The sequence below is a fragment of the Pseudomonas lini genome, assembly GCF_030812475.1.
Taxonomy (GTDB): domain Bacteria; phylum Pseudomonadota; class Gammaproteobacteria; order Pseudomonadales; family Pseudomonadaceae; genus Aquipseudomonas; species Aquipseudomonas lini_A.
Window position 1 is genome coordinate 227,986 of the sequence record NZ_JAUSSR010000003.1, and the last position, 57,459, is coordinate 285,444.

Annotated in this window: 51 protein-coding genes (2 of these 51 cut by a window edge); 22 read left to right on the plus strand and 29 right to left on the minus strand. The window is 59.2% G+C overall.

What is annotated here, in order from left to right; translation table 11 throughout:
• A protein-coding gene (locus tag J2W17_RS07470) for a LysE family translocator (protein WP_307331607.1) crosses the window boundary here: on the plus strand, positions 1-592 show its 3' portion. 47 nt of this gene lie to the left of the window's left edge; only the last 592 of its 639 coding nucleotides appear in the window; its start codon lies off the left edge, out of view; its stop codon occupies positions 590-592.
• Between the two features lie 2 nt (positions 593-594).
• Positions 595-1,092 carry a GNAT family N-acetyltransferase gene (locus J2W17_RS07475; protein WP_307331610.1) on the plus strand — a complete coding sequence of 166 codons (498 nt, stop codon included), beginning with the start codon at positions 595-597 and terminating at the stop codon, positions 1,090-1,092.
• 122 nt (positions 1,093-1,214) lie between these two features.
• Here J2W17_RS07475 and metR read toward each other — a convergent pair whose 3' ends face one another.
• A complete protein-coding gene (gene metR / locus J2W17_RS07480) occupies positions 1,215-2,132 on the minus strand; it encodes a transcriptional regulator MetR (RefSeq protein ID WP_064679500.1) in 918 nt (305 codons plus the stop codon).
• A 119-nt stretch (positions 2,133-2,251) separates the two neighbouring features.
• Here metR and metE point away from each other — a divergent pair, with 119 nt between their 5' ends.
• Positions 2,252-4,564 (plus strand): 5-methyltetrahydropteroyltriglutamate--homocysteine S-methyltransferase, encoded by a 2,313-nt coding sequence (gene metE / locus J2W17_RS07485; RefSeq protein WP_307331614.1) that lies wholly within the window; start codon positions 2,252-2,254, stop codon positions 4,562-4,564.
• Positions 4,565-4,684: 120 nt separating this feature from the next.
• On the opposite strand, the gene J2W17_RS07490 is transcribed toward metE, so the two are convergent.
• On the minus strand, positions 4,685-10,399 hold the full coding sequence (locus J2W17_RS07490) for a dermonecrotic toxin domain-containing protein (RefSeq protein ID WP_307331617.1): 5,715 nt from the start codon (positions 10,397-10,399) through the stop codon (positions 4,685-4,687).
• 207 nt (positions 10,400-10,606) lie between these two features.
• Between J2W17_RS07490 and J2W17_RS07495 the strand changes: the two genes are divergently transcribed.
• Entirely contained in the window at positions 10,607-11,638 is a 1,032-nt protein-coding gene (locus tag J2W17_RS07495; protein ID WP_307331619.1) for an alpha/beta fold hydrolase, read from the plus strand.
• A gap of 162 nt (positions 11,639-11,800) precedes the next feature.
• Here J2W17_RS07495 and J2W17_RS07500 read toward each other — a convergent pair whose 3' ends face one another.
• The 10 genes from J2W17_RS07500 to J2W17_RS07545 all read right to left on the minus strand — a co-directional run bounded on the left by J2W17_RS07500 (position 11,801) and on the right by J2W17_RS07545 (position 24,307).
• A complete protein-coding gene (locus J2W17_RS07500; protein ID WP_307331622.1) occupies positions 11,801-13,129 on the minus strand; it encodes a sigma-54-dependent transcriptional regulator in 1,329 nt (442 codons plus the stop codon).
• Positions 13,126-15,027 carry a sensor histidine kinase gene (locus J2W17_RS07505; protein ID WP_307331625.1) on the minus strand — a complete coding sequence of 634 codons (1,902 nt, stop codon included), beginning with the start codon at positions 15,025-15,027 and terminating at the stop codon, positions 13,126-13,128. The genes J2W17_RS07500 and J2W17_RS07505 overlap by 4 nt, the downstream gene beginning before the upstream one ends.
• Positions 15,028-15,278: 251 nt before the next feature.
• Positions 15,279-16,013 carry an amino acid ABC transporter ATP-binding protein gene (locus J2W17_RS07510; RefSeq protein ID WP_154851737.1) on the minus strand — a complete coding sequence of 245 codons (735 nt, stop codon included), beginning with the start codon at positions 16,011-16,013 and terminating at the stop codon, positions 15,279-15,281.
• On the minus strand, positions 16,010-16,681 hold the full coding sequence (locus J2W17_RS07515) for an amino acid ABC transporter permease (RefSeq protein WP_307331632.1): 672 nt from the start codon (positions 16,679-16,681) through the stop codon (positions 16,010-16,012). Before J2W17_RS07515 ends, J2W17_RS07510 begins: the two co-directional genes overlap by 4 nt.
• Positions 16,681-17,427, minus strand: coding sequence for an amino acid ABC transporter permease (locus tag J2W17_RS07520; RefSeq protein ID WP_307331635.1), 747 nt, complete (start codon positions 17,425-17,427; stop codon positions 16,681-16,683). The genes J2W17_RS07515 and J2W17_RS07520 overlap by 1 nt, the downstream gene beginning before the upstream one ends.
• Positions 17,428-17,618: 191 nt before the next feature.
• Complete coding sequence (locus J2W17_RS07525) at positions 17,619-18,533, minus strand: glutamate/aspartate ABC transporter substrate-binding protein (protein ID WP_307331638.1); 915 nt, start codon at positions 18,531-18,533, stop codon at positions 17,619-17,621.
• A gap of 449 nt (positions 18,534-18,982) precedes the next feature.
• A complete protein-coding gene (glpD, locus tag J2W17_RS07530; RefSeq protein WP_307331641.1) occupies positions 18,983-20,521 on the minus strand; it encodes a glycerol-3-phosphate dehydrogenase in 1,539 nt (512 codons plus the stop codon).
• Between the two features lie 320 nt (positions 20,522-20,841).
• Entirely contained in the window at positions 20,842-21,597 is a 756-nt protein-coding gene (locus J2W17_RS07535) for a DeoR/GlpR family transcriptional regulator (RefSeq protein WP_045058012.1), read from the minus strand.
• Between the two features lie 276 nt (positions 21,598-21,873).
• A complete protein-coding gene (glpK, locus tag J2W17_RS07540) occupies positions 21,874-23,379 on the minus strand; it encodes a glycerol kinase GlpK (protein ID WP_307331646.1) in 1,506 nt (501 codons plus the stop codon).
• Between the two features lie 76 nt (positions 23,380-23,455).
• Positions 23,456-24,307, minus strand: a complete 852-nt coding sequence (locus tag J2W17_RS07545; RefSeq protein WP_307331649.1) for an MIP/aquaporin family protein — start codon at positions 24,305-24,307, stop codon at positions 23,456-23,458.
• Between the two features lie 370 nt (positions 24,308-24,677).
• Between J2W17_RS07545 and ybaK the strand changes: the two genes are divergently transcribed.
• Positions 24,678-25,148 (plus strand): Cys-tRNA(Pro) deacylase, encoded by a 471-nt coding sequence (ybaK, locus tag J2W17_RS07550; protein ID WP_307331652.1) that lies wholly within the window; start codon positions 24,678-24,680, stop codon positions 25,146-25,148.
• Positions 25,149-25,254: 106 nt separating this feature from the next.
• On the plus strand, positions 25,255-26,037 hold the full coding sequence (locus J2W17_RS07555) for a PhzF family phenazine biosynthesis protein (RefSeq protein ID WP_307331656.1): 783 nt from the start codon (positions 25,255-25,257) through the stop codon (positions 26,035-26,037).
• Positions 26,038-26,148: 111 nt separating this feature from the next.
• On the opposite strand, the gene J2W17_RS07560 is transcribed toward J2W17_RS07555, so the two are convergent.
• A complete protein-coding gene (locus J2W17_RS07560; RefSeq protein ID WP_307331661.1) occupies positions 26,149-27,258 on the minus strand; it encodes an ABC transporter ATP-binding protein in 1,110 nt (369 codons plus the stop codon).
• Positions 27,255-28,175 carry an ornithine carbamoyltransferase gene (gene argF / locus J2W17_RS07565; protein ID WP_064679485.1) on the minus strand — a complete coding sequence of 307 codons (921 nt, stop codon included), beginning with the start codon at positions 28,173-28,175 and terminating at the stop codon, positions 27,255-27,257. The genes J2W17_RS07560 and argF overlap by 4 nt, the downstream gene beginning before the upstream one ends.
• Before the next feature lie 394 nt (positions 28,176-28,569).
• Here argF and J2W17_RS07570 point away from each other — a divergent pair, with 394 nt between their 5' ends.
• The 3 genes from J2W17_RS07570 (at position 28,570) to grxD (ending at position 31,539) form a co-directional block, all read left to right on the plus strand.
• Positions 28,570-28,860 (plus strand): hypothetical protein, encoded by a 291-nt coding sequence (locus tag J2W17_RS07570; protein ID WP_307331665.1) that lies wholly within the window; start codon positions 28,570-28,572, stop codon positions 28,858-28,860.
• 134 nt (positions 28,861-28,994) lie between these two features.
• Complete coding sequence (locus J2W17_RS07575) at positions 28,995-31,100, plus strand: molybdopterin oxidoreductase family protein (protein ID WP_307331667.1); 2,106 nt, start codon at positions 28,995-28,997, stop codon at positions 31,098-31,100.
• 97 nt (positions 31,101-31,197) lie between these two features.
• Positions 31,198-31,539, plus strand: coding sequence for a Grx4 family monothiol glutaredoxin (gene grxD, locus J2W17_RS07580; RefSeq protein ID WP_253553541.1), 342 nt, complete (start codon positions 31,198-31,200; stop codon positions 31,537-31,539).
• 313 nt (positions 31,540-31,852) lie between these two features.
• On the opposite strand, the gene bfr is transcribed toward grxD, so the two are convergent.
• Both bfr and J2W17_RS07590 read right to left on the minus strand, forming a co-directional pair.
• The gene (gene bfr, locus J2W17_RS07585) at positions 31,853-32,326 is read right to left on the minus strand and encodes a bacterioferritin (protein ID WP_064679481.1); all 474 of its coding nucleotides are present in this window, start codon (positions 32,324-32,326) and stop codon (positions 31,853-31,855) included.
• A gap of 198 nt (positions 32,327-32,524) precedes the next feature.
• Entirely contained in the window at positions 32,525-32,743 is a 219-nt protein-coding gene (locus J2W17_RS07590) for a bacterioferritin-associated ferredoxin (protein WP_307331676.1), read from the minus strand.
• Between the two features lie 315 nt (positions 32,744-33,058).
• Between J2W17_RS07590 and J2W17_RS07595 the strand changes: the two genes are divergently transcribed.
• On the plus strand, positions 33,059-33,661 hold the full coding sequence (locus tag J2W17_RS07595; protein ID WP_064679479.1) for a peroxiredoxin: 603 nt from the start codon (positions 33,059-33,061) through the stop codon (positions 33,659-33,661).
• Between the two features lie 190 nt (positions 33,662-33,851).
• Here the strand turns inward: J2W17_RS07595 and rnt are convergent, their stop codons facing one another.
• Entirely contained in the window at positions 33,852-34,529 is a 678-nt protein-coding gene (gene rnt / locus J2W17_RS07600; protein WP_064679478.1) for a ribonuclease T, read from the minus strand.
• Positions 34,526-35,572 carry a dihydroorotase gene (gene pyrC, locus J2W17_RS07605; protein WP_307331684.1) on the minus strand — a complete coding sequence of 349 codons (1,047 nt, stop codon included), beginning with the start codon at positions 35,570-35,572 and terminating at the stop codon, positions 34,526-34,528. The genes rnt and pyrC overlap by 4 nt, the downstream gene beginning before the upstream one ends.
• A 160-nt stretch (positions 35,573-35,732) precedes the next feature.
• Between pyrC and J2W17_RS07610 the strand changes: the two genes are divergently transcribed.
• Together J2W17_RS07610 and J2W17_RS07615 are read left to right on the plus strand one after the other, a co-directional pair.
• Positions 35,733-36,641: a flagellar protein MotY gene (locus J2W17_RS07610; RefSeq protein WP_307331687.1), complete on the plus strand. Its 909-nt coding sequence runs from the start codon at positions 35,733-35,735 to the stop codon at positions 36,639-36,641.
• A 129-nt stretch (positions 36,642-36,770) separates the two neighbouring features.
• Entirely contained in the window at positions 36,771-37,988 is a 1,218-nt protein-coding gene (locus tag J2W17_RS07615) for an argininosuccinate synthase (RefSeq protein ID WP_307331690.1), read from the plus strand.
• 131 nt (positions 37,989-38,119) lie between these two features.
• Here J2W17_RS07615 and J2W17_RS07620 read toward each other — a convergent pair whose 3' ends face one another.
• On the minus strand, positions 38,120-38,815 hold the full coding sequence (locus J2W17_RS07620; RefSeq protein ID WP_307331693.1) for a hypothetical protein: 696 nt from the start codon (positions 38,813-38,815) through the stop codon (positions 38,120-38,122).
• 483 nt (positions 38,816-39,298) lie between these two features.
• Here J2W17_RS07620 and J2W17_RS07625 point away from each other — a divergent pair, with 483 nt between their 5' ends.
• The gene (locus J2W17_RS07625) at positions 39,299-39,925 is read left to right on the plus strand and encodes a response regulator transcription factor (protein ID WP_307331696.1); all 627 of its coding nucleotides are present in this window, start codon (positions 39,299-39,301) and stop codon (positions 39,923-39,925) included.
• 86 nt (positions 39,926-40,011) lie between these two features.
• Here J2W17_RS07625 and J2W17_RS07630 read toward each other — a convergent pair whose 3' ends face one another.
• The 8 genes from J2W17_RS07630 to metG form a co-directional block, all read right to left on the minus strand.
• Positions 40,012-40,191 carry a PA3496 family putative envelope integrity protein gene (locus J2W17_RS07630; RefSeq protein WP_007898493.1) on the minus strand — a complete coding sequence of 60 codons (180 nt, stop codon included), beginning with the start codon at positions 40,189-40,191 and terminating at the stop codon, positions 40,012-40,014.
• 107 nt (positions 40,192-40,298) lie between these two features.
• Positions 40,299-40,937 carry an endonuclease III gene (gene nth / locus J2W17_RS07635; protein ID WP_307331700.1) on the minus strand — a complete coding sequence of 213 codons (639 nt, stop codon included), beginning with the start codon at positions 40,935-40,937 and terminating at the stop codon, positions 40,299-40,301.
• A gap of 25 nt (positions 40,938-40,962) precedes the next feature.
• Positions 40,963-41,550 (minus strand): Rnf-Nqr domain containing protein, encoded by a 588-nt coding sequence (locus J2W17_RS07640; RefSeq protein ID WP_307331702.1) that lies wholly within the window; start codon positions 41,548-41,550, stop codon positions 40,963-40,965.
• Positions 41,543-42,154 (minus strand): RnfABCDGE type electron transport complex subunit G, encoded by a 612-nt coding sequence (locus tag J2W17_RS07645; RefSeq protein ID WP_307331707.1) that lies wholly within the window; start codon positions 42,152-42,154, stop codon positions 41,543-41,545. Before J2W17_RS07645 ends, J2W17_RS07640 begins: the two co-directional genes overlap by 8 nt.
• Positions 42,151-43,143, minus strand: coding sequence for an RnfABCDGE type electron transport complex subunit D (locus J2W17_RS07650; RefSeq protein ID WP_307331710.1), 993 nt, complete (start codon positions 43,141-43,143; stop codon positions 42,151-42,153). The genes J2W17_RS07645 and J2W17_RS07650 overlap by 4 nt, the downstream gene beginning before the upstream one ends.
• Positions 43,130-44,140 (minus strand): electron transport complex subunit RsxB, encoded by a 1,011-nt coding sequence (gene rsxB / locus J2W17_RS07655; protein ID WP_307331713.1) that lies wholly within the window; start codon positions 44,138-44,140, stop codon positions 43,130-43,132. Before rsxB ends, J2W17_RS07650 begins: the two co-directional genes overlap by 14 nt.
• A complete protein-coding gene (locus J2W17_RS07660) occupies positions 44,137-44,706 on the minus strand; it encodes an electron transport complex protein RnfA (protein ID WP_307331716.1) in 570 nt (189 codons plus the stop codon). The genes rsxB and J2W17_RS07660 overlap by 4 nt, the downstream gene beginning before the upstream one ends.
• Before the next feature lie 143 nt (positions 44,707-44,849).
• Positions 44,850-46,901, minus strand: a complete 2,052-nt coding sequence (metG, locus tag J2W17_RS07665) for a methionine--tRNA ligase (protein ID WP_307331719.1) — start codon at positions 46,899-46,901, stop codon at positions 44,850-44,852.
• Positions 46,902-47,263: 362 nt separating this feature from the next.
• On the opposite strand from metG, the gene apbC reads away from it, so the two are divergent.
• Positions 47,264-48,358, plus strand: coding sequence for an iron-sulfur cluster carrier protein ApbC (gene apbC / locus J2W17_RS07670; RefSeq protein WP_307331722.1), 1,095 nt, complete (start codon positions 47,264-47,266; stop codon positions 48,356-48,358).
• 132 nt (positions 48,359-48,490) lie between these two features.
• On the opposite strand, the gene J2W17_RS07675 is transcribed toward apbC, so the two are convergent.
• Entirely contained in the window at positions 48,491-49,249 is a 759-nt protein-coding gene (locus J2W17_RS07675; RefSeq protein ID WP_307331724.1) for an SDR family oxidoreductase, read from the minus strand.
• A 165-nt stretch (positions 49,250-49,414) separates the two neighbouring features.
• Here J2W17_RS07675 and J2W17_RS07680 point away from each other — a divergent pair, with 165 nt between their 5' ends.
• The 4 genes from J2W17_RS07680 to groL all read left to right on the plus strand — a co-directional run bounded on the left by J2W17_RS07680 (position 49,415) and on the right by groL (position 52,922).
• Entirely contained in the window at positions 49,415-50,146 is a 732-nt protein-coding gene (locus tag J2W17_RS07680; RefSeq protein ID WP_307331727.1) for a HugZ family pyridoxamine 5'-phosphate oxidase, read from the plus strand.
• 66 nt (positions 50,147-50,212) lie between these two features.
• Positions 50,213-50,689 carry an FxsA family protein gene (locus tag J2W17_RS07685; RefSeq protein ID WP_064679463.1) on the plus strand — a complete coding sequence of 159 codons (477 nt, stop codon included), beginning with the start codon at positions 50,213-50,215 and terminating at the stop codon, positions 50,687-50,689.
• A gap of 246 nt (positions 50,690-50,935) precedes the next feature.
• Positions 50,936-51,229 carry a co-chaperone GroES gene (locus tag J2W17_RS07690; RefSeq protein WP_017340553.1) on the plus strand — a complete coding sequence of 98 codons (294 nt, stop codon included), beginning with the start codon at positions 50,936-50,938 and terminating at the stop codon, positions 51,227-51,229.
• Positions 51,230-51,278: 49 nt separating this feature from the next.
• Positions 51,279-52,922: a chaperonin GroEL gene (gene groL, locus J2W17_RS07695; RefSeq protein WP_258616882.1), complete on the plus strand. Its 1,644-nt coding sequence runs from the start codon at positions 51,279-51,281 to the stop codon at positions 52,920-52,922.
• Between the two features lie 198 nt (positions 52,923-53,120).
• Here the strand turns inward: groL and J2W17_RS07700 are convergent, their stop codons facing one another.
• Positions 53,121-53,864, minus strand: a complete 744-nt coding sequence (locus J2W17_RS07700) for a phosphatase PAP2 family protein (protein ID WP_307331736.1) — start codon at positions 53,862-53,864, stop codon at positions 53,121-53,123.
• A 218-nt stretch (positions 53,865-54,082) separates the two neighbouring features.
• On the opposite strand from J2W17_RS07700, the gene colR reads away from it, so the two are divergent.
• The 4 genes from colR to J2W17_RS07720 form a co-directional block, all read left to right on the plus strand.
• The gene (colR, locus tag J2W17_RS07705) at positions 54,083-54,766 is read left to right on the plus strand and encodes a two-component system response regulator ColR (RefSeq protein WP_008032118.1); all 684 of its coding nucleotides are present in this window, start codon (positions 54,083-54,085) and stop codon (positions 54,764-54,766) included.
• Positions 54,756-56,036: a sensor histidine kinase gene (locus J2W17_RS07710; RefSeq protein ID WP_307331741.1), complete on the plus strand. Its 1,281-nt coding sequence runs from the start codon at positions 54,756-54,758 to the stop codon at positions 56,034-56,036. Before colR ends, J2W17_RS07710 begins: the two co-directional genes overlap by 11 nt.
• 155 nt (positions 56,037-56,191) lie before the next feature.
• Complete coding sequence (locus J2W17_RS07715) at positions 56,192-56,860, plus strand: class I SAM-dependent methyltransferase (protein WP_307332392.1); 669 nt, start codon at positions 56,192-56,194, stop codon at positions 56,858-56,860.
• A gap of 3 nt (positions 56,861-56,863) precedes the next feature.
• Positions 56,864-57,459, plus strand: partial view of a lipopolysaccharide kinase InaA family protein gene (locus J2W17_RS07720; protein WP_307331743.1) — the 5' portion only. Its footprint extends 118 nt past the window's final position; only the first 596 of its 714 coding nucleotides appear in the window; the start codon lies at positions 56,864-56,866; its stop codon lies off the right edge, out of view.

Genomic DNA, 57,459 nt, shown 5'->3' on the forward strand with positions numbered 1-57,459 from the left:
GATGGTGCTGACACCGGGGCCGAACATGATCTACCTGATCTCCCGTTCGATCTGCCAGGGGCGCAAGGCCGGAGTGACTTCACTGCTCGGCGTGGTCGCGGGATTCTTCGTGCACCTGTTCGCGGCGGCTGCCGGTTTGACCGCCGTGTTCCTCGCGGTGCCGATGGCTTATGAAGTGCTGAAGTGGGCCGGTGCGCTGTACCTGATGTGGCTGGCGTGGCAGGCGGTCAGGCCGGGGGCGCGTTCACCCTTCGAAGCGCAGCAATTGCCACCGGACTCGTCACGCAAACTGATCACGATGGGCTTTCTGACCAGCGCCCTGAACCCGAAGATCGCGGTATTTTACCTGTCGGTGTTCCCGCAGTTCATCACGCCTGAGCATGGCTCGGTGTTTACCCAGAGCATCCTCCTCGGCCTGACCCAGATCAGCGTCAGTTTCAGTGTCAACCTGCTCATCGCACTGTTCGCGGCGGGCATTGCGTCCTGGTTTGTCAACAACCCGACCTGGCTGGCGGTGCAGCGTTATTTCATGGGCTTCGTGTTGTCGGCCCTGGCCGTGCGGTTGATGCTTGAACAACGCCGGGCGGCTTGATCGTGTGGATTGAACGGCTGGATGCCAGGCATGCCCTGGATTATCGGGCACTGATGCTCGAAGCTTATGACCTGCATCCCCAGGCGTTTACCTCCACCGTGCGCGAACGCGCGGTGATGCCGCCGAGCTGGTGGGAATCGCGCCTGACCGGCAAGCTCGACGTGGTGTTCGGCGCGTTCGAAGAGGGCGGGCTGGTGGGTATCGTCGGCCTGGCCTTCGAGCCCCGGGAAAAGGCCCGGCACAAGGCGACATTGTTTGGCATGTATGTATCCGCCAAGGCCCGCCAGCGCGGGTTGGGCTACACGCTGGTCCAGGCAGCGCTGACTGAAGCACAGGACCGTCAGGGCTTGAGGCTGGTCCAGCTGACCGTGACTGCTGGCAACGATGCGGCGATCAACCTGTACAAGCGTTGCGGCTTCATCCAGTTCGGCCTCGAACCGATGGCGGTGCGGGTGGGCGAGGAGTATTTCGACAAGCTCCACATGTGGCGCGAGATCTGAATCCACCACAGATCCCTTGTAGGAGCGAGCTTGCTCGCGATGGACGTGAGGGCGCCGCGTTAATCCAGGCAGCCCGCGTCATCGTTAACGTCCATCGCGAGCGAGCTCGCTCCTACAGGGACTCAGCGAACAGCGCTGACGCCATCCAGGGTCGAGAACGACGTGTCCTTGGCCGTCAGCAAAAAGTCGCGCATATAGGGCGCATCCAGCATGTCGGCACGAATCCCCGCATACAAGGTCGCAAACAACCCCTTCTCACCGAGGCGCTTGGCCTTCACATAACCCCGTGAGCTGTATTCATGCAGCGCCCAATGGGGCATGCCACACACCCCGCGGCCGCTGGCCACCAGTTGCATCATCATCACTGTCAGTTCCGAGGTGCGGACCTGGGCCGGTTCGATGTCGGCCGGTTCCAGGAAGCGGGTGAAGATGTCCAGCCGGTCACGCTCCACCGGGTAGGTGATCAGCGTTTCCGTCACCAGATCTTCAGGGACGATGTAGGCCTTGCCCGCCAATCGGTGCTGGTTGGCGACCGCGAGCATCGCTTCATAGGTGAACAGCGGCACATAGGTAATCCCTGCCAGTTCCAGCGGATCGGAGGTCACGACCAGGTCCAGGTCGCCCCGGGCCAGGGCCGGCAAGGGGGCGAAGGAGAAGCCCGAGGCCAGGTCCAGTTCTACCTCCGGCCAGGCGTCGCGGAACTGGTCGATGGTCGGCATCAGCCACTGGAAGCAACTGTGGCATTCGATCGCCATGTGCAGACGCCCGGCAGTGCCACCGGCCAGCCGCGCAATGTCGCGCTCGGCACCCCGTAGCAGCGGCAGGGTGGCGTCGGCCAATTGCAGCAGGCGCAACCCGGCGCTGGTGAAACGCACCGGCTTGGTCTTGCGCACGAACAGCGGCATGCCCATGCGCTCCTCCAGCTCCTTGAACTGGTGTGACAGCGCCGACTGCGTCAGGTGCAACCGATCGGCGGCATCCACCAGGCTGTCAGCTTCGCGCAAGGCATGCAGGGTCTTCAGGTGACGGATTTCAAGCACCGGCGGCTCCATGAGGAAAACTTGTGATCAACACGAAAAGGTTGAGTTTGTCTCATGTTGGGTTTGCTGTCGACAATAGCACCATGTTTTACAGCTACTTTTATGAGAGAAATTTCACCATGGCCTTGGCACACACTCTGGGTTTCCCGCGCATCGGCGCTGATCGCGAACTGAAAAAAGCCCTTGAAGCCTACTGGAAGGGCGATCTCGACCAGGATGCGCTGGAAAGCGTAGGTCGCCAGCTGCGCGCCAACCACTGGCAAGTGCAGAAAGATGCCGGCATCGACCTGCTGCCGGTGGGCGACTTTGCCTGGTACGACCAGGTCTTGACCCATTCCCTGACCTTCGGCGTGATCCCCAAGCGTTTCGACAGCGCCAAGAACGAACGCGGCCTGCCGACGCTCGACACCCTGTTTGCCATGGCCCGTGGCGCTACCGCAAGCTGCTGCGGCGGCGAACATGTCACAGCGCAATACGCCCAGGAACTGACCAAGTGGTTCGACACCAACTACCACTATCTGGTCCCGGAATTCAGCGCTGATCAGCAATTCAATCTGAGCTGGGAACAGCTGTTCGACGAAGTCGACGAGGCCAGGGCCCTGGGCCACAACGTCAAGCCGGTGATCATCGGCCCGCTGACTTACCTGTGGCTGGGCAAGGCTAAAGGCGACGACTTCGATAAACTCGACCTGCTGGAACGGCTGCTGCCGGTCTACAACGAAATCCTCGGTCGCCTCGCCGGGCAGGGTGTGGAATGGGTGCAGATCGATGAACCGATCCTGACCCTCGACCTGCCCCAGGACTGGAAAAACGCCTTCGAGCGCGCCTATCACATACTGCAATACTCGCCGCTGAAAAAGCTGGTGGCGACCTATTTCAGCGGCCTGCAAGACAACCTCGGGCTGGCGGTCGGCCTGCCGGTACAAGGCTTGCACATCGACGCGGTGCGTGCCCCCGACCAACTGCTGCACGTGCTCGACCGCCTGCCGATCTACAAGATTCTCTCAGTGGGCCTGGTCAATGGGCGCAACGTCTGGCGTTGTGAGCTGGAGCCCGTGCTCGAACAACTGCAATTTGCCCAGGAACGTTTCGGCGACAACCTGTGGGTCAGCAGTTCCTGCTCGCTACTGCACAGCCCGGTAGACCTGGAGCGTGAAGACAAGCTCGACCCGGAACTGAAAAGCTGGCTGGCCTTTGCCGTGCAAAAATGCGGTGAAATCGCCGTGCTGCGTGATGCCTTGAATGACCCGCAATCGCCCAAGGTGCAAACCGCCCTGGCCGAGAGTCGTGCGATCCAGGCCAGCCGCGCCCAGTCGCCGCGGATCCATAAAGCTGAAGTTCAGGCCCGCCTCAACGCCATCGGCGCCGCGGACAGCCAACGCCATTCGCCGTTCGCCAAGCGTATCGAGCAGCAGCGCGCTCGCCTGCAACTGCCAGTGTTCCCGACCACCACCATCGGTTCGTTCCCGCAGACCGGTTCGATCCGCCTGGCACGCCAGGCCTTCAAGCAAGGCAAGCTGTCGGCCAACGATTACACCGACGCCATGCACAGCGAAATCCGCCATGCCGTAGAAGTCCAGGAACGTTTGGGGCTGGACGTGCTGGTGCACGGTGAAGCCGAACGCAATGACATGGTCGAATACTTCGCCGAGCAGCTTGATGGTTATCTCTTCACCCGTTTCGGCTGGGTCCAGAGCTACGGCTCGCGCTGCGTCAAACCGGCCATCATCTACGGTGACCTGAGCCGTCCGAGCGCCATGACCGTCGACTGGATCACCTATGCCCAGAGCCTGACCGACAAGGTCATGAAAGGCATGCTGACAGGTCCCGTGACCATGCTGATGTGGTCGTTCCCCCGCGAAGACGTCTCGCGCAAAGTCCAGGCGCAACAACTGGCCCTGGCCCTGCGTGACGAAGTGGTGGATTTGGAAAGTGCCGGGATCAAGATCGTACAGATTGACGAAGCGGCGTTCCGTGAAGGCCTTCCGCTGCGCCGCGCGCAATGGCAGGAATATCTGGATTGGGCCGTGCAAGCGTTCCGCTTGACTGCTTCGGGTGTACGTGACGAAACCCAGATCCACACCCACATGTGCTACAGCGAATTCAACGACGTGATCCAGTCCATCGCGGCCATGGACGCTGACGTGATCACCCTCGAAACCTCGCGGTCGGACATGGAGTTGCTGGAGGCATTCGAAGCGTTCGACTACCCGAACGACATCGGCCCGGGCGTCTACGACATCCACTCGCCACGGGTGCCGGACACGGCCGAGATGGTCAAGTTGATGAGCAAGGCAGTGGAGCGGATTCCGGCCGAGCGCTTGTGGGTCAATCCCGATTGCGGGCTGAAGACGCGGGCGTGGCCGGAGACTGAGGCAGCGCTGGTGAACATGGTGGCGGCGGCTCGGCAATTGCGAAGCCAGTTGGCATAAAGCACCAGCAAGGAGCGGGTCACTCGAAGCGTGGCGGTTGAAGTGCGAAACCTGTGGGAGCGAATTCGCTCCCACAGTGAGTGCGCTTACTGCGTTACGCAAGCCTGCTCCTGTTACGCATCAAAGCTTGGCGAAATGCGGCAGCACGATTGATTGTCTGCCGATGTCCGCGTAAGGCAGGGTGGCGTCGTCAGCATGGGTTAGAAAACGGTGTTCGCGCAGCTTCAAGTGGGCTTTCTCGAATTCGCCGAACACCGGTGCGGCCTTGGAATAATGGAAGTGGGCGTACCAGAGCAGTGCGGGTGGGGTCTGCGTCAGGTCCCAGACTTCGTATTCCTGCATATAGTCGGCGCGTTTTTTCGGTTTACTCAACCTTTTGATCGGCGCGGATTTATGGATCTCCACCGCTTCTTGACCGATCAGATCGTCCAACATGCCGTCGGTAGGCTTTTTACTGGCCAGTGATTGCGTGGTACGCATTTGCCTGCCCATCCTTTTGTGTTCGGCAGCCTTGGTGCGCAGTAGTTGAATGATCGGGTTGGTCGCATCCGCTTCTTCGATGCGCAGAGCGCTGCGGGTCAGCACGTCCGCCTCGAATGTCATCATGTCTTCCAGGTCGACGGGAGGGCTGTCCGGCCTGGCATAGCCCTGAACCCTGGCTTGATGTGCCGGCAGGTCATCCAGGCGTTGCCTGGCATCGCTGACCAGAGTTGCGAGATCCGTGTGAGTCGCGTCCGGTAGCTCGTCGGGTGGGTTCAACAGGCGGAACTTGCCATTGCTGGCTTGCTCCCAGACTTGCCTGGATCCACCCGGCCCAGTTATGACATATTGTCGCGTTTGAGTCGTACTTGACCATTGCTCCCCGATAAGCAATCGATCGTCCTCAGTGGTGAAGATCGCTTTTCTGATCTCCCCGGTCGGTTGTTCGGGCGTGATCTCCCCGGTCGGTTGTACGGGTGTGATCTCCCCGGTCGTTTTTTCAGGCTTGGCTTTGCGAATGCCTTTGCGGGCTCGTTCGGCCAACTTCTTGATACTGATCAGCAGCGGCTCAATGGCTTCCGGATGGAAATATTGAGGATAACTGGTGGACCAGCCTCGCAGGCCTTTATGGTATTGCGTGTAAACATCGAGGCAGGCCTGGATTATCTGGTCGCGCTGCTCTGGGGTAATGCTGACTTCCGCCAGATTTCGATGATTGGTCAGGGTTTCGTACATCATCTTGCGCAGGCTCTTCGTCTGCTTTTGCAGGTCGAACCAGGCCCTGTTATTGGTAGTGCCAACACGCTTGACGATTTCCAACAGATGTTCGGTTCTCAAGATATCCGCGTTGTCACCGCTTATTGACTTGAATAAGTCAATATCCTCTCGCAGCTTTGCATAACTTTTTTCTACTTTCGTCGGGGGAGTGTGTTTTGTGGGGCGGGTGATCAGAGGGAACCATCGGTCCGCCTTGTCTATAAATTCATCGAACTGATCCACTTCGTTGACAATTTTTACGCGTATTTTACGCAATTGCTCCATGACGTTCAGGTACCCATCGAGCCCTTCCGGCAAGTCCTCCAGTTTGCGTATCAGTTTATTAGCCTGCACCGTCAACGAATCAATTCGTTCATTGGTAAAATGTGCGCGCAGCTTGAACCGGTCAGTCACTATCCAGGCGCACTCGCTTCGTGCGAGGGCCGCTTTGGTTTTCGTGTTGCCCATGACCAATCCGTGCAATTCATCCACTGCTTTGTATCGCGGGATGGCCAGTTCGATATCTCGGATGCACTCCGCATCGGCAGCCTGCACAAGTTTGGAAAGTTCTGTTCGCTGAGCTTCGCTGAGTGGCTCGAGTGCAGCATCGCTATCGGCGTTTTGTCGACGGGCAACCTGATAGATTTCCCTTGTTTCCTGGAGCTTCTCCATCGCCACATTCGTTTGCCGGAGTTGGCGATTATATCGATGGCCCAGATCATCCACTGTTGCCCGCAACCGCCCCATGCGGCGTAACAATTCTTGGGTCCAAAAGTCTGGCAAAAATCGACGAATGGACAGTGGCCAGATGGGGTCGAGTACATCGGCCAGTTGCCCGAGCACTTGCCCGCCACCGAGCAATCGGTCATTCGAGGTTGTTCCGTAGACGCCATCCCAGATGTCCCATTGACCTGTTTCATCCAGGGCAATGGGTTGTTTGTAGGTCTTTCGGGAATTGCCGGCCAAACGCCAGCTGCGTGCGATTGCGCTGAGTTCAACCTCGAAGATGCGGCCCTGGCGGACGATAAAGTAGCCGTCGGCATGCCGATAAACATCGCGATACAGGCCATCGGTGCCCCGTTGCAGCTCGTCCAGGGAAATCGGTTGTTCATATTCGTAATCGGCGAACCGTGTGGCCTGATGCCGGGCGTTACGCTTTGACAACTCACGCAGCGCTGCGGGATTGGCGAGCAACCTGCGAAGCTGGCGCACTCGTGTAATGGAGCGGGCCGTGCGCGAAAGCACCGAGCTGGCTGCTTCACCTGGGAGCAGGTCCATGACCGCGTCGATCAGTGACAGCAGCATCGATTCGACTTCTGCCAGACCGTCACCCACTTCTCCGCGTAAAAAGGCCGCCACCGCCTGATTCGCGGCCGTCCAGGCATCGTAGAGCGAGAGGACCGTGCCGACAAAGGGCACCAGCCCCACCGCCATTTTTATGTAATTGAAGGCGCGCGGGCCTTTCAGCGCGTAACGCTCCATATACAGCGCATCGTTGGAGCGGGACGTGCCGCGATGGGCTTCGATCAGGCGTCCCATATGCGCATTGAGCAGGTGCTCGGCCAACGAGGTGGTCGCCGGCCAGCGCTCGCCGACACCGATCAAGGCGTCGAAGTGAGTCAGCATGGCCTGATTGATCCGGCTGACATGGGCCGGTACCTTGCCTTGCAGGGCCCGGCCCGCCAGGTAGGTGACCCATTTGTCATGCACACACAGATTGAACAGGCCCTTGCGAGCCGCTTCCAGGCTGTCGTAGCGGCGCAGGAATTGGTCATCGGGGCTGTCGGGCAGGTACAGCAAGGTGACCCCGCTGACCTGTTCTTCGATGAAGGTCACGCCGGACAAGGTGACGGGGCCTTCATTGGGCGTGTCCTTGCCACCGGGGCTCAAATAGGCCGGCAGCAGAACGATGCGCTTGTCATCGGCATTCCACGCTTGGGAGGTGTTGGCGTCGATGGCGATTTTCAGGACTTGCAGGTCGTTTTGGTCGATCTGTTTTTGCAGGCGCGCGAATTCACCCTGCAATTTGAGCATCAGGGCCCAGGGCTCAATCAAGCTTTCCCTACGATGCTCCTTGACGAATGCGGACTCGGTGGTCGCCCCCATGAAGGCGTCCCGGATCCGTTGTTCATAGGCCTTGGGCAGATCCAGTTCCGGCAGGACGCGTTTCAGATAAGCCAGGGTTATGCCGGTCTCCAGGGTCTGGCGTTCAGTTTCATCCGCCGCGGTAACTTCTACCTGCATGAAGCTCAACCGCAGTAAAAACGGCTCCAGGTTCATCGACGGGGTGTTGTCGATGTTGAGCTGGGCCAACTCCTCAAGTGACATTTTGCTGCGTTTGGTACTGGGAATCAGCACGAGTTTATAACCGGAATGTCCGGCGCCGGGACTGAATTGCTTTTCCATTTTCGCCGAATCGGGCAGATCGAGTTTCACCTCGAAACTGCCCGTGATCGCGAAGTCCTTGCGCAGACGGGCGTGCAAGAGTTTACGGGTGAAGTCGTCCCGCGGTTCCAGGGCGACCGTCATGAGTTCGTGGCTGCGGTGCATCGCCGGGATGTACGCCTCGATCAGGCTTTTGAGTGCGGTTCGTTCAGCTGCGGTCAGTTTGTGCAGCCAGTCCGGCTGGTTAGCGGCGACGTCAGCGCTGCGGTCTTGCTCCTGCAATTGGGCGAAGGCCAGACTTCTGGCGGCGCGTACCGGCACCCGTAGGTCGGCAAGGGTTTTTTGGCGCAGGATCTCCAGGTCGTCGTTCTGCTCGGCCTGCTGACGTATGACGCCCGCCTTTGTATCGAAGTCGGTACTCAGCTCGTTCAGGCTGTAAAGCAACGGGTCGGTTTCGATGGCGTTGAGTTGCACCGACAGGTCTTTATCCTGGTCCTGAATCTTGAATACCTGCCGCTCCAGTGCCCGGCGGTTAGCGAACCGTTGCAAGCCCCCGCCGCTGCCTGGCCAGTAGAGCAGAAGACTCTCGGTCGAGGCGCGATCCTGCAGGGCGGCCGAGCGAGTAATGACAAACGCACCGTTGAGCGCTTCGGTCTGCGCCGGGGTGTTGTCGGCCTTGTTTTCGCTGCTCGACAACGTCAGGCTCGCCGCGACGATGGCCGTATCGCGCTCAGCCGCGGCAGGCGTATCCAGCACGGCTTTGAGCATGCCGTGCTCGTCGCTGTCGAGCTGGCCCAGGGCAAACTGAACACTGGCCTCGGCGTACAGGCCGTCCTTGTGCGCTTGATAAAGCTTGTTGAACTCGCGATTGAAGGTTGTCAGGTCCAGGGTTCGCTTCCGGTACAGCAGGGCGGAGGCGGCTGTGTCAGCCGTTTCTTCGGCAGTCTCCAGAGCTTCGAGCGACGCTTTGATCTGTTGTTTGTTTTCGGCTTCGCCGTCTTTTTCCAACAAGGCTTCAAGCGCATCGCGCTCTGTGCGCAGTGCAGCCTGGCGCAGGCCCCAGGGAATATCGGCAAACAAGCTGCCGAATAATGCTTGCTGATCTGCATCTGCATCTTCCTCGACGAGCGGATCCTGAGGTTCCAGCTTGGGTGGCGAGGCGAAAAATATGCGGGTACTGCGCTGTCGATCAACTTGATCGGCCTGGGCGAGGGCTTGTGCACCGTGCTCCGCCAAGTCGGATTTGCCGCGGGTTCCGTGGCGTAAAACGCTGATCTGAGACTGCTGATGAGCCGCAAACAAATCGCTTGCGCCGACCTTCAACGGGTCGGTTTTGGCGGTGTACTCAAAGCGCATGTCGGCAGTGGGCAAGCCTTTGGGGATGAGTGACTGTAGGGATAGCCAGTCTTCCATGTCGCTGCGTTGCTTGAATAGCTGGATGGCGACGGGCTGGCTGGGCAGATACAGCAATTGGCTGACACTGGCCGCATCGCCCGTGGTAATGACCCACGCGCCTGTGAGTTTGACTCTGGCATTGTTGCTCAACACCAGCGCCAGTTGCTCGGTGTGGATGGGCTTGTCGTCCAGAGTGAGTGCCCCGGCGGGCGGGTCAATGAGCAGTTGCAGCGGCTTGAGCTGATCCGCGGTCAGGGTTCTCTGAGCGAATGCCAGGTGGGTAGCCGCTTCGAAGTGCTGACGATAAAGCTGGGTTACCCGTTGTTGTCGCGATACCGCGGTACCAGGTGCGCGCGTGTCCCAAAAGGTACGCCAGCGCTCGCCGTGCGCCTGTTCCGGGTTGAGGGTCTTGAGTCGTTCGAGCACCTGCACAGGTGTCAGGGTCGCCAGGGGATGGGCCTGGTTCAGGCCGGTCACTCGACAGCGCTGATCAAGCGTTGGCTCCAGCGTCGGGTGTTGCAGGACAAAGGCGCTTGCATCGGTGAAGCTGACAAAACGTTTCTGATGCTCATCCGTGGCGGCGAAGAGCAAGCCGGATTGTTGCCCGTCCAGATCGAGTTTCTGTTTGAGCAGTTGATCGAGCGTGTCGCGTAATACTGGACAGGCGGTCACCAGCTCACGCAGGCCCTGGCTGCTTTCGCGCCAGCGTGCCGAGGCCTTCAGAAACAGGCTTTCGTCCTGCAGGGCTGGCAACGGGGATAAGGGGGGTATTACTGCTGGCGCCGGGAAGGGGAGGTCGAAGAGAAGTCTATCGGTCATGGCAATTTGGCTCTGTGTGGCCGGAGCGGTGGTTCCACTCCTGGAGCGAGCCATTTAAGGAAAATCTTGCGGGGCATAGGCACTACATAGTTACCGCACCGACCATTGAGCGATATTCATCAAACTGTCACGCAACTGTGGCAGCGCGCTTGAACGAATATCATCAGACTCGCGCTCTACTGGGGTTCTGCGTTTTGGTGTTTTTTCATGCGTGCTTTGATTTTATCTGCAGCCATTGTTCTGGCCGCATTGTTCAGCCTGCCATCCCTGGCGGCCTCTCGTTGTGAGGTGAATGTTCCGACCGAACGGGCCGATCTGGCGCAGGTGAGCCTGGCGTACCAGAGCATCGGCCGTGCGTCGGATCCGGCGTTGCTCCTGGTCATGGGCCTGGGCGGGCAATTGATCCATTGGCCGGACGAAGTGGTGGTTGCCCTGTGTCAGCAAGGCTTTCGGGTAATCCGGTACGACAATCGCGATGTCGGGCTGTCGACCTGGCGGCAAACGCCTGTCGACGCCAACCTGACCTTCGAAGTGCTGCGCTACAAGCTCGGTCTGCCGGTGGCGGCACCGTACTCCCTGACCGACATGGCGGACGATGCCTTTGGGCTGATGGATGCCTTGCATGTCGAGCGGTTCCACGTGCTGGGGGCAAGCATGGGCGGGATGATCGCCCAGCATATGGCGGCCATGGCGCCGCAACGGGTCGAAAGCCTGACCCTGATCATGACCAGCTCCGGTGCCGAAGGCTTGCCGGCGCCCAGTGCGGCGTTGGTGCAGTTGCTTTCACGCCGGGGTGCGCCGAATCGCGAAGTGACGCTCGAGCAGCAGGCCGATCTGCTGGCGGCGCTGGGCAGTCCGACGGTGAGCGACGATCGACAGGCGCTGTTGCAGCAAGCGGCACTGTCCTACGACCGGGCGTTCAACCCCGAAGGCGTGAAGCGCCAGATCATGGCGATCCTGGCCGAGCCGAGCCGGGTGGCGCTGCTCAATCAATTGCGTTTGCCGACGCTGGTGGTGCATGGCACGGCCGATCCACTGTTGCCGGTCATGCATGGTGTGCACCTGGCGGCGCATATCCGCGGCAGTCAGTTGAAGCTGATTCCGGGATTGGCCCATCGCTTCCAGGAAGCGTTCAAGACGCCGTTGCTGGCGGCGGTATTGCCGTACTTGCAGGCCCATCGTGAAGATCCTTCCCATTGGGCGCAGATCGATCCGGTGCCGGCGCCAAATCTCCTGTAACCCCCCGGCCCCTCTGTAGGAGCTGGCTTGTCGGATCGCCGCATCGCAGCGAAGGCGGCGTGTCAGACAACAACGATATTGAATGTGCCGGCCTCTTCGCTGGCAAGCCAGCTCCTACATTTGACCTTCGCCAGGCACAGGATTTGTGTACATCCCGATCCCTCAGTGACTCAACCCATACTTCTTGACCTTGTCGAACAGCGTGGTCTTGGCCATTCCCAACTCGTGGCTGGCCTGGGTCAGGTTGCCGCCGCTGCGTTGCAAGGCGTCGCTGAGCAGGTTGCGTTCGAAGGCTTCCACGGCTTCGGCGAAGGCCAGGCCCTGATTGTTGGCGCTGGCGCCGGATTTCTTGAAGGCCGGCAGGCCGAGGGCAAAGCGTTCGGCGACGTTGCGCAGTTCACGCACGTTGCCTGGCCAGTCGTGGCTCATCAGGTTGGACAGGGTCTGGTTGTCCAGCTCCGGTACTGCGCGGTCGAAGCGCAGGGACGACTGCTGCAGGAAATGTTCGAACAGTTGCAGGATGTCTTCGCGACGCTCGCGCAGCGGTGGCAGTTCCAGGGTCACCACGTTCAGGCGGTAATACAGGTCGCTGCGGAATTCGCCGGCCTTGCTCGACTCGTCCAGGTCGGACTTGGTCGCCGCGATCACCCGACAGTCCACCGCCACGCTCTGGTTCGAACCGAGGCGTTCGAGGGTGCGTTCCTGCAACACCCGCAGCAGTTTGATCTGCAGGGGCAGGGGCATGCTTTCCACTTCGTCGAGGAACAGCGTGCCACCGTCGGCATGTTCGATCTTGCCGATCCGCCGTTTGCCGGCACCGGTAAAGGCGTTGGCTTCATGGCCGAAGATTTCGCTTTCGAACAGGTTTTCCGGCAGGCCACCGCAGTTCAACGCGACGAATTGTTTGGTGTGGCGACGACTGAAATCGTGCAGGCAGCGCGCGACCAGTTCCTTGCCGGTCCCGGTTTCGCCTTCAATTAGCACGTTGGCCGAGGTATCGGCGACGTTGGCGATCAGTTCCCGCAGGTTCTGCATGGCCGGCGATCGGCCGATGATGCGGCCTTCCAGGGAGTCCCGTTCCGCCAGTTGCCGGCGCAGCGACGAGACTTCCCGCGCCAGGCTGCGTTGTTCCAGCGCACGACGGGCGACATCCACCAGGCGTTCGGGAGAGAAGGGTTTCTCCATGAAGTCGTAGGCGCCTTTCTGCATGGCGCCGACGGCCATGGAGATGTCGCCGTGACCAGTGATCAGCACCACTGGCAGGCTGCGATCACGGGCCTTGAGCCGGGTCAGCAGCTCCATGCCGTCGATGCCCGGCAGGCGGATGTCGCTGATGACGATCCCGGCAAAGTTGTCGCCGACGCGTTCCAGTGCTTCTTCGGCGCTGCCGACACCTACGCAGGGAATGTCTTCCAGGGTCAGCGCCTGTTGGCAGCCGAGCAGCACATGGGGGTCGTCTTCGACGATCAGCACACTCAGGTCGTTGTTCATATCGGCTCGGCGTGAAGGGGGCTTACCAAAGGTAAACTGAGGACAAAGGTGGTACCACCGCTGGCCGGATGTTCGACACCCAGGTGGCCGCCGGTGGCCGCGGCCAGGCTCGCCGACAGTGTCAGGCCCAGACCCAGGCCCTGTTCGCCGGGTTTGGTGGTGAAGAAGGGTTCGAACAGATGCTTGCGCGTCTCGGCGTCGATCCCATGGCCATTATCGCGTACACGCAAGCGATATTTGCCTTCTGATATCTCGCCTTCGAGCCACAATTCGGGCAACGGTTGGGCTTGCATGGCATCGAGGGCGTTGCCGATCAGGTTGACCAGGATCTGTTCCAGTCGGGTCTGGTCGATCTGCACCTGCAGGTCGGCGAAGTCGCGATGCAGTTGCAGGTGCGCGTTTTCCACACGACTGCCGAGCACCTGCAGGGCGGCGTCCACGGCCTTGCCGAGGCTGGCCTGGCCCTTGTCGTCACCGCGACGGGCAAAGGAGCGCAGGCTGGCGGTGATCCGGCCCATGCGGTCGATCAGTTCGTTGATGGTCTTGAGGTTGGTGCTGGCGACGTCCAGCTGACCGCGTTCCAGAAAACGCACGGTGTTGCCGGACAAGGTCCGCAGGGCGGCGAGCGGCTGGTTCAGTTCGTGGGCGATGCTGGTGGACATCTGGCCGATGGCGGCGAGTTTGCCGGCCTGCACCAGTTCATCCTGGGCGCGGCGCAAGGTCTCTTCGGCCTGCCGACGTTCGCGGATCTGGCCCTTGAGCCGTTCGTTGCTGGCGCGCAGGTCGGTGGTGCGTTCGGTAATCCGACGCTCCAGTTGATTGTTGGCTTCCTGCAGGGCTTCCCGGGCGGCGAGGCGGGTGGCGATCACTTTGCGCCGCTCGTTCCAGGCGATCAGCAGGAACGCCACCAGGGCGAACGCCACCGCCACCAGAATCCCCTGATTGATCGCTTCACGCCGCAAATCCTGCAGGGGCGTGAGCAGGGTGAAATTCCACGGCGTGTCGCTCAGCGGGCGGGTTTGCGACAGGTAACTGATATTTTCTTCTTCGGACATCAGTTCGCTGTTGGCGGGGAAGGTCAGTTTTTCCTCGCCTTCGGCCAGTTTTTCCCGGGCCAGCGGTTGCAATTCGTTCAGCGGGAACCAGTAGTACTGCAGGCTGCGGGCCAGCTTTTCCTTGGTCTCTTCGCTCAGCGGTATGACCGATTTCAGGCGTCGCGCCGGATCGCTGGAAAGAATGATGATGCCGTTCTCGTCGCTGACGAAGGCCTCCAGGCGCGCCCGCTGCCAACGTTCTTCCATGGCTTCGAGGCGAACCTTGACCACCGCCACGCCGATGATCTTGCCGCGCTCTTCCAGGCCGTGGGCCAGGTAGTAACCGGGCTCGCCGTTGGTGCTGCCGATGCCATAGAAGCGTCCTGGCTGGCCACGGACGGCGTTCTGGAAGTAAGCGCGAAAGGACAGGTCTTCTCCCAGGTAACTGTCAACGTCGCGCCAGTTGCTGGTGGCCATGACGCGGCCGGTGGTGTCCATCACGTAGATGGCCCGACTGCGGCTGCGCCGGTTCAGGCCTTCGAGGTATTCATTGACCGTCTGCCGGTGTTCCGGCGACGGGTCGTCCAGCAGCCTGGAAACACTGGATTCGAGTTCCAGCAGGCTGGGCAGGTAGGTGTACTTGCTGATCTCGCTCTCGACGGCGCGGGCGTGCAGTTCCAGCTGGCGCTGGCCGTTCTCGCTGAGGCTGCGGATTCCGTAGTGCTCACTGACCCAGAAGCCGAGGTAACCCAACCCGATCATCAGGGCGATGACCAGCGGCGGCAGGAACAGATGGCGAATCAGACGTGGTTTCACGGCGAGTGATGTCGGCGCGGCGCGGTAAAGAGTGGGGTCGCATTTCATCACAGATGCCTTGGGTCAACCACAACACATTCCCCTGTAGGAGCCGGCTTGCTGGCGAACCAGACGACGCGGTATGTCTGACACACCGCTTTCGCTGGCAAGCCAGCTCCTACAGCAAACCAGACGACGCGGTCTGCCTGACACACCTGTAGGAGCCGGCTTGCTGGCGAAGGCGTCTGCATGGGCGCTGCAAGGCTTGAAGCCGCCTTCGCTGGCAAGCCAGCTCCTACAGGGGGGGAGCGGTGCTCTTCTTAGTGCTGCAGAATCTTCGCGAGGAAGTGCTGCGTCCGTTCGGCACGGGCGTTGATATCGCCGAAGAACTCCTCTTTCTTGCAGTCTTCGATGATCTTGCCCTGGTCCATGAAGATCACCCGGTCCGCCACTTTGCGGGCGAAGCCCATTTCGTGGGTCACGCACATCATGGTCATGCCTTCGTGAGCCAGTTGCACCATCACGTCCAGCACTTCGTTGACCATTTCAGGGTCGAGCGCCGAGGTCGGTTCGTCGAACAGCATGACGATCGGGTCCATCGCCAGCGCACGGGCAATCGCCACGCGCTGCTGCTGGCCACCGGAGAGTTGCCCGGGATGCTTTTTGGCGTGGGCCGAAAGACCGACGCGCTCGAGCAATTGCAGGGCTTTTTTGGAGGCCTCTTCCTTGCTCCGCCCCAACACCTTGATCTGAGCGATGGTCAGGTTATCCATGATGCTCAGGTGCGGGAACAGTTCGAAATGCTGGAACACCATACCCACGCGCGAGCGCAGTTTCGGCAGATCGGTCTTCGGGTCGGCGATGGAGGTGCCATCGACCACCACATCGCCTTTCTGGAACGGTTCCAGGGCGTTGACACATTTGATCAGGGTCGATTTGCCGGAGCCGGACGGCCCGCACACCACGATCACCTCGCCTTTTTTGACCTCGGTGCTGCAATCAGTCAGTACCTGGAAGTCCCCATACCACTTGTTGACGTTCTTGATAGAGATCATACGGCGAACCTTTTTTGCAGACGCTTGACCAGCTGCGAGGCGGCAAAGCTGATGATGAAGTAGGTGAAACCGGCGAAGATCAGAAACTCGTTGGAGCGGCCGATGATGTCGCCACTGGCGCGGGAGGCATTGAGGAAATCCACCAGGCCGACCGCGTAGACCAGCGAAGTGTCCTGAAACAGGATGATGCTCTGTTGCAGCAGCAGCGGGGTCATCTTGCGGAACGCTTGCGGCAGGATGATCAAGCGCATCATCTGGCTGTAGTTCATGCCCAGCGCCTGGGCAGCACCCATCTGGCCCTTGGGAATCGATTGCACGCCGGCCCGGACGATTTCGCAGAAGTACGCCGCTTCAAACATCATGAACGCCACGATGCAGGAGGCGAACGCGCCGATCGGCGTATCTTCGCCGGTGATCCAGCGCAATACGAACGGTACCGCCAGGTAGAACCAGGTGATGACCAGCAGCAGCGGGATCGAGCGGAAGTAGTTGACGTAGGCGCCGGCGATGTTCGACAGCAGCTTGTTGTGGGACAGGCGCATCAGGGCCAGGATCGTGCCGAGGATGATCCCGCCGGTCACGCCCAGGGCCATGAGCTTGAGGGTCATGACCATGCCGTTCCACAAACCCGGCATGGACGGGATGATGCCCGAGAAGTCGAATTCCATCATTTACCCCCTACGGAGATCAGGCCCGGTACGGCAACTTTCTTCTCGACGCCGCGCATCAGCAGCATCAGGCCCATGTTCAGGGTGAAGTAGATCAGCGTCGCCAGGGTGAAGGCTTCGAACAGGTTGGCGGAGAACTCGGCGGTCTGCTTGGTCTGCGCCAGCAGTTCCATCAAGCCGATCAGCGAAGCCACGGAAGAGTTCTTGAACACGTTCAAAAATTCCGAGGTCAGCGGCGGAATGATGATCCGGTACGCCTGGGGCAGCAGCACGTTCCAGTAGATCTGCGGCAGCTTGAAGCCCATGGCGCGGGCAGCGGATTCCTGGCCGCGAGGCAGCGCCTGGATACCGGTACGCACTTGTTCGCAGACACGCGCAGTGGTGAACAGGCCCAGGCACACGACAACGCTCAGGAAGGCCGAGGTGGTCGGGTTCAGGTCTTGCTTGTACCACTCCTGGATGTCCGCAGGCAGCAGGTCGGGTACCAGGAAGTACCAGATGAACAGCTGCACCAGCAGCGGCACGTTACGGAAGAGTTCGACATAACAGGTCGCGATGCCCGACACGATGCGGTTCGGCACGGTGCGCATGACACCCAGGATCGAGCCCAGCAGCAGCGCGATGATCCAGGCAGCGACAGCGATGGCAATGGTCCAGCCCAGACCGGAAATGTACCAGTCGAAATAAATCTCGCTGCCCACGCCGGTGGACTTGAAGAACACGCCCCAGTCCCAGTTGTAATTCATTAGGGTCTCCCCTCGGATTCGATCGATATACAAATACCCGCCTGGGGAAGTTCCGTTCCCGTGACCTTTACGGTCAGGCACACACGAGCGGCTCGACAGCCACCGGTTCGAGTGTTTCCAGAAAATGCCAGCAGGGAGTGACCATCCCTGAGAGGGCAGGGGCCCTCTCAGGAGATAAGGTTAGTCAGAAATCAGGATTTCTTTTCGTCAGCCGCTTTATCGGTCGGATTGGCGATCAGGGCCTTGAGCTCGTCGCTCATCGGGAAGTTCAGGTTCAGGCCTTTAGGCGGGATTGGCTGCATGAACCATTTTTCGTAGATCTTGTTGATCTCGCCCGACTTGTAGGTCGCGATGATTGCGTCGTCGACCGCCTTCTTGAACGGCTCGTCACCCTTGCGAACCATGCAGCCGTAGATTTCGTAGGACTGTGGAGTACCGGTAACGGCCCAGTCATCGGCCTTCTTGGCTTTGGCTGCTTCACCGGCCAGCAAGGCGTCGTCCATCATGAAGGCAACAGCGCGGCCTGATTCGAGCATCTGGAACGACTCGCCGTGGTCTTTGGCGGAGATGACATTCATGCCCATTTGCTTGTCGGCGTTCATCGACTTGATGATGCGCTCGGACGTGGTGCCCGCGGTGGTCACGACGTTCTTGCCTTTAAGGTCGTCGAAATCCTTGTACTTGGAGTCTTTCTTGGACAGCAGACGGGTACCGATTTCGAAAATGCCGACCGAGAAGGCAACTTGCTGCTGGCGCTCGACGTTGTTGGTGGTGGAGCCGCACTCGACGTCCACGGTGCCGTTCTGCACCAGTGGAATACGGGTTTGCGAAGTCACGAGGTTGTATTTGACCTGGAGGTTGGGCATGTCCAGGTCTTTCTTGATGGCTTCGACGATTTTCAACTGGATATCGTGGGAATAGCCAACTGGCTTGCCGGAAGCATCCGCGATATAGGAAAACGGAATGGAAGCGTCACGATGCCCGAGGGTGATGGTGCCGGACTCCTTGATCTTCTTCAGTGTGCCGGTGAGCTCGGCAGCAAAAACTGGAGTGCTAATCAGAGCGGCAGCAATGGCTGCGCCCAGGATATGGGGAACGATGCGCATCAAATTTTCCTCGACATTGTTTTTTTTATGGAGCCAGTTCATCGGCCCTTTTGTGCTTCGAATGGCTGCCGGCTATTGAAGAGTTCGCGCAACAGGCATTCGTCCAAGAGTGTAGAGCATGACTCGTGCCAGGCCAGGCGATACATGGCAACATATTGATTTATAAAGGTATTTAATATTTAAAGCATGGTTTTCCATGGCCAAAGATCCGGTAAACCGAATTGACCGGCAGGTCGCGTTCGGAAAACCGAATGAAATCCACGGAACAATGAAATCCCCTGTGGGAGCGGGCTTGCTCGCGAAGAGGCCATAACATTCAACATTGATGTTGGCTGGCACACCGCTTTCGCGAGCAAGCCCGCTCCCACAGGAGATAGGTGGTGTGATCAAGAACGCAAAAAGCCCCTGAATCGTGAGATTCAGGGGCTTTCGTTTAACCGGTTCCCCGATCAGGCCGCTTCGATCTTGCTGCGGTGCTGTCCGACCTTGCGCAGATAGTCCGCCAATTTCTGCTGCTCTTCTGGTGTGGTGAACAACCCCAGCTTGCTGCGACGCCACAGAATGTCATGCGCCGTGGTCGCCCATTCCTCGCCGCACAGGTAATCGACTTCGCGCGTATAGAGACCGCCGCCGATGTGTTCGCCAAGATCCGTCAAGTTCTGCACACCTTCAAGCATGCGCCAGGTACGACTGCCGTAGGTGGTGGCCCAGCGGCGGGCGATTTCGGTCGGCACCCAATCGAACGCGTCGCGGATTTTCGCGCACAAGGCTTGCGGGGTGGTCATGTCTTCGCCGCCGGGCAGGGTGGCCTTTGCGGTCCAGCCTGGCTTGATCTGCGGGAAGTACGGGGCCAGTTGCGCCAGTGCCGACTCGGCCAGTTTGCGGTACGTGGTCAGCTTGCCGCCGAACACCGACAGCAGCGGCGCTTCTTCGCCCGTGCCGGACAATGCGAGGGTGTAGTCGCGGGTGACGGCCGACGGATTGTCGGATTCGTCGTTGCACAGCGGACGAACGCCGGAATAACTGTGCAGGATGTCGTCGCGGCTTATGCGTTTCTTGAAGTGGGCGTTGACCACTTTGAGCAGGTAATCGGTTTCGCCCTCGGTGATCGCCACCTTGGCCGGGTCGCCGGTGTACTCGCGGTCGGTGGTGCCGATCAGGGTGAAGTGATTCAGGTACGGAATGGTGAACACGATGCGCTGATCTTCGTTTTGCAGAATGTGCGCATGTTCGCCTTCATACAGTTTCGGCACGATCAGGTGGCTGCCCTGGATCAGGCGGATGCCATACGGCGATTCCATTTTCAGGTCGTCACGGATGAACTTGGCAACCCACGGACCTGCCGCATTGACCAGGGCCTTGGCGCGGATCGAAAACAGGCTGCCGTCGGCACGTTCCAGGTGCAGGTGCCACAGACCCTTGGTGCGTCGAGCGCTGACACAACGGGTCCGGGTGTGAACGTGGGCGCCTTTCTCGCGGGCGGCCATAGCGTTCAACACCACCAGGCGCGCGTCATCGACCCAGCAATCGGAGTATTCGAAGCCTTTGGTGATTTCGCTTTTCAGCGGGCTGTCCGGGCCGAACTTGAGACTCTTCGAGCCTTCGAGTTTTTCCCTTTTGCCCAGGTGGTCATAAAGGAACAGGCCGGCACGGATCATCCAGGCTGGACGCAGGTGCGGACGGTGGGGCAGTACGAAGCGCATCTGCTTGACGATGTGCGGGGCCTTGGCCAGCAGCACTTCGCGCTCGGCCAGGGCTTCGCGCACCAGGCGGAATTCGTAATGTTCAAGGTAGCGCAGGCCACCGTGGATCAGCTTGCTGCTGGCCGAGGAGGTATGGCTGGCCAAGTCATCCTTTTCGCAAAGGAACACCGAAAGACCGCGACCGGCGGCATCCGCTGCGATCCCCACGCCATTGATCCCGCCGCCAATGACGGCGATATCGTAGACCTCGGCGAGAGGGGGCGTAGGCAAGGTAGAAGTGGGCATCGGCTGGCCTCGGGCTTTTTGATTTTCGGTATTGGAATTCGAACATTAATGTTCATTTGCGAAAATGGTAGCCCATAAAGCCGCCCACAGCCAGTTAACTTCGATTGAAAATACTCATCGAAGGGCTGCGAAAGGAAAATTTTCGAACATTTAGAGGCGCGGTAAGCCGCGGAAGGTGTGTCGCCTGGGCGACCGTATTCGCGAGCAAGCCCGCTCCCACAGTGAGTATCGCCGTCCACAAATCCTGTGGCCGACTCAATTTCCTGTGGGAGCGGGCTTGCTCGCGAAGGCGCCGGTACAGGCACCAAAGATGTCAGTGGTTAAACGACCTCCAACCGAATCTTGTGCTGACTCAACAACTGCGCCAACGCCGGCACCGGCGGCTGATCCGTCACCAGGCAATCGATCAGGCTGATCGGCCCCAGGCGAATCATGGCATTGCGCCCGAACTTGCTGGAGTCTGCCGCCAAAATCACCTGGCGCGCATTGGCGATGATCGCCTGGGACACCCGGACTTCCTGATAGTCGAAGTCCAGCAGGCTGCCGTCTTCATCGATGCCACTGATGCCGACGAGCGCGAAGTCAACCTTGAACTGGTTGATGAAATCGACACTCGCCTGACCGACCACGCCGCCGTCACGCCGCACGTTGCCGCCCGTCAGCAGCACGTCGAAGTCGTCCTTGGCGCTGAGCATCGAGGCTACGTGCAAGTTATTGGTGATGATTTTCAGATGACTGTGATTGAGCAGCGCCCGGGCAATCGATTCGGTCGTGGTGCCGATATTGATGAACAACGAGGCGTGATCGGGGATCTGCGCGGCAATGGCTTCGCCGATACGCTGTTTTTCATCGCGCATCTGGTCGGCGCGCATGGCGTAGGCGGTGTTTTCGACGCTGGAATCGTAAGCTGCGCCGCCGTGGTAGCGACGCAACAGATTGGCTTCCGCGAGCTGATTGATATCGCGGCGGATGGTTTGCGGTGTAACGACAAACAGCGTGGCCATTTCCTCGATGCTGACATAGCCGCGTTCGCGGACCAGTTCGAGGATTTGCTGCTGACGGGGAGGCAGATTCATGGGGCGTCCTTTGGGCTGCCGTGCAAAATTTGCCCATGATGACGCAGGAATCTGCTCCCTGCCAGTTTCCAACCAACGTGAAAGCTACTTCGTGCTGGACGCCTTCGGCGTTACGCAAGCAATCCTGCGTTAAAAACAGGCTCGGACTGCTCATTTACAACCTCGTAAAGTCGGGTGCGACCCCAGCCGGTCCTCGCCTGTTTTTGCCTTGTCTTGCCTTCGCTCGCTACGCTTTCACGCTGGTTGGACAATACCGATACGAATACCGGGCCTGGCTTATTCAGCGCCTTCGTGTGGTTCCCAATCGCGCGTGCGGCTGACCGCTTTTTTCCAGCCGGCGTAGAGTTGTTCCTTGGCGCTTTCTTCCAGGGTCGGTTCGAACTTGCGCTCGATCACCGCCTTGCCGCGCAACTCGTCCAGGCTGCCCCAGAAACCGCAGGCCAGGCCGGCCAGGTAAGCGGCGCCCAATGCCGTGGTTTCGCGCATTTGCGGACGTTCGACCTGAGTGCCGAGGATGTCAGCCTGGAACTGCATCAGGAAATTGTTCGCCACTGCGCCGCCGTCCACCCGCAGGGACTTGAGGCGTTCGCCGGAGTCCTGTTGCATGGCGTCGAGTACGTCGCGGGTCTGGTAGGCGATCGACTCCAGTGCGGCACGAATGATGTGATCCACACGCACGCCGCGGGTCAGGCCGAACAATGCGCCGCGGGCATACGGATCCCAGTACGGCGCGCCCAGGCCAGTGAAAGCCGGTACCAGGTACACGCCGTTGCTGTCCTTGACCTTGTTGGCGAAATATTCGGTGTCGTGGGCGTCGTTGATGATCTTCAGTTCGTCACGCAGCCACTGAACGGTGGAGCCGCCGTTGAACACGGCACCTTCCAGCGCGTAAGCCACTTCACCGCGCGGGCCGCAAGCGATGGTGGTCAACATGCCGTGTTTGGACTTCACGGCTTTGTCGCCGGTGTTCATCAGCAGGAAGCAGCCGGTGCCATAGGTGTTTTTCGCCTGGCCTGGCTCGACGCACATCTGGCCGAACAGCGCCGCTTGCTGGTCGCCGGCGATACCGCCGATGGCGATGCCGCTTTTGGTGTGGCCGTAGATTTCGGACGAGGATTTAACTTCCGGCAGCATCTCGCGCGGAATATCCAGCACCTCCAGCATCTTCGCGTCCCACTCCAGGGTGTGGATGTTGAAGAGCAGGGTGCGCGAGGCGTTGGTGTAGTCGGTGACATGCACCTTGCCGCCGGTAAATTTCCAGATCAGCCAGCTGTCGACCGTACCGAACAGCAATTCGCCCTTGCGCGCACGTTCGCGGCTGCCTTCGACGTTATCGAGGATCCACTTGAGCTTGGTGCCGGAGAAGTACGGGTCAGTGACCAGGCCGGTGGTGTCGCTGATGTATTGCTCATGGCCATCGCGCTTGAGCTGCTGGCAGATTTCGGTGCTGCGCCGGCACTGCCAGACGATCGCGTTGTAGATCGGGCGGCCGGTGATCTTGTCCCAGACCACGGTGGTTTCGCGCTGGTTGGTGATGCCGATGGCCGCCACCTGGTCGTGATGCAGGCCGGCTTGAGCCAGGGCCTCGACCATCACCGCGCTCTGGGTGGCGAAGATCTCCATCGGGTCGTGTTCGACCCAGCCGGGCTGGGGGTAATGCTGGACGAATTCGCGTTGTGCGGTGCAGACCACATTCGCGTCACGGTCGAAAATGATCGCGCGGGAGCTGGTCGTACCCTGATCGAGGGCAATGATGTAGTTCTTATTCTGAATGTCGGTCATGTCGATTGCCTTGGACGAAATAAGGGAGTGGGATCAGGCGCGGGATCGAAGTGGGCAGGATCGCACGCCAACGCTATCAAGAAGTTCTTGGTTTGCCGTCAATGGCGGGTGCCGCGTCCGTCGTAGCAGGTGCGGGGCTGGGCAGATGACGGGCAATCAGCCCGCGATAGGCACCAGCGCCGAGGCAGGCACCGACTATCGGTGCAAAAATCGGAATCAGGAAATACGGGATATCGCGCCCGCCGGTGAGGGAAATTTCACCCCAGCCCGCGAAGAAAGTCATCAGCTTGGGGCCGAAGTCACGTGCCGGGTTCATCGCGAAACCGGTCAGCGGGCCCATCGAGCTGCCAATCACGGCAATCAGCAGGCCGATCAGCAGCGGCGCCAGCGGGCCTTTTGGCAGACCATTGTTGTCGTCGGTCAGGGACATGATCACGCCCATCAGGATGGCGGTGATAATCACTTCCACCAGGAAGGCTTGAGCCGTGGTCAAGCCCGGATTGGGGAAGGTGGAGAACACCGATGCCAGTTCGAGACTGGCTTGAGTGCCACGAACCATATCGTGGGTTTGTTCGTAATCGAAGAATAAACCGCTGTACAGCGTGTACACCAGCAACGCGCCACAGAAAGCGCCAGCGATCTGGGCGAGCATGTAGAAAGGCAGTTTGCGCTTTTCGAAATCAGCGAAAAGGGTCAGGGCAATACTGACGGCAGGATTGAGGTGGGCTCCGGAAACACCGGCGGTCAAGTAAATCGCCATGCTCACGCCGATACCCCAGATGATGCTGATTTCCCACAGGCCAAAGCTGGCACCCGCGACCTTGAGCGCGGCAACGCAACCTGTGCCGAAAAATATCAGCAGCGCAGTACCCAGGAACTCGGCGATGCATTGGCTCGAGAGCGACGGTTGTTGTAAAGCGGTTGTCATTGAAAACCTCGTTTTTTGTTGTTGTATGGCGCTTTCAATTTTGATCAAAGCGCGATTTTCACCGGGGCAGGATCCCCATCCTGGTCCTCGGCTTACTGCCGGATACTGCAGTGAGACATTTGTACCTTATTCGTATTCGAAAAAATATAGACAAGAAACGCTGATGTCAAAGGTCGAAAGTGAACAGTCAGTCACAATCGAACGGTTAGTCGCATCAATGACCACATCGTTCACTCAGAGGCCTGAACATGGTCGAACGGTACGGAGCACCGTCAAGCCATTGAAACAGCACCGCAATAGAGCCATTTGTCGATCAATGTCCTAGAATCCGGCGCAGGATTTTTCTTCTGTCGCCCAGCCTGGAGCTGCCATGACCCCTGCATTGGATTTGTTGAAAAAAGTTCATGCCGAACATCGAGTGCACAGTTACGAACATGATCCAAAGGCCGCCTCCTATGGGCTGGAGGCCGCGGAGAAACTGGGATTGGACCCTGCTCAGGTGTTCAAGACCTTGCTGGCGACCAGTGAGAAGGGCGAGTTGCTGGTGGCGGTGGTGCCGGTCGTCGGAAGTCTCGACCTGAAGGGCCTGGCTCACGCGGCAGGCGTGAAAAAAGTCGAAATGGCCGACCCGGCGGCTGCGCAACGCTCCACCGGTTACCTGTTGGGCGGCATCAGCCCGCTGGGGCAGAAAAAACGCTTGCGCACCTTTATTGATAAATCCGCTCAGCCATTTGCCAGCATCTTTGTCAGTGCGGGTCGTCGCGGTCTGGAAGTCGAACTGGCGCCTGCCGTGTTGGCCGAACACACCCAGGCAAAATTCGCTGATATCGGCCGCTCGTGAACAGGGTAATCAGACGGGCACTGTATGGTGGAAATTGGTCGGCTCTGTGACTGGCGTGCGGGTGCCTACGGCCGCATGCTGGGTAAACGAACATAGGGAGGTGGTTATGCAGCTCGAGTTTCATCAGGTCGATGCGTTCAGTGATCGACTGTTCAGTGGCAACCCGGCGATGGTTTATCGGCTCGATGCCTGGCTCGCCGACGAGCTGATGCAGAAGATCGCCGCCGAGCACAACCTCGCCGAAACCGCCTTTGTGGTGCGCGAAGGGCAGCACTGGCACATCCGCTGGTTTACCCCCAGTACCGAGGTCCCGTTGTGCGGCCACGCGACGCTGGCCAGCGCTTACGTGCTGTTTGAGATCTACAGGGAGCCGGTCGAGCGTCTGGACTTCGTTTGCAAGTCCGGCCCGTTGAGTGTGACCCGCAAGGGTCAACGCTTGTGGCTGGATTTCCCCTCCATCGTCCCCTCGGAAGTGGGCGTGACCCTGGACGTCGAGCGTGCGCTCGGCGTGGAAGCGGTCGATGTGCTGGGTTCGAATGAATTGTTTGTGGTGTTGGACTCGGAACAAGCCGTGCTCGATTGCCAGCCAGACATGGTCGCCCTGGCGAAACTGCCGTGGCTGGGCGCCATCGTGACTGCGCGGGGCAGCAAGCACGATTTCGTTTCCCGATACTTCGCCCCGGCGATTGGCATCAACGAAGACCCGGTGACCGGATCGACCCATTGCAGCCTGATTCCGTACTGGTCGAAACGTCTGGGCAAGTCGGACCTGACGGCTTACCAGTGTTCGGCGCGGGGCGGGGAGTTGTTCTGCCGGCTGGAAGGGGACCGGGTGAAGATTGGCGGAAATGCGACGCTTGTTGCGAGCGGAACGCTGCTGCTGGGTTGACTTCAATCCCTGTAGGAGCCGGCTTGCCGGCGAAGATGGTCTATCAGTTAACACCTCTACTGAATGTGCCGCCGTCTTCGCCGGCAAGCCGGCTCCTACAGGTTTCAGGTTTCAGCTGGCAGTGCTGTACCGCCGAACGCCGGATTCGATGGCCGGAATCTGCGCCGCGATGCTGCCGGAGGCCTGAAACAGCACCAGATGTTCAGCCGCAACCCGAATGCCGACCTCTGCACCCACCTGATGATCGGCATGGCTGGGGAAAATCGACTCCAGCTGCGCGCCGGTGGGCATCTGCAAGCGATACAGGGTCGATGCGCCCTGGAACGACTTGCCGACGATCTTCGCCTTCAAGCCGTTGTCCGGCGCATAAACGATATCATCCGGCCGCAGCAGCACGTCCACGGCTCCGCCAATCGGCCAGGTGTAAGCCCGGTTGCCGCGCAACTCCCCCAGCTCGGTCTGCACCGACTCCGGGCTATTGAGCTGGCCGCGAATGAAATAGCCCTGGCCGATGAAGCTGGCCACGAACGGCGTCAGCGGCTCGTGATACAGGTTGTAGGGCGTGTCCCACTGTTCCAGGCGACCCTCCTTGAAAACCCCCACATGGTCGCTCACCGCAAAGGCCTCTTCCTGATCATGGGTCACCAGGATCGCGCTGGTGCCACGGCTCTTGAGGATGTCGCGCACCTCGTGGCTGAGCTTGCGTCGCAATTCGCCATCGAGGTTGGAGAAGGGTTCGTCGAGCAGCAGCAGTTGCGGCTCCGGCGCCAGGGCCCGGGCCAGGGCGACACGCTGTTGCTGACCACCTGAGAGCTCGTGGGGGAAGCGCTTGCCGAGACCTTTCAGGTTGACCAGTTCCAGCAGCTCTTCGATGACGCGATTTTTCTGCGGATGTTTGCGGATCCCGAAGGCAATGTTCTCGGCCACGCTCAGATGCGGAAACAGCGCGTAGTCCTGGAACACCATGCCGATCCGGCGCTTCTCCGGCGCAAGGGTGAAGCCGGCTCGGGAGATGGTTTCCCCGGCCAGCTGGATTTCACCTTCGTGCACCGGTTCGAAACCGGCAATTGCCCGCAGGGTGGTGGTCTTGCCGCAGCCCGAAGAGCCCAGCAGGCAACCGATATCGCCGGCATTGAGGTGCAGGTTGAGGTTCTGTACCACCCGTTGGTCTTGATAGCCGCAAGCGAGGTTGCGCAGATTAAGCAGCAAGGGATGGCTCATGCGTGGTGATACGCCGGCTCGACCAGGAACTCGAGCAGGGCCTTTTGTGCGTGCAGACGGTTCTCCGCTTGATCCCAGGCGACGGCTCGCTTGTCATCGAGCACGTCGAGGCTGATTTCCTCGCCACGGTGAGCGGGCAGGCAGTGCATGAACAGCACATCCTCGGCCGCCAGGTCGAGCAGGGCGCGGGTCACCTGGAACGGCGCGAACAGTTTCAGGCGTTTGGCGGTTTCTTCTTCCTGACCCATGGAGGTCCAGACGTCGGTGCTCACCAGGTGGGCGCCGCGCACGGCATCCTTCGGATCGCGGACGATGGTCACCCGATCGCCGGCCTTGGCCACGAACTCCGGGTTGGGCTCAAAGCCTTCCGGGCACGCGACACGCAATTGGAAGTCGAACTGGATCGCCGCTTCTATATAGCTGTTGCACATGTTATTGCCGTCGCCGATCCAGGCTACGGTCTTGCCCTGGATCGAGCCGCGATGTTCCAGGAACGTCTGCATGTCAGCCAGCAGCTGGCAGGGGTGCAGGTCGTCGGACAGGCCGTTGATGACCGGCACGCGGGAGTTGGCGGCGAATTCGGTCAGGGTGCTGTGGGCAAAGGTGCGGATCATCACCGCATCGAGCATGCTCGACATGACGATGGCGCAGTCGCCGATCGGCTCGCCACGGCCCAGTTGCGTGTCGCGCGGCGAGAGGAAAATGGCCTGGCCGCCAAGCTGGATCATGCCGGCTTCAAACGAAATACGGGTGCGGGTCGAGGACTTTTCGAAAATCATCCCGAGCACGCGGTTTTTCAGGGGCTCGAACAGTACGCCGCGGTTACGCAGGTCTTTGAGCTCAACGCCTCGACGGATGACGCTGACCAGCTCTTCGGGCGTGCAATCCATTAGGGAGAGAAAGTGCCTTGCGCTCATCATTGACTACCTTTTTGCAACAGACCGCAGATACTCAAAGCCTTGTTTAATTAAAAAAACGGGCGAGACCTGCGGCGTAAGCCGCACGTGGCGACGAAATAGGGGGAGGCGCGATATTGACATTAAATGTCGCGTTTTTCCAATAGGCTACGGTGTACGGGGATTTCAGAGGGGCTACGGGGGTGACCGCAATAGCGCTTTTGAAGCCGGTTTCCTGACAGCAGCCCGTCATTTGTACACTGGGCTTGCAGGGCTTTGCAATAAAGCAGGATGACAAGGGCAGGGCGACGGTCGGATTCGGGCCTGTCATTCGAGATTTCTTCGGCCTGAAACATTTGATAAAGCATGGGGCTGGGTTATAACTAAGGTTCAAGCGACGCAGGGAAGGCTCGGAATGGAATCGAAAGAACACCAATTGATGGAATTACTCAGCCTCACAGCCCGCTCCCTGACCCATCTCACCGCGTCCATGACTTCGATGTCTTTCGAGTTGATGCGCAGTAATGATGAAGTCACCAAGGCTGCGGGCAGGCGGATGATCGACCGCATGGCGACCATCAGCACCGGTCTCGACGAGCACTGGCAGTTGATCGGCGAGCTCACTGGCACTCATGTCGCCCAGGAACAGATCGAAACCGTTCAGGAAATTCAGTTGCAGGCCCCGCCTGGCCTGCCGCCGAACTGATTGTGGGCAGTCATCTGCTGGCCTGATGGCTGCCGATTCACAAGACGAACATCGCTGGCGCGAGGCGGGGTCACGCGCCATAGTTTTGTTCCCGCGGCCGACAATGCCCGCCCAGAACAAGACAGAGACTGGCCATGACCAAGACTCTCCATCACCGTGCCTGCCACTTGTGTGAAGCCATCTGCGGCCTGACCATCGAAACCGCCGAGGCCGAGGGCCGCGTGCAGATCACTTCGATCAAGGGAGATGCCCAGGATACGTTCAGTCGCGGGCATATCTGTCCCAAGGCGGTTGCGCTGCAGGATATACAAAATGATCCGGATCGCTTGCGGCAGCCGATGCAGCGGGTCGGCAGCGAATGGCGGCCTATCGAATGGGAAGACGCCTTCAACCTGGTCGCCGAACGCCTGGCGGCGATTCAGGCGCGTCACGGCCAGAACGCGGTGGCGGTCTATCAAGGCAATCCCAGCGTGCACAACTACGGGTTGATGACCCACAGCAATTATTTTCTCGGCATGTTGAAAACCCGCAACCGGTTTTCCGCAACATCGGTCGATCAGTTGCCCCACCACCTGACCAGTCATTTGATGTACGGCCACGGCTTGCTGTTGCCGATCCCGGATATCGATCACACCGATTTCATGCTGATCCTGGGCGGCAATCCGTTGGCGTCCAATGGCAGCATCATGACCGTGCCCGATGTGGAAAAACGTTTGAAGGCCATTCAGGCCCGGGGCGGCAAAGTGGTGGTGGTCGATCCGCGCCGCAGCGAAACGGCGGCGATGGCCGATCAGCATCTGTTCGTGCGTCCGGGGGGCGATGCGGCGTTGTTGTTCGGGCTACTCAATACCCTGTTCGCTGAAGGCCTGACCCGCGACAGTCATTTGCCTGTGGACGGTCTGGACGAGGTGCGTGCAGCGGTGGCCGGTTTCACCGCCGAGGCCATGAGCCCGCTGTGCGCCGTGCCGGCCGAACAGATCCGCCGATTGGCGCGGGATTTCGCGTGCGCCCCGACAGCGGTTTGCTATGGGCGCATGGGCGTTTCGACCCAGGCGTTCGGTACCTTGTGCCACTGGGTGGTGCAACTGATCAATCTGGTCACCGGCAACCTTGATCGCGTGGGCGGGGCATTGTGCACCGAGCCTGCAGTGGATCTGGTGGCGTCGACGTCGGGCGGGCACTTCAATCGGTGGCAGAGCCGGGTGTCCGGGCGTCCCGAATACGCTGGCGAACTGCCGGTGTCGGCGCTGGCCGAAGAGATGCTCACCGAAGGGCAAGGGCAGGTTCGGGCGCTGATTACCGTGGCGGGCAATCCGGTGCTCTCCACGCCCAATGGCCGGCAACTGGAACAGGCGCTGGATAATCTGGAGTTCATGGTCAGCGTCGACTTGTACATCAACGAAACCACGCGATATGCCGACCTGATCCTGCCGTCGACTTCGGCACTGGAGAACGATCATTACGACACCACCTTCAATATGTTTGCGGTACGTAACGTGACGCGTTTCAACCGCGCGATTCTGGCCAAGCCGGAAGGCGCGTTGCATGACTGGGAGATTTTCGTCGGGCTGGCCAAGGCCTTTGCCGCGAAGACCGGCAAGGAACTGAAACCGACGATCCCGCCGGCACAGATGATCGATCACGGCTTGCGGGCGGGGCTGTATGGCGATGCTTCGCAACACAAGCTGTCGCTGGCGACCTTGTTCGATCATCCGCACGGTGTCGATCTCGGGGCGTTGAAATCCAATCTGGCGCCACGTCTGAAAACCGCCAGCCAGCGAGTTCAGGCCGCACCGGCGGCGATCCTTGCCGACCTGGCGCGTTTCGCCGCCCTGCAACCCCCGGCCCTTGATGAGTTGCTGATGATCGGCCGCCGTCATGTACGCAGCAACAACTCGTGGATGCATAACTATCACCGTCTGGTGAAGGGCAAGCCGCGCCATCAATTGCTGATGCACCCGGACGACCTGGCCGCTCGTGGCCTCAATGACGGGCAGCGGGTGCGGGTCAGTTCGCGAGTCGGTGTCATCGAAGTTGAAGTGTTGAGCAGTCTGGACATGATGAAAGGCGTGGTCAGCCTGCCTCACGGCTGGGGCCATGCGCGGCCCGGCGTGCAAATGACGATTGCCAGAAGCCAGCCAGGCGCCAGTGCGAACGACCTGACGGACGAATGCCAGCTTGATGAGTTGTCGGGCAATGCGGCATTGAACGGTGTGCCGGTGACCGTGGCGGCGACTTGAGCAAGTCTGTCGGGGAGGCCGAGCATGGCGCTCGGGTTTCCGTTACAATGCGCCACCGTGCCGACCATTGAGTCGGAAAGTTCAGCCGAGGTGCTTCATGGATATCATCGAAACGATTAAAGAGCAGATTGCCAACAATACCATTCTGCTTTACATGAAAGGTTCGCCGAATGCCCCGCAGTGTGGCTTTTCCGCTAAAGCTGCGCAGGCCGTGATGGCGTGTGGCGAAAAGTTTGCGTACGTGGATATCCTGCAGAATCCGGAAATCCGCGCCAACCTGCCAAAGTACGCCAACTGGCCAACTTTCCCACAACTGTGGGTCGGTGGTGAGCTGGTCGGCGGTAGCGACATCATGACCGAGATGGCTGCAGACGGTTCGTTGCAGGCCACGATCAAGGCAGCTGTTGAAAAAGCCGCAGCTGGCAAGACCGAAGCCTGAACCCCGGTCTTGAAAAAAAAGCCCCGCCTCTTTAAAAGAGAGCGGGGCTTTTTTTGGCTGTAGGAGCAAGCTTGCTCGCGATGGTCGTTAACGATGACGCAGTTTTTGCAGAATAAACACAGCGTCTGTAGGAGCAAGCTTGCTCGCGATGGTCGTTAACGATGACGCGTTTTTGCAGAATAAACGCAGCGTCTGTAGGAGCAAGCTTGCTCGCGATGGTCGTTAACGATGACGCAGTTTTTGCAGAATAAACACAGCGTCTATGAGCGAATCGCAACCGAGCTCGCTCCTACAAGACCTAGCGGGCGCCGACTTATTCTTCGCCCATCTGCGATTGCAGATAGTTCTCAAGACCGACTTTATCGATCAGGCCCAATTGGGTCTCCAACCAGTCGATGTGTTCCTCTTCGGACTCAAGAATGTCTTCGAGCAGTTCACGGCTACCGAAGTCGCCAACGGTTTCGCAATGTGCGATCGCCACCTTGAGATCGGCATGACCGGTTTTTTCGATACGCAGATCGCACTCCAGCATTTCCTGGGTGTGTTCGCCGATCTGCAGCTTGCCCAGGTCCTGGACGTTCGGCAGGCCTTCAAGGAACAGGATGCGCTTGATCAGCTTGTCTGCGTGTTTCATCTCGTCGATGGATTCGTGGTATTCGTGCTTGCCGAGCTTGTTCAGACCCCAATCTTCGTACATGCGCGCATGCAGAAAATATTGATTGATCGCGACCAGCTCATTGGCAAGGATCTTGTTGAGATGCTGGATGACTGTAATGTCGCCTTTCATGATGGGGTCCTGCCCTGTATTAGCTGTCTATAAGGCAGAGTTTGAGCCGCACAAGTAAGAGTGTCAAACCTAAGTTATTGAAAGTTAAATGAAAATTAATCGGAATAAGAATGTTTGTGTTCCGCGTCTAGAGCGTAACCGATTGATTTTCGGGCATAAAAAAACCGGACATCAGTCCGGTTCCTTGAAATATGTTATTTATGCAGCGCTAAATTCTGCCGGAAAGGGTATCGCAGCCTGGGCCGATTGGATTTTGGTCAGGGTTTCGCGGACCACTTCCTTGGCAAGGCAGGCGCATTTTCCGCATTGACTGGCAACGCCGGTAGCCTGGCGGACTTCCTTGTAGCTGCAGCATCCTTCATAGATTGCATCGCGGATTTGGCCGTCGGTGACGCCAGTGCAGAGGCAGACATACATAAGTGAAAACCGTCGCTGGTTGTGACTCAATTGCGATGGATCTTAATGTTAACGAGAATGATTGTCAAAGTGGTTTCTGAAAGCTTTGCGTTATAAGCGGGCATGACTGACGAACGGTTTATCTCCAAAGCCATGTGCCACCAAGTGCTGCGACGACATTTTAACCTGTCTGTGAAAAACCGTTGAGGACAGCCCAAAAACGCAGTGTATGATGGCCGGTCCTTATGGAGCGGGTGGGTGTCACAGGGCTGTCGCCTGAGGGTGGCAGGCTGGCGCAAACCCGGAACTTCACGTTTTTACACCAGGAGATATCCAATGAGCGTACTCGTAGGCAAGCAAGCCCCTGACTTCACCGTACCGGCCGTACTCGGCAATGGCGAAATCGTAGACAGCTTCACCCTGTCGTCGGCCATCAAAGGCAAATACGGCCTGGTGTTCTTCTACCCACTGGATTTCACCTTCGTGTGCCCGTCCGAGCTGATCGCTCTGGACAACCGCATGTCTGATTTCAAGGCTCGCAACGTTGAAGTGATCGCCGTTTCGATCGACTCGCACTTCACCCACAACGCCTGGCGCAACACTCCGGTCAACAACGGTGGCATCGGCGAAGTCCGCTACACCATGGCAGCCGACCTGAAACACGAAATCGCCAAGGCCTACGACGTTGAGTCCGAAGGCGGTGTGGCTTTCCGTGGCGCGTTCCTGATCGACGACAAGGGCGTTGTCCGCTCGCAGATCATCAACGACCTGCCGCTGGGCCGTAACATCGAAGAGCTGATCCGTCTGGTCGACGCTCTGCAATTCCACGAAGAGCACGGCGAAGTTTGCCCTGCAAACTGGAAAAAAGGCGACAAGGGCATGACCGCTTCGACCGAAGGCGTCGCGGCTTACCTGACCGAGAACGCTGCTGCGCTGTAAGGCAGGTTCGAGGCATAAAAAAACCGGCCCTGGAGGCCGGTTTTTTTATGGGTGGAATATTTACCATACAACTGACATGACCCCTGTAGGAGCTGGCTTGCCAGCGAAGGCGTCTGTCGCCACACCACAGAGTTACTGTGTATGGAAGGGCCCCTTCGCTGGCAAGCCAGCTCCTACAGGGGGCGTTGCGTCAGTCGTTGAAGTCTTCCCAGCCGCCCATTTGTTTCCAGCGGTTGACGATGCCGCAGAACAGCTCGGCCGTCTTCTCGGTGTCATAACGAGCCGAGTGGGCCTCGCGGCCGTCGAAATCGATGTCGGCCGCCTGACAGGCCTTGGCCAGTACGGTTTGACCATAAGCCAGACCGGCCAGGGTTGCAGTATCGAAACTCGAGAACGGGTGAAACGGGTTGCGCTTCATGTCCAGGCGCGCAACCGCCGCGTTAAGGAAACCCAGATCGAAGCTGCTGTTGTGCCCGACCAGAATCGCCCGTTTGCAACCGTTGGCCTTCAGGGCCTTGCGGATGCCGCGGAAGATATCGGTCAGCGCCGCTTCTTCACTCACGGCCATGCGCAGCGGGTGATCGAGTTTGATCCCGGTGAATTCCAGGGCTGCTGCTTCGATGTTTGCGCCTTCAAACGGCTCGACGCGAAAGAAGTAGGTGTGATCGGGGTAAACAAACCCCTTTTCATCCATGGCGATGGTGGTGGCGGCAATTTCCAGCAAGGCGTCAGTGGCAGAGTTGAAACCCCCGGTTTCAACGTCGACAACAACGGGCAGGTATCCACGGAAGCGCTCAGCCATCGGGTGGCGCGAACCACCTCCGCCGCCTTGACCGTCCTGTTCGTCGTCGAAATGGTCTTCACTCACGCGTGTTCCTCCAGCAGGCGCCAGCGCAGTTTTTCACCGGCGCGCAGCGGGATTACAGTCAGCTCGCCAAATGGCAGGCTGGTTGGGGCGGTCCACTCTTCGCGAACCAGGGTGATGCGGTCGGTGTTCACCGGCAGGCTGTAGAAGCGCGGGCCGTTGAGGCTGGCGAACGCTTCGAGCTTGTCCAGCGCGTTACGCTGTTCGAAGGCTTCGGCGTACATTTCGATCGCGGCATAGGCGGTGTAGCAACCGGCACAGCCGCAGGCGGCTTCCTTGGCGTGCTGGGCATGGGGCGCCGAGTCGGTGCCGAGGAAGAACTTGTCGCTACCGCTGGTGGCGGCGTCGAGCAGTGCTTCCTGATGCGTGTTGCGCTTGAGGATCGGCAGGCAGTAGAAGTGCGGCCGAATCCCGCCCACCAGCATATGGTTGCGGTTATACAGCAGGTGATGGGCGGTGATGGTCGCGCCGACGTTGGCCGAGGCCTCGTTAACGAACTGCACGGCGTCAGCGGTGGTGATGTGTTCGAACACCACCTTGAGCGTCGGGAAACGCTCGACTACACGACGCATGTGCTCATCGATGAAGATTTTCTCTCGATCGAACACGTCGACATCGCCACGGGTGACTTCACCGTGGACCAGCAGGGGCATCCCGACTTCGGCCATGGCCTCGAGTGCAGGGAAAATCTTGTCGATGCTGGTGACGCCAGAGTCCGAATTGGTGGTCGCGCCGGCCGGGTACAGCTTGGCGGCGTGAATGAAACCGCTGGCCTTGGCCTCGCGGATTTCTTCGGGCTGGGTACGGTCGGTGAGGTAGAGCACCATCAAGGGCTCGAAACGACTGCCGGCCGGGCGTGCAGCGAGAATCCGCTGGCGATAGCCGTCGGCTTCAGCGGCGTTGCGCACCGGAGGTACCAGGTTGGGCATGATGATGGCGCGACCAAAGGTGCGCGCGACATCCGCAACGGTATTGGTCAACACGGCACCATCGCGAAGATGAATGTGCCAGTCGTCGGGACGCAGCAGGGTCAGGCGGTCGGACATGAGGGGATTCCAGGCGGGTCAAACTCTGGGGGAATGCTACCGGAAAAGACTCTTCCAGGCACTCGCTATCAAGTTTTGCGGGAAGCTTCCGATATCCAACAGGTCTGCCGTGAACATTTGTGTGTCGGTCTTTTTGTTGTAGAAGCCAGTGGAGCCTCCCGTGCGCCAGCGTTATTTAGCCTTGCTCAGTGTGTTCGCCAGCCTTCCTGCAATGGCGCTCACGTTCCAGACTCGCCTGGAGAGCATCGAGTGGACGGTCGAAGGTGACAAGTTCGAATGCCGCCTGACCCAACCGATCACTGATTTTGGTGCGGGTGAATTCGTGCGCCGCGCCGGTGAGCAGGCGACATTTCGGCTGAAGGCCTATAACGCGATCATCGGCGGCGGTTCGGCGACCTTGCTGGCGGCTGCGGCGCCCTGGCAGCCGGGACGTGGCGACATCAACCTGGGTGCCGTGCAAATCGGCAGCGGCAATGTGCTGTTCAACAGTTCGCAAGTACAGGCCGGACGCTTGATCAATGGCTTGATGGATGGCCGCAGTCCGGTGGTGCGGAAATATTCGGGCGATGGCGGGCTATCGGAAGTGCGTCTGTTGCCGGTCAGGTTCAGCAAGGCCTTCAACGAATATCAGGGCTGTGTCGCGAAGCTGTTGCCGAGGAATTTCGAACAGGTCAAACAATCCCGGATCGGCTTCCCCGGCCAGGGCATCGATCTCGACGCGCAAGCCAAGGCACAATTGCACGTGATGCTGGAGTACATGAAGGCCGATCCGACCGTCAATCACATCGAGCTCGACGGTCATTCCGACAACAGCGGTAACCGCCTGACCAACCGGGACCTGTCGCGACGCCGGGCCCTGGCGGTCATGGAGTTCTTCAAGGCCAACGGTATCCAGGAGTCGCAGGTCACCCTGCGCTTCCACGGCGAACGCTATCCATTGGTGCCCAACACCACTGCGGCGAATCGGGCGAAGAACCGTCGGGTCAGTGTCCATCTCGCACGGGTGGCGCCGACCGAAAAACCGACCTCTCGCGACACGGCGACGGCGAGTGCGGCGCCAACGTCCTGAGTGCGCTGCCATAGTCGCTCGCTTGACATAATCTGTCGCTTCGTCGTCATAAGCTGTCGCGCCCCTGTAAATTATTCTGCATGACCGGTAGACTTGACGGCTTTCCGTAGAACCCCGTGGAGTGATGGCATGGCGGACGTAAACAAGGTCGTTCTGGCGTATTCCGGCGGCCTGGACACTTCGGTGATCCTCAAGTGGCTGCAGGATACTTATAACTGTGAAGTCGTGACCTTCACCGCTGACCTGGGTCAGGGCGAAGAGGTCGAACCGGCCCGCGCCAAGGCTCAGGCCATGGGCGTAAAAGAAATCTACATCGACGATCTGCGCGAAGAATTCGTGCGCGATTTCGTGTTCCCGATGTTCCGCGCCAACACCGTTTACGAAGGCGAGTACCTGCTGGGTACTTCCATCGCTCGTCCGTTGATCGCCAAGCGCCTGATCGAAATCGCCAACGAAACCGGTGCCGACGCCATTTCCCACGGTGCGACCGGCAAGGGCAACGACCAGGTGCGTTTCGAACTGGGCGCCTACGCCTTGAAGCCAGGGGTGAAAGTGATCGCTCCGTGGCGCGAATGGGACCTGCTGTCCCGTGAAAAGCTGATGGATTACGCTGCAAAGCACGACATCCCGATCGAGCGTCACGGCAAGAAAAAATCCCCGTACTCGATGGATGCCAACCTGCTGCACATCTCCTATGAAGGCGGCGTGCTGGAAGACACCTGGACCGAGCACGAAGAAGACATGTGGAAATGGACCGTCTCCCCGGAGAAGGCTCCTGACAAGGCGCAGTACCTGGAACTGACCTACCGCAACGGCGACATCGTCGCACTGGACGGCGTCGAAATGACCCCGGCCACCGTGCTGGCGACCCTGAACCGTATCGGTGGCGAACACGGTATCGGCCGTCTGGACATCGTCGAGAACCGTTATGTCGGCATGAAGTCCCGTGGCTGCTACGAAACCCCGGGCGGCACCATCATGCTGCGGGCCCACCGTGCGATCGAATCGATCACCCTGGACCGCGAAGTGGCGCACCTCAAGGACGAGCTGATGCCTAAATATGCCAGCCTGATCTACACCGGCTACTGGTGGAGCCCTGAGCGTCTGATGCTGCAACAGATGATCGATGCTTCCCAGGCTCATGTGAACGGCGTTGTGCGCCTGAAGCTGTACAAGGGCAACGTGATCGTCACTGGCCGCAAGTCCGACGAATCCCTGTTCGACGCCAATATCGCGACCTTCGAGGAGGATGGCGGCGCCTACAACCAGGCTGATGCGGCGGGCTTCATCAAGCTTAACGCCTTGCGCATGCGTATTGCCGCGAATAAAGGCCGCAAGCTGTTCTGATGTGTCACAGAGCGTAGAGCAGCGTTGTGATTAATCTGTGGCCTTGTCATCGACGAGGCCACGGATTTGAATGAGGATGTCCTGCCTTACATTGCCATGCACCTGATTATCCTTTACATGTTGATCAATCACTATTGACCGTTCTGCGTCATTGGGCGCGATTGATCGATGACCGTCACACCATTTGAATTCAAATTGTAAGCAACATAGAGCGACGCACCCGTGTGTCTCTTTGTTTTTACCTTTTTGAATGTGCTCGCCTTCAGTAGTCGCTCTGACTCGCTACAGGTGATGAATACGATTGCATGGGCAGGTTTTCCCTGTTCTTGTTGAATCTTCTCCACTGAGGCGCCCATCTCGATTTTTTTGCTCATCCCGCGTACATCGACGATGTAAAGGTCCTTGAGTCGCTCCGGCAAGCGGACGTAGTGCTCTGCCGCAGTCTGCAGATCCGTCTCGGGAAGGTCCTGTGCGTCACTGGGGCAAAGTGCGGGGCCGGGATCGATCGTCGGTTGCCTTCGGTTCGATTTTTTGGATCTCAATCTGGAGTGACTCTTTCTCGGGTGCTCGGTGTCGTGCATGGCTTTTATGAAGTGTTCGCCGTTCTCAAAGTCAGAAGGTGCGTAGAGCGACCGATAATTGAAGTTGAGTGTGGCAAAGAAAAGAAAGAGCAAATAAAAAGGAAAGCTGATCAAGAACCAAATGTAGGTATCCCTGTCGTCATCATCCAGAAAGGGTAGGGAGATCGCTGCTGAAGTTTCAGATAGTGTTGCGAATATCGCAATGAGTGTCAGGGGGTTGGTGATCCTTTGTTTTATATTTTCCATGTTTTATTCTCATTTAAGTTTGTCTTCGCTCATGGGTGTAGGGGATATTTTGGTCTGCTGCTCAAGATAGTAACTGCTTTATTAGTGTTTCGGTATATCTGTTTCATTGTGTTAGGGGCTTGATTGTTGTCCGGCTGCATGAAGAGTGGGTGCAGGGTGGATAAAGTTATAGATGTGTGTTCCTGTTCGGAAAATATCGGTTACTTTTCAAGAGCGTTCAAGCGTCCTTGCAGGCTGGATTTTTAGTCTCTTGCGTGCTGGAGGTTGCAAATCGACACAAAAAACTGTCGAAGCGTGACAGGTCGAGAAGGCTGACAAGTTTTCTGCTGCAGTGTTTTCGAAGAATTATTGTAGGAATAATCTGTGTTGTTTGTAGGGAATGTCTCTTGGTGTGGGTGGCCGGGGGGGGCGGCATGCCATGGGTGAAACGACTAGGCTATTGTGCGGGCTCTAAAAATTCGAACAGCGAAATTGGACTTGCCCATGAATAAAGTGCTGATCGTGGATGATCACCCCGTCATTCGTCTCGCGGTACGTATGCTGATGGAGCGTCATGGCTACGAAGTCATTGCAGAAACAGATAATGGCGTGGATGCATTACAGCTTGCTCGCGAACTCATGCCCGATATTGTCATTCTGGATATCGGCATTCCGAAACTCGATGGGCTGGAAGTCATTGCGCGTCTGTCATCGGCAGCAATGCCAATGAAGGTACTGATACTGACGTCCCAGGCACCGGGTCATTTTTCCATGCGCTGCATGCAGTCGGGGGCTGCCGGATATGTCTGCAAGCAACAGGACCTCACTGAATTGCTCAGCGCGATAAAGGCTGTGTTGTCAGGCTACAGTTACTTTCCGAATCAAGCCCTGCACACGGTGCGCTCCAGTCTTGGCAATGCCTGTGAATCCGATATGGTGGATCGTCTTTCAGGGCGGGAAATGATGGTATTGCAGCAATTGGCCCGTGGAAAAACCAACAAGGAGATTGCCGATGGAATGTTTCTTAGCAATAAAACCGTCAGCACTTACAAGACTCGCTTGTTACTGAAGCTCAATGCGCGTTCCCTTGTCGATCTGATCGAGCTGGCGCAACGCAATGGTCTGGTGTAACGGGGGCAGCGTTGACGGTAGGCGTTAGGCGTTTATCAGGGGCGGCAATAAGTAAAAAGCCTCCGTTTCGGGAGGCTTTTCAGGTGTCATAGGTCAAAATCGTAATCGGCCAATTGCTTTTGCAGTCGGCGCTCCTCCAGCAGATTGTCAATGGTGCGGCGTTTGCTAAGGTTGGTCTTTGCCACTTCAACCACAGGTTCGGCGTCATCAGCCTCAACGGGTGTGAAGTCGTCTTCTACGTCCAATTGCTCTTTGCCAGTACTCATAAGGTCAACTCCAGGCTAAGACTGCCTTTGGCGCTCCTTATATCGACATTCTTGCTGCGGGTAAAAAAGATTTTTTCAATCGATAATTCACAAAACCTAATAGCACCTCAATCGTCCGAGGTCTTGTGCTTGTATTCGCACAGGTCTTCAATCCGGCAACTGCCACACCGTGGCTTGCGAGCCAGGCAGACGTAGCGACCGTGGAGAATCAGCCAGTGATGGGAATCGAGCAAGTATTCCTTTGGCACAAATTTCATCAGTTTTGTCTCGACTTCGATCACATTCTTGCCCGGCGCAATCCCGGTGCGATTGCTGACCCGGAAGATATGGGTGTCCACCGCCATGGTCAGTTGACGGAATGCGGTATTGAGCACCACGTTGGCCGTCTTGCGGCCGACGCCGGGTAGCGCTTCCAGTTCTTCACGGGTTTGCGGCACTTCGCCGCCATGGCGCTCCACCAGCAAGCGACAGGTCTCGATCACGTTTTTCGCTTTACTGTTGAACAGGCCGATGGTCTTGATGTATTCCGATAGGCCTTCGACGCCCAAGGCATGAATCGCAGCCGGCGTGTTGGCCACCGGATAGAGTCTGGCGGTGGCTTTGTTGACGCCGACATCGGTCGACTGTGCCGAAAGAATCACGGCGATCAGTAATTCGAACGGCGAAGAGTAGGCCAGTTCGGTTTTCGGTTCCGGATTGTCTTCGTGAAACCTGCGGAAAATTTCCCGGCGTTTTACAGCATTCATGGGCAGTGTGTTTCCTCGAAGACAGTCAGTGTGAAGGCGTCGGGTGCGCCCAGGCCTGCCAGGTGGCGAGCAGCAGCCCAAGCAGAATGAATCCACCGGGCGCCAGGATAGCCAGGCGTATCCCGCCGTCGGCGGTCAGTACCCAGCCTTGCCAATCCGGTTGTGCGGCGCCAGCCAGCCAAGGCAGGTGGCTGGCGAGTGTGCCGCTGCCGATCAGTTCTCGCAGCAGGCCCATACCCAGCAGCAACGCGCCGAACAGGACGCACAGGCGCAGGCGATCGCGCCCTGCACGCTGGAAAAAACCGCTGTGATCCAGGACGACGCATTGCAAGGCAATCAGTGCTGGATAGATCCCCAACAGTTGATGCCATTGAAGCGACCAGGCTTGCGCCCCGAGTTCAGCGCAACTGGTCAGCGTGGCCGCCAGCACGACGCCAGCCACTACCTGTGTCGCTGGAACCAGTCGAGCGCGCAAGGCACCCATACACAGGCCAAAGACACTGCTCACCACGATGAACATCAGCCCCAAGCCCAGCGCCTTCATCAGTGAGTCCGTCGCGCCGATCAGTGGCGCCAGCATCAGCGAATTCTGCAGCGTCGATGAGTTATTCATGGGCACTGCTCCCGATCAGCTGTTGCGGGTGTTCATCGAAGTAGCTCAACGCGTCATGAATGGCGTGGATCACCGCTCTTGAGGTGATGGTCGCGCCAGCGATCTGATCGAATGTCCCCTGATCTTTTTTCAGGGCCCAGCCCGGATCGCCGGGTTCGGCTCGCGATTTGCCGGCAAAGTCCTGAAGCCAGGCGTTTGGCCAGTCGGCAATCCTGCCGCCCAGCCCCGGGGTTTCCGCTTGACTGAGGGTTTTGACGCCCAGCAACCGGCCATTGGCACCGATGGCGATCAGCAGTTCGATAGAGCCGGTATAGCCCAAGGATCGGCTGCGCAGTAATACGGCACTGGATTTGCCTGCTTTGGTTACCCGGTAGCCACCCAGCAGTGTGCTATTGGGCAAGACAATATCGGCCAGGCCCAGTGGCTGTTCCAGCGGCTGATTGTCATAGCTGTCGGAGGGGAGCAGGTCGAGCAATTTTCGGCTGTCGATCAGGCGCTGTTCGGCGGCAATTCGCAGCGCACTGGTGTGCTGCACGAAGTATGTCGCGCCAATCCCAAGACCCGTCAGCACCACCAGGATCACCACGCTCGACGCACGACTCATGGCGCAGCCCGCTCCTGCCTGGAGGCGATCAACCGCTCCAGGGTCGGTACACAGAGATTCATCAGCAGTACGGCAAAGGCTACGCCGTCCGGATAGCCGCCCCATGTGCGAATCACATACGTCAGCAGACCCACGCCCGCGCCGAACAGCAACCGGGCGCCGGGACTTTTTGCGCCGGACACCGGTTCAGTGACGATGAAGAATGCACCCAGCATGGTCGCACCGGTCAGCAGATGAAACAGGGGCGAGCCATGGGAATCGGAACCGGAGCCGTTCCAGCACAGCAGGCTGATGACGAACAGGCTGGCCAGCATGCCGACCGGCGCATGCCAACTGAATACCTGCCGGTGCAGCAGAAACGCGCCACCCGCCAGAAAGGCCAGGTTGACCCATTCCATGCCGCGCCCACCGAACTGGCCGAACGCCGGGTGGCCAGCGAAGAGTTCGTCCATGGTCAGGCTGTTGTTGATCCGCAGGCTGTCCAGCGCCGTCGCCTGAGCCCAGGCATCCGGCGTCTGGTCGAGAGCGAATCCGAACACCTGCTGCAAACCACCGAGCAGGTCCATGCCATGGGATGACGGCCAGTGGGTCATTTGTTGGGGAAAAGTCACCATCACCAGGGCAAAACCGAGCATGGCCGGGTTGAACGGGTTCTTGCCGACGCCGCCAAACAGGTGCTTGCCGAACAGCAGCGCGAAGGCGGCAGCACTGACCGTCAGCCACCATGGGCAATAAGGTGGCAACGCCAGTGCCAGCAGCGTGGCGCTGACCAGCGCGCTGCCATCGCTCAAGGTCGGTTTGATGGGGCGTTTGCGCAGCTGCAATACCAGCGCTTCAACCGCCAGCGCGGTCACACCCGTCAGAATCAGGTTGATCAACACGCCCCAGCCATAGCACCAGAAAAACACCAGCAGCCCCGGCACCGTGGCCAGCAACACCCGCTTCATGGCCTGCTGAAGGCGTTCGTCGACCGGTTCAAGCGGTGGCATGGGCGTCCACCTGGTGCTCGGCTTCAGCGACCGCGCGCTCCAGCGCTGCAATGTGTTCGGCCGGGGCTTCGCTGGCTTGTGCTTTCTTGAGTGCGGCGCGGCGCATGGCCAACTGGATCTTAGCCCGATTCAGATCGGCATTTTTCACCGGGGCAGCAGGTGCCGGAACTGCTGGCACCATGCTTTCCAGTTTCGTCAAAGCCTGCTCGGCTGCTTCGAACTGCTGTTGCAACAGGATCAATTGCGACTGCTGCTCGAATGTCGGCGGATGCCCGAACGCCTTGAGCGATTTGTTCAGTTGCGCGCGGCTCATGGCCAGATCGATCTTCGCTTTTTTCAATGCCGCATCGGCATTGGCGGCCTTTTGCGCGCGGACGCGTTCAAGGGCTGCCTGCACCGGATCGAGCGTCACCTCACTGTGCTGCGGCACAGTGCGTTGCGCCCGGGCTTGGCGCTCGGCGAGTTTCTGTTGTTCTTCACGACGCAGGCGGGCGTTGCGTTGTTCGAACCGGTGCCGTGCGTGATTGCGTTTGGCGGCACGCGCTTGTTGCGCTTCAAGGCTGAACGCCAGGCCGCCGACCACGGGCACTACCGTAGAAAACGGCAACGGTCGCATCTCGATGCAATCCACCGGGCAGGGCGCTACACAGAGGTCGCAACCGGTGCACTCGTCGACGATAACGGTGTGCATCAGCTTCGCTGCGCCGACGATGGCGTCCACCGGGCACGCCTGGATGCATTTGGTGCAGCCGATGCACTCGGCTTCGCGGATATAGGCGATTTGCGCGGGCGCCGCACCACGACTGACGTCAAGCTCCAGCACCGGCACTTTCAGCAGTTCTGCCAGGGCCGAGATGGTTTCGCTGCCGCCAGGCGGGCACTTGTTGATCGGCTCGCCGCTGGCGATGCCTTCGGCGTAGGGCTTGCATCCGGGATGTCCGCATTTTCCGCACTGGGTCTGCGGCAAGAGGGCGTCGATGCGTTGAATCAGACTCATGTTTTGATCAGCCCGCTGAATCCGAGAAAAGCCACTGCGATCAGCCCGGCGCCGATCAGATCGATCGGCAGGCCGCGAAAGGGCAGGGGAATATCGTTATCGAGTGTGCGCTGGCGCAAGTCACTGAACAGGCTCAGTACCAGCCAGAAACCCAGCCCGGCGCCCAGGCTCATGGCCGTGGCGTGAAAGAATCCCTTGTCGTTCTGAACATTGATCAACGCCAGGCCAAGTACACCGGCGTTGCCCAGCAGCAGCGGCCAGAGGCCTTCGAACGAAAGCTTCTCGAACATCCGTGCAAGCAACTTCAACAAGGGCGCGATCAACAGCACGCAAAGTGGCACAAACACGAACAGGCGCAGCGGCGTAAGCCCCAAAGGCACCAGCAACCCGTGGTAAAGCGCGTGGCTCGACATGCCGACAATCAACATCAGGCACGTGGTCGCAATGCCCAGCGCATGCACCTGGCGGCGCTCGGCGCCCAGCAGTGGATCGGCGCCCAACGGCCAGTGCAACACGAGGTTGTTGATCAGGGCAGCGCTGATAAGCGTAAGCAGTATCTCAGTCATGATCATGCCGGCAAGAACGGGAGACTTTCCAATGGGGCTGTCTAATAGGTTAGGCATTATCCGGCAAGGACGGAGGGTGGGCCAGACATGAAAATCCCACAGGCGCGCCAGGCGCGACTGTGGGATCGATTTACCTCAGGGCGTTACTTGATACGCTGACCCGGCTTGGCACCGCTGTCGGGGCTGAGCAGGTAGATTTCTTCTCCACCGGGGCCGGCGGCCATCACCATGCCTTCGGAGATGCCGAACTTCATTTTCCGTGGCTTGAGGTTGGCGATCATCATGGTCAGGCGACCATCCAGTTTGGACGGATCCGGGTAGGCGCTCTTGATCCCGGAGAACACGTTGCGTTGTTCGCCACCGATGTCCAGGGTCAGGCGCAGCAGCTTGTCGGCCCCTTCCACGTGTTCGGCCTTGACGATCAGGGCGACGCGCAGGTCGACCGCGGCAAAGGCGTCGAATTCGATTTCCGGCGACAGCGGATCCTTGGCCAGTTCGCCGTTGCCGGCAGGCGCAGCGTCGCCGGTATCGGTCTGGCTGGCGGTCAGGTCTTCCTTCGAAGCGTCGGTCATGGCTTGCACCTTGATCGGGTCGATACGGGTCATCAACGGCTTGAACTCGTTCAGCTGATGGTTGCTGAGCAAGGTCGCGTGGTCGTTCCAGGTCAACGGCGCGACGTTCAGGAACGCCTCGGCATCGGCGGCCAGCAGCGGCAATACCGGCTTGAGGAAGATCACCAGCTGGCGGAACAGGTTGATGCCCAGGGCGCAGATGGCCTGGACTTCGTCCTGCTTGCCTTCCTGTTTGTTCAGCGACCACGGTGCCTTGTCGGCGATCCAGGCGTTGGCGCGGTCGGCCAGGCCCATGATCTCGCGCATGGCACGGGCGAAGTCGCGAGCTTCATAGGCTTCGGCGATGCTCGGCGCAGCGGCGAGGAACGCTTCGGTCAGCTCCGGTGCGGCATTGCCTTCCACCAGCACGCCGGCATTGCCTTTGTGAATGAAACCGGCGCAACGGCTGGCGATGTTGACGACCTTGCCGACCAGGTCGGAGTTGACCTTCTGCACGAAGTCTTCGAGGTTCAGGTCCAGATCGTCGACGCCACGGCCGAGCTTGGCCGCGTAGTAGTAACGCAGGTATTCCGGCGACAGGTGATCCAGGTAGGTCCGGGCCTTGATGAAAGTGCCACGGGACTTGGACATTTTCTGACCGTTGACCGTCAGGTAGCCGTGCACGTTGATCCCGGTCGGTTTGCGCAACCCGGCGCCTTCGAGCATGGCTGGCCAGAACAGCGCGTGGAAATTGACGATGTCCTTGCCGATGAAGTGGTACAGCTCGGCAGTGGAATCCTTGTTCCAGAAAGCATCGAAATCCAGCTCCGGCGAGCGGTCGCAGAGATTCTTGAAGCTGGCCATGTAGCCGATCGGTGCGTCCAGCCAGACGTAGAAGTATTTGCCCGGCTCGCCAGGAATCTCAAAACCGAAGTACGGCGCATCGCGGGAGATGTCCCACTGTTGCAGCCCCGCATCCAGCCATTCGGCGATCTTGTTGGCCACGGCTTCCTGCAGGGTGCCGCTGCGGGTCCAGGCCTGCAGCATTTCCTGGAAGTCCGGCAGCTTGAAGAAGAAGTGCTGGGAATCCTTTAGCATCGGGGTAGCGCCGGAGATGGCTGACTTCGGATCCTTCAGGTCGGTCGGTGCGTAGGTCGCGCCGCATTTTTCGCAGTTGTCGCCGTACTGGTCTTCGGTGCCGCATTTCGGGCAGGTGCCCTTGATGAAGCGGTCGGCCAGGAACATTTTCTTTTCCGGGTCGAAGTATTGCGTGATCGAACGCGTGGCGATGTGCCCGGCGTCGCGCAGCTTCAGGTAGATCTGGCTCGACAGCTCACGGTTTTCTTCGGCGTGAGTGGAGTGGAAGTTGTCGAAATCCACCAGGAACTCGGCAAAGTCGGCGCTGTGTTCAGCCTGGACGTTGGCGATCAGCTGTTCCGGGGTGATGCCTTCCTTCTCCGCGCGCAGCATGATGGCCGAACCGTGGGCGTCGTCGGCGCAGACATAAATGCATTGATTGCCGCGGTGCTTCTGGAAGCGCACCCACATATCGGTCTGGATGTATTCCAGCATGTGGCCAAGATGGATCGAACCATTGGCATAGGGCAGGGCGCTGGTGACGAGGATCTTGCGTGGCTCGGACATGGGGCTCGGCTACTTGATGAAACGGAGGTCGGCCACTATAAAGCGCTGGCGCATATTTTTCACCCCGTGAGCCTGTTTCATTGGATGAGTAACTTGCAGAGGTACGTCTTGCCGGCGAATGCGGCCCTTTGTAGGAGCAAGCTTGCTCCGGGCGGCGTTCCGACGATGGTCGTTAACGATAACGCGTGTTTACTGGTTAAACGCGGCGCTCTTTAGTCCATCGCGAGCGAGCTTGCTCCTACAAGGCCGTCTTCGCCGGTTTGCCGGTCCCCCGCAAGCTCGCGACGGTTCGGGAATCCCGCCAGCCGATCAGAACAGGTACGATACCTGCCTGATTTTCCAGTCTTGCTATGGAGTTGCCCATGAGCGCCGTCAATCGCGCAGCGGTGGAAGCCGTCCTTCGCCAATACACTGACCCTTACCTGAACCAGGACCCGGTCAGCGCCGGGTGCGTACGCAGCATCGACCTCCAGGGCGATCGCGTCAGCGTCCAGCTGGAGCTGGGTTACGCCGCCGGCCTGTTCAAGAGTGGCTGGGCGCAAATGCTGCAAATGGCCATTGAACAGCTCGACGGCGTGACCAGCGCCCGTGTCGAGATCACGAGTGTGATCGCCGCGCACAAGGCCCAGGCCCAGATTCCCGGCCTGGCCAACGTCAAGAACGTGGTGGCCGTTGCGTCCGGCAAGGGCGGTGTGGGCAAATCCACCACCGCCGCCAACCTGGCCCTGGCGCTGGCTCGCGAAGGCGCCAGGGTCGGGATTCTCGACGCGGACATCTACGGTCCGAGCCAAGGCATCATGTTCGGTATCCCCGAAGGCACCCGGCCCCAGATCAAGGATCAGAAATGGTTCGTGCCGATCCAGTCCCATGGCGTTGAAGTGATGTCCATGGCGTTCCTGACCGACGACAACACGCCGATGGTCTGGCGTGGGCCGATGGTCTCCGGTGCGCTGTTGCAACTGGTCACGCAAACGGCCTGGGGTGACCTGGATTACCTGGTCATCGACATGCCGCCAGGCACCGGTGACATCCAGCTGACCCTGGCGCAGAAAGTCCCGGTGGCCGGTGCGGTCATCGTGACCACGCCGCAGGACCTGGCACTGCTGGACGCACGCAAGGGTGTGGAGATGTTCCGCAAGGTCAACATCCCGGTGCTGGGTGTGGTGGAAAACATGGCGGTGCACATCTGCTCCAACTGCGGACATGCCGAGCATCTGTTCGGTGAGGGCGGCGGTGTAAAGCTGGCCAACCAGTACGGCGTCGAACTGTTGGCCTCGTTACCACTGTCGATGGTCATCCGCGAACAGGCCGATGGCGGCAAGCCGACGGTGATCGCCGAGCCGGACAGCCAGATTGCGCTGGTGTACCAGGAACTGGCCCGCCACGTCGGCGCGCGGATCGTGTTGCAGGAAGCGTTATCGCCGACAATGCCGAACATCACCATCAGCGACGATTGAAACCCTTCGGATAACACGCAAAACCTGTGGGAGCGAGCTTGCTCGCGATGAGGGTGTCACATGCACCAGTGATGGTGACTGACACACCGCTATCGCGAGCAAGCTCGCTCCCACAGTGGTTCTGGGGTGGTCTTAAATGCGCATCCCGCCATCCAACTCCAGTATCCGCCCGGTGTAATAGTCGTTCTGGAATATGTACGCCGCCGAATGAGCGATCTCGTCAGGCTTGCCCATGCGCTTGAGCGGTATCCCGGACGTCATCTTCTCCAGCGCTTCCGGTTTCATCCCCAGGGTCATTTCGGTTTCGATAAAGCCCGGTGCAATGCCCGCCACACGAATGCCGTAGCGTGCCAGTTCCCTGGCCCAGGTCACGGTTGCCGCAGCCACCCCGGCCTTGGCGGCGGAGTAGTTGGTCTGGCCGATATTGCCGGCGCGGGAAATCGACGAGATATTGATGATCGTGCCGCTCGTTCTCAGTTCGATCATCTTCGCCGCGACTTCCCGGGTGCACAGAAACACGCCGGTCAGGTTGACGTCGATGACCGCCTGCCATTGGGCCAGGCTCATTTTGGTCATCTCGCCGTCCTTGACCTTGACCAGCAGCCCGTCGCGCAGGATCCCGGCGTTGTTGACCAGGCCATCGATCGCCCCAAAATCGTCGGCCACTTGGGCGACCATGTGCGTCACCTGCTCTTCGTTGGCGACATTGCACAAGTAGGCGCGGGCTTCGATGCCCTTGGCCTGGCACGCGGCGACGGCGTCGTCGAGTTTTTCCCTGTTCAGGTCCACCAGCGCCAGCTTTGCGCCAAGGCTGGCGAAATACTCGGCCATGGACCGGCCTAAACCCTGGCAACCGCCGGTGATAATGATTACTTTGTCAGTGAGTTGCATTCGTATGCCCCAATAGCAGATCAGCGTGGTTTTCCTCCCGGAAGGTCTCTCGATCTGCACCTGATGTGGCCTGGTTGCACATGAGGACTGCCCGATGGCGTGCTGGAACTTGCCCCCAGGTGCCCGTCCGTTTTTTTTGACGGATTCTATATAAGGAGTCATAAATTGAGCGTTGCAGCGGCCAAGAATGCCCGAGAATTGCTTCTAAAAGAATACCGTGGAGTGCTCTCGACGCACTCCAAGGCCATGCCCGGTTTCCCGTTTGGCTCAGTAGTTCCATATTGCCTGGACGACCAGGGCCGCCCACTGATCCTGATCAGCCGCATCGCCCAGCACACCCACAATCTGCAGAAAGACCCCAAATGCTCACTGTTCGTCGGCGAGCGCGGGGCCGAAGACGTGCAAGCCGTTGGTCGCCTGACCTACCTCGCCGAAGCGGAAAAGCTCGAGGACGAGGCTGCCATCGAAGCGGCGGCTGTCCGTTACTACCGCTATTTCCCGGATTCGCACAGCTACCACAAGGCCCACGATTTCGATTTCTGGGTGCTCAAGCCGGTGCGCCATCGTTATATCGGTGGTTTTGGCGCTATTCACTGGGTCGACCACTTGACCTTGGCCAACCCGTTCGCCGGCAAGGCCGAGGTGAGCATGGTCGAGCACATGAATGCCGATCACGCCAAGGCCATCGCCCACTACGTCGAACTGGCCGGCCTGCCCAAGACCGAACCGGCGCAACTGGCGGGTATCGACACCGAAGGCATGCACCTGCGAATCGGCCAGGGACTGTACTGGCTGCCGTTCCAGGCGCCATGTAATACGCCGACACAAGTGCGGGAAGCCTTGGTTTTCCTGGCTCACGCCGAGCATTGGCCGAAAAATGCAGGGGCCGACGCTTGAATTCACGAAACGGCGACGTCATCTAGGGAAGACTGGCAAGGCATTCTTGCGTTGAGGAACCATTTGATGCGCCCTTTTTTATTGCTCTTTGTACTGTTTCCGGTGTTGGAGCTGTTCGTATTCGTCAAGGTGAGCGGGGCGATCGGGTTTTTCCCCGCCCTGCTGCTGGTCATACTCGGCTCGATGTTCGGCGTGTTCGTGCTGCGTGTCGCCGGTCTGGCCACTGCACTGCGTGCCCGTGAAAGCCTGAACCGCGGCGAGCTGCCGGCCCAGACCATGCTCGAAGGCTTGATGCTGGCCCTGGCCGGCGGGCTGTTGATCCTGCCGGGTTTCGTCACTGACGTGCTGGGTTTGATCATGCTGTTGCCGATCTCGCGTCGGTTGCTGGCCAACAAGATGCGCCAGCGGGCCGAGGAGCAGGCGATACGTCAGCGAGCGTTCGCCGATGACCTGCAACCCCGTGGCGGTCCGGCTCCGCGTCAGCCACTGGGCCGCGAACCGGACGTGATCGAAGGCGAGTTCGAACATCGCGATCCCAAGTAATTGTTTCAGACACGGCACCTTCGGGTGCCGTGTTCGTTTTCGGTGCAACAAACGCGAAAAATTTTTGACCCCCGCCCTTGTAATAAGCTTGCCCGCCCTTATGTAACTGTCACCGCAAGGTTTCTGGCAATTACGCCAGACAGACTTCCGCGGTTCGCTTGCCGAACCGCACCCGGCATCGCCGGATTTGTTAAACCCGCCGGGACTACACCGGCCGATGAAAACCACAATTAGGAGAGATCGACAATGAAGCTTCGTCCTCTGCATGACCGCGTCGTCGTCCGTCGCAGCGAAGAAGAAAAGAAAACCGCTGGCGGTATCGTCCTGCCAGGTTCGGCTGCTGAAAAGCCAAACCAGGGCGAAGTCCTCGCTGTGGGCCCGGGCAAAGTCCTGGAAAACGGTGAAGTGCGTGCGCTGTCCGTGAAAGTGGGTGACAAGGTTGTGTTCGGCCCTTACTCCGGCAGCAACACTGTGAAAGTTGACGGCGAAGACCTGCTGGTCATCGGCGAGAGTGAAATCCTCGCTGTTGTCGAAGGCTGATTCCCCGCTCATTTTCCCGCTACTACAAAGTATTTAAGGAATATCGATCATGGCTGCTAAAGAAGTTAAATTCGGCGATTCCGCCCGCAAGAAAATGCTCGCCGGTGTCAACGTCCTGGCTGACGCAGTAAAAGCGACCCTGGGCCCTAAAGGCCGTAACGTGATCATCGAGAAGAGCTTCGGCGCTCCGACCATCACCAAGGACGGCGTTTCCGTTGCCAAAGAAATCGAGCTGAAAGATCGCTTCGAAAACATGGGCGCGCAGCTGGTCAAAGACGTTGCCTCCCGTGCCAACGATGACGCTGGCGACGGCACCACCACCGCCACCGTTCTGGCTCAGTCGATCGTCAACGAAGGCCTGAAAGCCGTCGCTGCCGGCATGAACCCGATGGATCTGAAGCGCGGTATCGACAAAGCGACCATCGCGATCGTCAAAGAGTTGAAAGCCCTGTCCAAGCCTTGCGCTGACACCAAGGCCATCGCTCAGGTCGGCACCATCTCGGCCAACTCCGACAGCTCCATCGGCGACATCATTGCCGAAGCCATGGAAAAAGTCGGTAAAGAAGGCGTGATCACCGTTGAAGAAGGCTCGGGCCTGGAAAACGAACTGTCGGTTGTTGAAGGCATGCAGTTCGACCGTGGCTACCTGTCCCCGTACTTCGTCAACAAGCCGGAAACCATGACCGCCGAACTGGACGGTCCGCTGATCCTGCTGGTCGACAAAAAAATCTCGAACATCCGCGAAATGCTGCCAGTACTGGAAGCCGTTGCCAAAGCCGGCCGTCCACTGCTGATCATTGCCGAAGACGTTGAAGGCGAAGCCTTGGCGACTCTGGTTGTGAACAACATGCGTGGCATCGTTAAAGTCGCAGCCGTCAAGGCTCCAGGCTTCGGCGACCGTCGCAAGGCAATGCTGCAGGACATCGCCGTTCTGACTGGCGGTACCGTTATCTCCGAAGAGATCGGTCTGAGCCTGGAAAGCACTACCCTGGAACACCTGGGTAATGCCAAGCGCGTGATCCTGTCCAAAGAAAACACCACCGTGATCGACGGTGCCGGCGTTGAGGCTGACATCCAGGCTCGCGTTCTGCAGATTCGTCAGCAAGTGGCCGACACTTCGTCCGACTACGACCGTGAAAAACTGCAAGAGCGCCTGGCCAAGCTGTCCGGCGGCGTTGCAGTGATCAAGGTTGGCGCCGGTTCCGAAGTAGAAATGAAAGAGAAGAAAGCCCGCGTTGAAGACGCCCTGCACGCAACCCGTGCAGCCGTTGAAGAAGGCGTGGTACCTGGCGGCGGCGTGGCACTGGTTCGCGCTCTGCAGGCTATCTCCGAGCTCAAAGGCGACAACGATGACCAGAACGTTGGCATCCAGTTGCTGCGTCGCGCTGTTGAAGCGCCACTGCGCCAGATCGTTGCCAACTCCGGCGACGAGCCAAGCGTAGTCGTCGACAAGGTCAAGCAGGGTTCGGGTAACTACGGTTACAACGCTGCGACCGGCGAATACGGCGACATGATCGAAATGGGTATCCTGGACCCGGCTAAAGTGACTCGTTCGGCTCTGCAAGCGGCTTCGTCGATTGCCAGCCTGATGATCACCACCGAAGCCATGATCGCCGAGATCAAGGACGACGCACCAGCTGGCGGCGGTATGCCAGACATGGGCGGTATGGGCGGCATGGGCGGCATGATGTAAGCCAGCCTTACCCCTGTACTAGAAACCCCGTCTGCGAAAGCAGGCGGGGTTTTTTATTGCCCGGATTTCGGCATCCGCCTCAATCCCCTGTGGGAGCGAGCCTGCTCGCGAAAGCGTTAGTCCTATCAACATGCGTGTTGAATGACACACTGCATTCGCCGGCAAGCCGGTCTCGCTCCCACATTTCTGCTCTGTGTTTCAGGCGCTGACCGGTTCTGCCTTGGTCGCGCGCTCAACCTTCGAGACCGGGCGATACAGGATGTAGTAGTACGACCCCAGGCAAATCAACCAGCAAAAAATCGCTGTCCACACGTTGTGCGAAAAGAAATGCGCCCCCTGCATCATCCGCCCGATGGAAAACACCGAGCCCAGCGCAAAGGCAAAGACAAACGCCATACGCGCCAGCCGCGGGCGACGATCGCGTAGCACGAAGAACAGCGCAAACAGCGTGAACCCTGTCGCCGCATGCCCGCCGGGCCAGCAACGGCCGGGTTTGTCGGTGGGTGGACGTGGGCTGAGCAGCTCGCTGTAGGTTTCATGACCGCCGAACTGTTCAAGGCTCCATGGACATTGCACCGCCGTCAGCGCCTTGACTGGCGTGACAAAGGAGGTGGCCAGCGCCAGGGACAGTACCAGGCAGCCCAGTTCCCGATTGACCGGCTTGAGCCGTTCCATGAAAAATGAGCCGATGAAGCCGAGGATGGCCAACACCGAGAACGCGATGACCAGTTGCTTGGCCCGGTCATGCAGGATGTTTTCGAGGAGGTAACTGTGCCGCCCGATGAAATCCCCCGCGACCGGGTCATAGAACAGCCTGGCCAGGTCCATGTCCAGCGATGTCAGTTCAAGCAGCAGCAAAATGATCGCCACGACAGCGGGAACGCCCAGGCAAAGCCAGGGATTGAGCGGGCGCGAGGCGCGGGTAACAGCGGGCGACACCATGGCAGGTCCTTGGTCGGTTGAAAGATTCGAGCGTGCAACCGCGCGCAGTCTGGACTTCATCCTGTCGCCAGCCTGTGAACCGACAGTGAAAAAGTCGTCAAGGCCGCAACAGGGAGGTGGCCTGGATTTACACCTGCACGCAGTTCTGGCCCTGAGCCTCGCTTGGCCTTAAGCTGCGCGGGCCAAGACGGCCGTTACTGTGTACGCAGGAGGTTCCCATGAGAATTCTATTGGTTGAAGACAACCGCGATATCCTGGCCAATCTGGCTGATTACCTGGGGCTCAAGGGGTATACCGTCGATTGCGCGCAGGACGGGTTGTCAGGCCTGCACCTGGCGGCCACCGAGCATTACGACCTGATCGTGCTGGACATCATGTTGCCCGGCATCGACGGCTACACCCTGTGCAAGCGCCTGCGCGAAGACGCCCGCCGCGACACCCCGGTAATCATGCTCACCGCTCGCGACCAACTGGACGACCGCCTGCAAGGCTTCAAGTCCGGTGCCGACGATTACCTGATCAAACCCTTTGCCCTGTCCGAACTGGCGGCACGCATCGAAGCGGTCATGCGTCGGGCCCAGGGCGGCGGTCGCCGTACCTTGCAAGTCGGCGATCTGAGCTACGACCTCGATACCCTGGAAGTCACCCGCGAAGGGCGGCTGCTGAAACTCAATCCGGTAGGCCTGAAGTTATTGGCCGTGCTGATGCAGAAAAGTCCTCACGTACTGCGCAGGGAGATTCTCGAAGAGGCGCTGTGGGGCGACGACTGCCCGGACAGCGACAGCCTGCGCAGCCATGTCCACCAATTGCGCCAGGTAATCGACAAGCCGTTCGCCAAGCCCTTGCTGCAAACCGTGCACGGTGTCGGCTATCGGTTGGCCGAGGGCCGTGATGGAGTTTAGACAGAGCCTTGCGCAACGGATCATCATCGCCTTTGCGCTGATGAGCGCATTGGTGGCAGGGGCCTTCGCCATGGGCATCGTGGCGACTGTGCACCTGGTGGAAGAAAAACTGATTTCGGCAGGTCTGGGTGGCGATCTGCAACGCCTGCTGCTGATGGACAGTGTGTCGGACTGGAGCCATCGCCCGGAGCCGGACCAGCTGTTCTATTTCAGTGGCGGGCCGGGCGACTTCGAATTGCCCAAGGATTTGCGCCACCTGGAGCCCGGTTTTCACGAAGTGTTTCGCGAGCAGCTGTCGTACCACGCGATGGTCGAAGTCGTCGACGGCCGACACTACGTGCTGATGCAGGACCAGAGCGATTTCGAGGAGCGCGAGCGGGTGCTGTTTGCCGTGGTACTGGTGGGTTTCGTGCTGAGCCTGGCGCTGGCAGTGTTTCTCGGTTGGGTACTGGCGCGCAAGGTCATGGCGCCCGTGGTGCGGCTGGCCCGTCAGGTCCGTCACCGCGATCAACTGTTGGGGCTGGCACCACCGCTGGCACCGGATTACGCCGCCGATGAAGTCGGCGAACTGGCCGTCGCCTTCGACGCCACCTTGGGCCGCTTGAGGCAGGCATTGTCCCGGGAGCGCCTGTTCACCAGTGACGTCAGCCACGAACTGCGCACGCCGCTGATGGTGCTGGCCAGTTCCTGTGAGTTGCTTCTGGAAAATCCCGGTATCGATCAACGGGGTCGGGCCCAGGTCGAGCGAATCGCCCGGGCCTGCGAAGAAATGCGTGAGCTGGTGCAAACCTTCCTGATGCTGGCCCGCGCGCAACGCGATGACGCCAGCGTCGCGCCGCAGCAAACCCTGAGCCAGGTGGCCGACGGGCTGCTCCATCTCTGGCGTGAGCCGATCGAGGCCAAGGGGTTGAACCTGATCTTCGAAGCGGGTCAACCGGCAACCACCTGTTACAACGCCACCCTGCTGCAAGCGGTCATGGGCAACCTGCTGCGTAACGCCCTGCATTACACAGAACAGGGGTTCATTCGCTTGACCCTGACGACTACCGGCTTCGTGGTCGAGGACAGTGGCGTCGGCATTCCCGAAGATAAACGCGAAGCGATGTTCGAGCCATTTGTGCGGGGCAGCGAGAAGCGCGGCGAGGGCCTGGGGCTGGGGCTGTCGCTGGTGCAGCGGATTTGCGAAAACCAGGGCTGGACCGTCAGTCTTACCAACATGGAGCCCAACGGCTGCCGCTTCCAGGTGGAACTGAGCCTGGCCTCTACCTGATCAAATGTGCTTGATGGCCCAGAGCTATCACTGTCTTCCTGCATAATTTCGAAATAATTCGACATTTTACATGACGATTTTTTCACAATTGCATGACCTGACGCCGACACGGCGCTGCCTATCGTGGGTCCATCAGATGTTCTGGAGACCTGATGATGGACGGCCCGATCAAACTCGATTTTTCGAAAAAGTACGACGATCAACACGCTCAGCGCTACTTGCGCAAGCATCAGGCTGGCCTCGCTCGCCGGCTGTCGCACTGGCGTGACGAACAGGTGGCGCGACAGGCGCTCAAACTGGTTGGGGAGCCGGGGCTGGTCCTCGATTTACCCTGTGGGGCGGGGCGTTTCTGGCCATTGCTGGCAGAAAAAGCCAACCGCGCCATCATCGGAGCCGACAACTCCGAGTCGATGATCAACATTGCCCTGCAGGCGCAACCTGCAGACGTGGTGAAACGGGTACAACCCTTGCACACTTCTGCTTTCGACATCGCCTTGCCCGATAACGCGGTCGACAGCATTTTCTGCATGCGTTTACTCCACCACATCGGTGAAGCCGAGCATCGATTGGCCATTTTGCGTGAATTCGAGCGCGTCACCCGCGACAGCGTGATTCTTTCATTGTGGGTGGACGGCAACTTCAAAGCCTGGAAACGCAAGCGGCTCGAGGGACACCGCGGGCATGAAAGTTACCAAAACAGATTTGTGTTACCGGCTGCTACGGTCGAAAAGGAATTCGAGCAGGCGGGGTTCCGCATCCAGCAACGTCTGGATTTCTTACCGCTCTATGCCATGTGGCGAGTTTACGTATTACGCAAGAGGTAACAGATGGCAGCGCAATGTGCGGCAGAAGCAGATGTCGTTTCCCCGGATCGTTTCGACTACTTCTGGAACCTGCGCGGGGAATGGGTTGAAGAGCCCAATGTCCGTCGCGGTGGGGAAAGTGGCGTGCAGCGCGTCCTGGGCAGTGATGGGCAGCTGCTCTACACGAAACGTCAGACCGGGCATATCTATCGCAGCTTGCGGTACCCGTTCGGGCGGCCGACGGTGTTGCGCGAGCGTGATGCACTGATCGGCCTGCGCCTGATCGATGTCTGCGTTCCGCAAATAGTCTTCTGCGGCGCACAACGCGATCCCGAGCACCAGTGGCGCGCCTTGCTGGTGACCAGGTCGCTGGACGGCTTTGAGGAAATCGAACACTGGTACGCCGGTGGCGGTCGCGAGCGTCACGGTGAGGCGGTCCATGACCGCGTGCTCAAGGAACTGGCCGAGAATCTGGCCCGCATGCACAAGGGGCGTTGGCAGCACAGCTGCCTCTACATCAAGCACGTCTTCGTCAGTGTCACCGGCGAAGGCGATGCGGCCAGGGTCGAGGTAGCCTTGATCGATCTGGAGAAGTGCCGCCAACGGTTGACCGCCCGTTA

Coding starts and splice junctions, on each gene's coding strand:
- grxD (WP_253553541.1), top strand. CDS start 31,198: ATGGATATCATCGAAACGATTAAAGAGCAGATTGCCAACAATACCATT.
- J2W17_RS07710 (WP_307331741.1), top strand. CDS start 54,756: ATGGAGTTTAGACAGAGCCTTGCGCAACGGATCATCATCGCCTTTGCG.
- J2W17_RS07495 (WP_307331619.1), top strand. CDS start 10,607: ATGCGTGCTTTGATTTTATCTGCAGCCATTGTTCTGGCCGCATTGTTC.
- glpD (WP_307331641.1), bottom strand. CDS start 20,521: ATGCCCACTTCTACCTTGCCTACGCCCCCTCTCGCCGAGGTCTACGAT.
- J2W17_RS07700 (WP_307331736.1), bottom strand. CDS start 53,864: ATGGTGTCGCCCGCTGTTACCCGCGCCTCGCGCCCGCTCAATCCCTGG.
- J2W17_RS07520 (WP_307331635.1), bottom strand. CDS start 17,427: ATGAATTACAACTGGGACTGGGGCGTGTTCTTCAAGTCCACCGGCGTG.
- metE (WP_307331614.1), top strand. CDS start 2,252: ATGGCCTTGGCACACACTCTGGGTTTCCCGCGCATCGGCGCTGATCGC.
- J2W17_RS07715 (WP_307332392.1), top strand. CDS start 56,192: ATGGACGGCCCGATCAAACTCGATTTTTCGAAAAAGTACGACGATCAA.
- J2W17_RS07535 (WP_045058012.1), bottom strand. CDS start 21,597: ATGAATCTGCCTCCCCGTCAGCAGCAAATCCTCGAACTGGTCCGCGAA.
- J2W17_RS07625 (WP_307331696.1), top strand. CDS start 39,299: ATGAATAAAGTGCTGATCGTGGATGATCACCCCGTCATTCGTCTCGCG.
- J2W17_RS07650 (WP_307331710.1), bottom strand. CDS start 43,143: ATGCCACCGCTTGAACCGGTCGACGAACGCCTTCAGCAGGCCATGAAG.
- J2W17_RS07690 (WP_017340553.1), top strand. CDS start 50,936: ATGAAGCTTCGTCCTCTGCATGACCGCGTCGTCGTCCGTCGCAGCGAA.
- colR (WP_008032118.1), top strand. CDS start 54,083: ATGAGAATTCTATTGGTTGAAGACAACCGCGATATCCTGGCCAATCTG.
- J2W17_RS07640 (WP_307331702.1), bottom strand. CDS start 41,550: ATGAATAACTCATCGACGCTGCAGAATTCGCTGATGCTGGCGCCACTG.
- J2W17_RS07675 (WP_307331724.1), bottom strand. CDS start 49,249: ATGCAACTCACTGACAAAGTAATCATTATCACCGGCGGTTGCCAGGGT.
- J2W17_RS07500 (WP_307331622.1), bottom strand. CDS start 13,129: ATGAACAACGACCTGAGTGTGCTGATCGTCGAAGACGACCCCCATGTG.
- argF (WP_064679485.1), bottom strand. CDS start 28,175: ATGAGCGCAAGGCACTTTCTCTCCCTAATGGATTGCACGCCCGAAGAG.
- pyrC (WP_307331684.1), bottom strand. CDS start 35,572: ATGTCCGACCGCCTGACCCTGCTGCGTCCCGACGACTGGCACATTCAT.
- J2W17_RS07515 (WP_307331632.1), bottom strand. CDS start 16,681: ATGGAATTCGACTTCTCGGGCATCATCCCGTCCATGCCGGGTTTGTGG.
- bfr (WP_064679481.1), bottom strand. CDS start 32,326: ATGAAAGGCGACATTACAGTCATCCAGCATCTCAACAAGATCCTTGCC.
- nth (WP_307331700.1), bottom strand. CDS start 40,937: ATGAATGCTGTAAAACGCCGGGAAATTTTCCGCAGGTTTCACGAAGAC.
- apbC (WP_307331722.1), top strand. CDS start 47,264: ATGAGCGCCGTCAATCGCGCAGCGGTGGAAGCCGTCCTTCGCCAATAC.
- J2W17_RS07545 (WP_307331649.1), bottom strand. CDS start 24,307: ATGACAACCGCTTTACAACAACCGTCGCTCTCGAGCCAATGCATCGCC.
- rsxB (WP_307331713.1), bottom strand. CDS start 44,140: ATGAGTCTGATTCAACGCATCGACGCCCTCTTGCCGCAGACCCAGTGC.
- J2W17_RS07575 (WP_307331667.1), top strand. CDS start 28,995: ATGACCAAGACTCTCCATCACCGTGCCTGCCACTTGTGTGAAGCCATC.
- J2W17_RS07660 (WP_307331716.1), bottom strand. CDS start 44,706: ATGACTGAGATACTGCTTACGCTTATCAGCGCTGCCCTGATCAACAAC.
- J2W17_RS07560 (WP_307331661.1), bottom strand. CDS start 27,258: ATGAGCCATCCCTTGCTGCTTAATCTGCGCAACCTCGCTTGCGGCTAT.
- J2W17_RS07525 (WP_307331638.1), bottom strand. CDS start 18,533: ATGCGCATCGTTCCCCATATCCTGGGCGCAGCCATTGCTGCCGCTCTG.
- J2W17_RS07490 (WP_307331617.1), bottom strand. CDS start 10,399: ATGACCGATAGACTTCTCTTCGACCTCCCCTTCCCGGCGCCAGCAGTA.
- glpK (WP_307331646.1), bottom strand. CDS start 23,379: ATGACCGACATTCAGAATAAGAACTACATCATTGCCCTCGATCAGGGT.
- J2W17_RS07630 (WP_007898493.1), bottom strand. CDS start 40,191: ATGAGTACTGGCAAAGAGCAATTGGACGTAGAAGACGACTTCACACCC.
- J2W17_RS07555 (WP_307331656.1), top strand. CDS start 25,255: ATGCAGCTCGAGTTTCATCAGGTCGATGCGTTCAGTGATCGACTGTTC.
- J2W17_RS07590 (WP_307331676.1), bottom strand. CDS start 32,743: ATGTATGTCTGCCTCTGCACTGGCGTCACCGACGGCCAAATCCGCGAT.
- J2W17_RS07505 (WP_307331625.1), bottom strand. CDS start 15,027: ATGAAATGCGACCCCACTCTTTACCGCGCCGCGCCGACATCACTCGCC.
- groL (WP_258616882.1), top strand. CDS start 51,279: ATGGCTGCTAAAGAAGTTAAATTCGGCGATTCCGCCCGCAAGAAAATG.
- J2W17_RS07595 (WP_064679479.1), top strand. CDS start 33,059: ATGAGCGTACTCGTAGGCAAGCAAGCCCCTGACTTCACCGTACCGGCC.
- metG (WP_307331719.1), bottom strand. CDS start 46,901: ATGTCCGAGCCACGCAAGATCCTCGTCACCAGCGCCCTGCCCTATGCC.
- J2W17_RS07620 (WP_307331693.1), bottom strand. CDS start 38,815: ATGGAAAATATAAAACAAAGGATCACCAACCCCCTGACACTCATTGCG.
- J2W17_RS07685 (WP_064679463.1), top strand. CDS start 50,213: ATGCGCCCTTTTTTATTGCTCTTTGTACTGTTTCCGGTGTTGGAGCTG.
- J2W17_RS07615 (WP_307331690.1), top strand. CDS start 36,771: ATGGCGGACGTAAACAAGGTCGTTCTGGCGTATTCCGGCGGCCTGGAC.
- J2W17_RS07570 (WP_307331665.1), top strand. CDS start 28,570: ATGGAATCGAAAGAACACCAATTGATGGAATTACTCAGCCTCACAGCC.
- J2W17_RS07510 (WP_154851737.1), bottom strand. CDS start 16,013: ATGATCTCTATCAAGAACGTCAACAAGTGGTATGGGGACTTCCAGGTA.
- ybaK (WP_307331652.1), top strand. CDS start 24,678: ATGACCCCTGCATTGGATTTGTTGAAAAAAGTTCATGCCGAACATCGA.
- J2W17_RS07645 (WP_307331707.1), bottom strand. CDS start 42,154: ATGAGTCGTGCGTCGAGCGTGGTGATCCTGGTGGTGCTGACGGGTCTT.